The 55017-nt window shown below is 59.8% G+C and carries 57 protein-coding genes and 1 riboswitch (2 of these 58 only partly in view); of the genes, 42 read left to right on the top strand and 15 right to left on the bottom strand.

The window, feature by feature from the left end:
• From miaB to ACZ1HH_RS00965, 4 genes are all read left to right on the top strand, one after another.
• Positions 1–99, top strand: the 3' end of a protein-coding gene (miaB, locus tag ACZ1HH_RS00950; protein WP_472637065.1) for a tRNA (N6-isopentenyl adenosine(37)-C2)-methylthiotransferase MiaB. The gene continues 1224 nt to the left of window position 1, outside the view; the window shows 99 of its 1323 coding nt (coding positions 1225–1323); its start codon lies off the left edge, out of view; its stop codon occupies positions 97–99.
• Between the two features lie 344 nt (positions 100–443).
• Positions 444–1022, top strand: a complete 579-nt coding sequence (locus tag ACZ1HH_RS00955; protein WP_472637066.1) for an OmpA family protein — start codon at positions 444–446, stop codon at positions 1020–1022.
• 11 nt (positions 1023–1033) lie between these two features.
• Positions 1034–1339 (top strand): hypothetical protein, encoded by a 306-nt coding sequence (locus ACZ1HH_RS00960; RefSeq protein WP_011537555.1) that lies wholly within the window; start codon positions 1034–1036, stop codon positions 1337–1339.
• 217 nt (positions 1340–1556) lie between these two features.
• Positions 1557–2573 carry a PhoH family protein gene (locus tag ACZ1HH_RS00965; protein WP_416367766.1) on the top strand — a complete coding sequence of 339 codons (1017 nt, stop codon included), beginning with the start codon at positions 1557–1559 and terminating at the stop codon, positions 2571–2573.
• Positions 2574–2676: 103 nt separating this feature from the next.
• Here the strand turns inward: ACZ1HH_RS00965 and ACZ1HH_RS00970 are convergent, their stop codons facing one another.
• Positions 2677–3156 carry a GNAT family N-acetyltransferase gene (locus tag ACZ1HH_RS00970; protein ID WP_416367767.1) on the bottom strand — a complete coding sequence of 160 codons (480 nt, stop codon included), beginning with the start codon at positions 3154–3156 and terminating at the stop codon, positions 2677–2679.
• 74 nt (positions 3157–3230) lie between these two features.
• On the opposite strand from ACZ1HH_RS00970, the gene ybeY reads away from it, so the two are divergent.
• The 6 genes from ybeY (at position 3231) to trmB (ending at position 9224) form a co-directional block, all read left to right on the top strand.
• Positions 3231–3743, top strand: a complete 513-nt coding sequence (ybeY, locus tag ACZ1HH_RS00975) for an rRNA maturation RNase YbeY (protein ID WP_416367768.1) — start codon at positions 3231–3233, stop codon at positions 3741–3743.
• A 22-nt stretch (positions 3744–3765) separates the two neighbouring features.
• Positions 3766–4668: a hemolysin family protein gene (locus ACZ1HH_RS00980; RefSeq protein ID WP_472637067.1), complete on the top strand. Its 903-nt coding sequence runs from the start codon at positions 3766–3768 to the stop codon at positions 4666–4668.
• Positions 4665–6191, top strand: coding sequence for an apolipoprotein N-acyltransferase (gene lnt / locus ACZ1HH_RS00985; RefSeq protein WP_487320335.1), 1527 nt, complete (start codon positions 4665–4667; stop codon positions 6189–6191). Before ACZ1HH_RS00980 ends, lnt begins: the two co-directional genes overlap by 4 nt.
• Positions 6192–6245: 54 nt before the next feature.
• Positions 6246–6294, top strand: a riboswitch (SAM-SAH riboswitch).
• Positions 6295–6302: 8 nt separating this feature from the next.
• Positions 6303–7484 (top strand): methionine adenosyltransferase, encoded by a 1182-nt coding sequence (gene metK / locus ACZ1HH_RS00990; protein WP_472637070.1) that lies wholly within the window; start codon positions 6303–6305, stop codon positions 7482–7484.
• Positions 7485–7650: 166 nt separating this feature from the next.
• Positions 7651–8325 (top strand): COG3904 family protein, encoded by a 675-nt coding sequence (locus ACZ1HH_RS00995; protein WP_011537562.1) that lies wholly within the window; start codon positions 7651–7653, stop codon positions 8323–8325.
• 131 nt (positions 8326–8456) lie between these two features.
• Positions 8457–9224, top strand: coding sequence for a tRNA (guanosine(46)-N7)-methyltransferase TrmB (gene trmB, locus ACZ1HH_RS01000; RefSeq protein ID WP_011537563.1), 768 nt, complete (start codon positions 8457–8459; stop codon positions 9222–9224).
• 68 nt (positions 9225–9292) lie between these two features.
• Here trmB and ACZ1HH_RS01005 read toward each other — a convergent pair whose 3' ends face one another.
• The 4 genes from ACZ1HH_RS01005 to aroA all read right to left on the bottom strand — a co-directional run bounded on the left by ACZ1HH_RS01005 (position 9293) and on the right by aroA (position 12613).
• On the bottom strand, positions 9293–9922 hold the full coding sequence (locus ACZ1HH_RS01005; protein WP_011537564.1) for an NAD(P)H-dependent oxidoreductase: 630 nt from the start codon (positions 9920–9922) through the stop codon (positions 9293–9295).
• Between the two features lie 192 nt (positions 9923–10114).
• Positions 10115–10726 (bottom strand): (d)CMP kinase, encoded by a 612-nt coding sequence (gene cmk / locus ACZ1HH_RS01010; protein WP_011537565.1) that lies wholly within the window; start codon positions 10724–10726, stop codon positions 10115–10117.
• Between the two features lie 59 nt (positions 10727–10785).
• A complete protein-coding gene (locus ACZ1HH_RS01015; RefSeq protein WP_472637071.1) occupies positions 10786–11268 on the bottom strand; it encodes a GNAT family N-acetyltransferase in 483 nt (160 codons plus the stop codon).
• Entirely contained in the window at positions 11261–12613 is a 1353-nt protein-coding gene (gene aroA, locus ACZ1HH_RS01020; RefSeq protein ID WP_472637072.1) for a 3-phosphoshikimate 1-carboxyvinyltransferase, read from the bottom strand. The genes ACZ1HH_RS01015 and aroA overlap by 8 nt, the downstream gene beginning before the upstream one ends.
• A 599-nt stretch (positions 12614–13212) precedes the next feature.
• Between aroA and rpsA the strand changes: the two genes are divergently transcribed.
• Complete coding sequence (gene rpsA, locus ACZ1HH_RS01025; RefSeq protein ID WP_472637073.1) at positions 13213–14889, top strand: 30S ribosomal protein S1; 1677 nt, start codon at positions 13213–13215, stop codon at positions 14887–14889.
• Positions 14890–14989: 100 nt separating this feature from the next.
• On the opposite strand, the gene ACZ1HH_RS01030 is transcribed toward rpsA, so the two are convergent.
• On the bottom strand, positions 14990–15631 hold the full coding sequence (locus tag ACZ1HH_RS01030) for a metal-binding protein ZinT (protein WP_472637074.1): 642 nt from the start codon (positions 15629–15631) through the stop codon (positions 14990–14992).
• A 357-nt stretch (positions 15632–15988) separates the two neighbouring features.
• On the opposite strand from ACZ1HH_RS01030, the gene ihfB reads away from it, so the two are divergent.
• The 5 genes from ihfB (at position 15989) to trpB (ending at position 19884) form a co-directional block, all read left to right on the top strand.
• On the top strand, positions 15989–16276 hold the full coding sequence (ihfB, locus tag ACZ1HH_RS01035) for an integration host factor subunit beta (protein ID WP_005610003.1): 288 nt from the start codon (positions 15989–15991) through the stop codon (positions 16274–16276).
• The gene (locus ACZ1HH_RS01040) at positions 16277–16627 is read left to right on the top strand and encodes a lipopolysaccharide assembly protein LapA domain-containing protein (RefSeq protein WP_011537570.1); all 351 of its coding nucleotides are present in this window, start codon (positions 16277–16279) and stop codon (positions 16625–16627) included.
• A gap of 1 nt (position 16628) precedes the next feature.
• Positions 16629–17276, top strand: coding sequence for a phosphoribosylanthranilate isomerase (locus ACZ1HH_RS01045; RefSeq protein WP_011537571.1), 648 nt, complete (start codon positions 16629–16631; stop codon positions 17274–17276).
• A 264-nt stretch (positions 17277–17540) separates the two neighbouring features.
• Positions 17541–18386, top strand: coding sequence for a LysR family transcriptional regulator (locus tag ACZ1HH_RS01050; RefSeq protein WP_472637075.1), 846 nt, complete (start codon positions 17541–17543; stop codon positions 18384–18386).
• 238 nt (positions 18387–18624) lie between these two features.
• Positions 18625–19884 carry a tryptophan synthase subunit beta gene (gene trpB / locus ACZ1HH_RS01055; RefSeq protein ID WP_011537573.1) on the top strand — a complete coding sequence of 420 codons (1260 nt, stop codon included), beginning with the start codon at positions 18625–18627 and terminating at the stop codon, positions 19882–19884.
• Positions 19885–20016: 132 nt separating this feature from the next.
• Here the strand turns inward: trpB and ACZ1HH_RS01060 are convergent, their stop codons facing one another.
• Positions 20017–20388, bottom strand: a complete 372-nt coding sequence (locus ACZ1HH_RS01060) for a winged helix-turn-helix transcriptional regulator (protein ID WP_011537574.1) — start codon at positions 20386–20388, stop codon at positions 20017–20019.
• A 141-nt stretch (positions 20389–20529) separates the two neighbouring features.
• On the opposite strand from ACZ1HH_RS01060, the gene ACZ1HH_RS01065 reads away from it, so the two are divergent.
• From ACZ1HH_RS01065 to ACZ1HH_RS01080, 4 genes are all read left to right on the top strand, one after another.
• A complete protein-coding gene (locus tag ACZ1HH_RS01065) occupies positions 20530–21138 on the top strand; it encodes an NAD(P)H-dependent oxidoreductase (protein ID WP_011537575.1) in 609 nt (202 codons plus the stop codon).
• Complete coding sequence (locus ACZ1HH_RS01070) at positions 21125–21826, top strand: glutathione S-transferase family protein (protein ID WP_011537576.1); 702 nt, start codon at positions 21125–21127, stop codon at positions 21824–21826. Before ACZ1HH_RS01065 ends, ACZ1HH_RS01070 begins: the two co-directional genes overlap by 14 nt.
• 4 nt (positions 21827–21830) lie before the next feature.
• A complete protein-coding gene (locus ACZ1HH_RS01075) occupies positions 21831–22472 on the top strand; it encodes a DsbA family oxidoreductase (protein ID WP_472637076.1) in 642 nt (213 codons plus the stop codon).
• Between the two features lie 161 nt (positions 22473–22633).
• Positions 22634–23458 (top strand): penicillin-binding transpeptidase domain-containing protein, encoded by an 825-nt coding sequence (locus ACZ1HH_RS01080; protein ID WP_472637077.1) that lies wholly within the window; start codon positions 22634–22636, stop codon positions 23456–23458.
• A gap of 54 nt (positions 23459–23512) precedes the next feature.
• Here ACZ1HH_RS01080 and ACZ1HH_RS01085 read toward each other — a convergent pair whose 3' ends face one another.
• Complete coding sequence (locus ACZ1HH_RS01085) at positions 23513–24010, bottom strand: lactoylglutathione lyase family protein (RefSeq protein ID WP_011537579.1); 498 nt, start codon at positions 24008–24010, stop codon at positions 23513–23515.
• An 88-nt stretch (positions 24011–24098) separates the two neighbouring features.
• On the opposite strand from ACZ1HH_RS01085, the gene ACZ1HH_RS01090 reads away from it, so the two are divergent.
• Positions 24099–25001 carry a LysR family transcriptional regulator gene (locus ACZ1HH_RS01090; protein WP_472637078.1) on the top strand — a complete coding sequence of 301 codons (903 nt, stop codon included), beginning with the start codon at positions 24099–24101 and terminating at the stop codon, positions 24999–25001.
• An 83-nt stretch (positions 25002–25084) separates the two neighbouring features.
• On the opposite strand, the gene pth is transcribed toward ACZ1HH_RS01090, so the two are convergent.
• Positions 25085–25831 (bottom strand): aminoacyl-tRNA hydrolase, encoded by a 747-nt coding sequence (pth, locus tag ACZ1HH_RS01095; protein ID WP_472637079.1) that lies wholly within the window; start codon positions 25829–25831, stop codon positions 25085–25087.
• A 180-nt stretch (positions 25832–26011) separates the two neighbouring features.
• Here pth and ACZ1HH_RS01100 point away from each other — a divergent pair, with 180 nt between their 5' ends.
• Complete coding sequence (locus tag ACZ1HH_RS01100; RefSeq protein WP_011537582.1) at positions 26012–26497, top strand: hypothetical protein; 486 nt, start codon at positions 26012–26014, stop codon at positions 26495–26497.
• 113 nt (positions 26498–26610) lie between these two features.
• On the opposite strand, the gene ACZ1HH_RS01105 is transcribed toward ACZ1HH_RS01100, so the two are convergent.
• Positions 26611–27240: a 50S ribosomal protein L25/general stress protein Ctc gene (locus tag ACZ1HH_RS01105; RefSeq protein WP_011537583.1), complete on the bottom strand. Its 630-nt coding sequence runs from the start codon at positions 27238–27240 to the stop codon at positions 26611–26613.
• A gap of 92 nt (positions 27241–27332) precedes the next feature.
• Positions 27333–28097 (bottom strand): hypothetical protein, encoded by a 765-nt coding sequence (locus tag ACZ1HH_RS01110; RefSeq protein ID WP_472637080.1) that lies wholly within the window; start codon positions 28095–28097, stop codon positions 27333–27335.
• Here ACZ1HH_RS01110 and ACZ1HH_RS01115 point away from each other — a divergent pair.
• Positions 28077–29225, top strand: a complete 1149-nt coding sequence (locus tag ACZ1HH_RS01115; protein ID WP_472637081.1) for an MFS transporter — start codon at positions 28077–28079, stop codon at positions 29223–29225. The two genes, ACZ1HH_RS01110 and ACZ1HH_RS01115, sit on opposite strands and share 21 nt — an antisense overlap.
• Positions 29226–29271: 46 nt before the next feature.
• Here the strand turns inward: ACZ1HH_RS01115 and ACZ1HH_RS01120 are convergent, their stop codons facing one another.
• On the bottom strand, positions 29272–30435 hold the full coding sequence (locus ACZ1HH_RS01120) for an alpha-hydroxy acid oxidase (protein ID WP_011537586.1): 1164 nt from the start codon (positions 30433–30435) through the stop codon (positions 29272–29274).
• On the opposite strand from ACZ1HH_RS01120, the gene ACZ1HH_RS01125 reads away from it, so the two are divergent.
• Positions 30416–30730 carry a hypothetical protein gene (locus tag ACZ1HH_RS01125; RefSeq protein WP_472637082.1) on the top strand — a complete coding sequence of 105 codons (315 nt, stop codon included), beginning with the start codon at positions 30416–30418 and terminating at the stop codon, positions 30728–30730. The genes ACZ1HH_RS01120 and ACZ1HH_RS01125 overlap by 20 nt on opposite strands.
• A 195-nt stretch (positions 30731–30925) precedes the next feature.
• On the top strand, positions 30926–32356 hold the full coding sequence (locus ACZ1HH_RS01130; protein ID WP_472637083.1) for an ATP-binding protein: 1431 nt from the start codon (positions 30926–30928) through the stop codon (positions 32354–32356).
• Positions 32357–32457: 101 nt separating this feature from the next.
• Here ACZ1HH_RS01130 and trpA read toward each other — a convergent pair whose 3' ends face one another.
• Together trpA and ACZ1HH_RS01140 are read right to left on the bottom strand one after the other, a co-directional pair.
• Entirely contained in the window at positions 32458–33261 is an 804-nt protein-coding gene (gene trpA / locus ACZ1HH_RS01135) for a tryptophan synthase subunit alpha (protein ID WP_416367788.1), read from the bottom strand.
• 98 nt (positions 33262–33359) lie between these two features.
• Positions 33360–33872 (bottom strand): acyloxyacyl hydrolase, encoded by a 513-nt coding sequence (locus ACZ1HH_RS01140; protein ID WP_011537590.1) that lies wholly within the window; start codon positions 33870–33872, stop codon positions 33360–33362.
• Positions 33873–34058: 186 nt separating this feature from the next.
• Between ACZ1HH_RS01140 and ychF the strand changes: the two genes are divergently transcribed.
• The 14 genes from ychF (at position 34059) to ACZ1HH_RS01210 (ending at position 52897) form a co-directional block, all read left to right on the top strand.
• Positions 34059–35156: a redox-regulated ATPase YchF gene (gene ychF, locus ACZ1HH_RS01145; protein WP_011537591.1), complete on the top strand. Its 1098-nt coding sequence runs from the start codon at positions 34059–34061 to the stop codon at positions 35154–35156.
• A 153-nt stretch (positions 35157–35309) separates the two neighbouring features.
• Complete coding sequence (locus tag ACZ1HH_RS01150) at positions 35310–36233, top strand: nucleoside hydrolase (RefSeq protein ID WP_011537592.1); 924 nt, start codon at positions 35310–35312, stop codon at positions 36231–36233.
• 185 nt (positions 36234–36418) lie between these two features.
• Positions 36419–36616, top strand: coding sequence for a preprotein translocase subunit SecE (gene secE / locus ACZ1HH_RS01155; protein ID WP_011537593.1), 198 nt, complete (start codon positions 36419–36421; stop codon positions 36614–36616).
• Between the two features lie 195 nt (positions 36617–36811).
• Entirely contained in the window at positions 36812–37345 is a 534-nt protein-coding gene (gene nusG, locus ACZ1HH_RS01160; RefSeq protein ID WP_005621026.1) for a transcription termination/antitermination protein NusG, read from the top strand.
• Between the two features lie 103 nt (positions 37346–37448).
• Positions 37449–38672, top strand: coding sequence for a glycosyltransferase family 4 protein (locus tag ACZ1HH_RS01165; RefSeq protein WP_487320336.1), 1224 nt, complete (start codon positions 37449–37451; stop codon positions 38670–38672).
• Positions 38673–38832: 160 nt separating this feature from the next.
• Positions 38833–39258, top strand: coding sequence for a 50S ribosomal protein L11 (gene rplK, locus ACZ1HH_RS01170; protein ID WP_005621043.1), 426 nt, complete (start codon positions 38833–38835; stop codon positions 39256–39258).
• A 1-nt stretch (position 39259) separates the two neighbouring features.
• Positions 39260–39958, top strand: a complete 699-nt coding sequence (gene rplA / locus ACZ1HH_RS01175; RefSeq protein WP_011537595.1) for a 50S ribosomal protein L1 — start codon at positions 39260–39262, stop codon at positions 39956–39958.
• 184 nt (positions 39959–40142) lie between these two features.
• Complete coding sequence (locus ACZ1HH_RS01180; protein ID WP_487320337.1) at positions 40143–41021, top strand: glycosyltransferase family 2 protein; 879 nt, start codon at positions 40143–40145, stop codon at positions 41019–41021.
• 322 nt (positions 41022–41343) lie between these two features.
• Entirely contained in the window at positions 41344–41862 is a 519-nt protein-coding gene (gene rplJ / locus ACZ1HH_RS01185; RefSeq protein WP_011537597.1) for a 50S ribosomal protein L10, read from the top strand.
• 80 nt (positions 41863–41942) lie between these two features.
• On the top strand, positions 41943–42320 hold the full coding sequence (rplL, locus tag ACZ1HH_RS01190; RefSeq protein ID WP_011537598.1) for a 50S ribosomal protein L7/L12: 378 nt from the start codon (positions 41943–41945) through the stop codon (positions 42318–42320).
• 294 nt (positions 42321–42614) lie between these two features.
• Positions 42615–46754 carry a DNA-directed RNA polymerase subunit beta gene (gene rpoB / locus ACZ1HH_RS01195; RefSeq protein ID WP_011537599.1) on the top strand — a complete coding sequence of 1380 codons (4140 nt, stop codon included), beginning with the start codon at positions 42615–42617 and terminating at the stop codon, positions 46752–46754.
• A 53-nt stretch (positions 46755–46807) separates the two neighbouring features.
• On the top strand, positions 46808–51040 hold the full coding sequence (rpoC, locus tag ACZ1HH_RS01200) for a DNA-directed RNA polymerase subunit beta' (RefSeq protein WP_011537600.1): 4233 nt from the start codon (positions 46808–46810) through the stop codon (positions 51038–51040).
• 161 nt (positions 51041–51201) lie between these two features.
• Positions 51202–52014, top strand: a complete 813-nt coding sequence (locus tag ACZ1HH_RS01205; RefSeq protein WP_472637088.1) for a putative rhamnosyl transferase — start codon at positions 51202–51204, stop codon at positions 52012–52014.
• Position 52015: 1 nt separating this feature from the next.
• Positions 52016–52897, top strand: coding sequence for a DMT family transporter (locus tag ACZ1HH_RS01210; RefSeq protein WP_472637089.1), 882 nt, complete (start codon positions 52016–52018; stop codon positions 52895–52897).
• On the opposite strand, the gene ACZ1HH_RS01215 is transcribed toward ACZ1HH_RS01210, so the two are convergent.
• On the bottom strand, positions 52876–53682 hold the full coding sequence (locus ACZ1HH_RS01215; protein WP_472637336.1) for a putative rhamnosyl transferase: 807 nt from the start codon (positions 53680–53682) through the stop codon (positions 52876–52878). The genes ACZ1HH_RS01210 and ACZ1HH_RS01215 overlap by 22 nt on opposite strands.
• Positions 53683–54016: 334 nt before the next feature.
• Between ACZ1HH_RS01215 and rpsL the strand changes: the two genes are divergently transcribed.
• The 3 genes in view from rpsL to fusA are tightly spaced (at most 21 nt apart) and all read left to right on the top strand, a layout consistent with a single transcriptional unit that may run on beyond the window.
• A complete protein-coding gene (rpsL, locus tag ACZ1HH_RS01220) occupies positions 54017–54388 on the top strand; it encodes a 30S ribosomal protein S12 (protein ID WP_005621086.1) in 372 nt (123 codons plus the stop codon).
• 18 nt (positions 54389–54406) lie between these two features.
• Positions 54407–54877, top strand: a complete 471-nt coding sequence (rpsG, locus tag ACZ1HH_RS01225) for a 30S ribosomal protein S7 (protein ID WP_005621089.1) — start codon at positions 54407–54409, stop codon at positions 54875–54877.
• Positions 54878–54898: 21 nt separating this feature from the next.
• On the top strand, positions 54899–55017 hold the beginning of the coding sequence (fusA, locus tag ACZ1HH_RS01230; RefSeq protein WP_472637090.1) for an elongation factor G. The gene runs 2002 nt beyond the window's last position; only the first 119 of its 2121 coding nucleotides appear in the window; its start codon is at positions 54899–54901; its stop codon lies beyond the right edge, outside the window.

Consider the following 55017-nt stretch of genomic DNA (forward strand, 5'->3'; position numbering starts at 1 on the left):
GTTCATGTGGCCGATTGTGACGCCAAGATCGGTGATCTGCGCCGCGTGCGGATCGTCTCTTCCGGGGCGAACTCGCTGGCAGGTGAACTGATCGACTGACATCCCTCAGCAAGTATCCCCAAAAATGGGGGCGCTGCCGAAGTTGGCAGCGCCCTTTCTTTTTGACTGTGTCGAGGACTTGCTCTGAAGTGGCGCTTTTATGCGGCGCGACTCAGTTTTGCGCGCGACCGGGGTCACTTTATTGCCAAATCGTTGATTGAGTTCTTGGCGTGGGCAATGCGGCACATGCCCTGAAATTGTTTCTCAGGGCGGCCTTTCTTTGGGCGAACTTCGCGCTTTAACGCCCTCAGATTCAGGGAAAATTAGGATAAACTGTAGATGTAATTAGGACCGGGGAAGCCAGAAGGACTTCTCTCAAGTGGGCCAACCGAAGGAAGCCTGTTGTGTTTGACCAAGTATTCGCCAAGACCTCTGCGGTCCTCGCTTGCGTTGGATTTTCCATCGTGCTCAGCGGGGCCTCTCCTGCAGTGGCGCAGGATGGAAACCAGATCCGCGCAGAACGGTATGTCCCGACAATTTGGGTTGACCCCGATGGGTGCGAACATTGGGTCATGGATGATGGCGCCGAGGGCTATATGACCACTCATATGACCCCGGATGGCAAGCCTGTCTGCCGTCGCGGTCAGTTGTGTGGCATGATGCCGACGGATCAGTTTTTCCCCACCAATGGCAGCACCGTGAATGCCGCAGGGCGCAAGCGACTGCAGGAGTGGTTTCAAAGCGTGATGCCCGGAACCCGGTCCTTTGTTGTGGCGGGTCATACCGACAGCCGCGCATCTGACGAATACAACATGGCCTTGTCACAGCGCCGCGCTGATGCGGTGGCGCAGATCGGTCGCTCTGTTGGGGCGCGGATCAAGGATGTGCGTGCCTATGGCGAGCGCAGCCCGCGTGTTCCCAACCGCGGCGCGGCCAATCTGGCACAGAACCGCCGTGTTGAAATCTACTGCATCCGCCGCTGAGGACCCAGACTATGAAAACCACCAAGGCAATTGCCATCTTGATGCTTGGCCTTTCGCTTGCCGCCTGTAGTGACAATGGCGACAAAACGCGTGACCGGAACTTCTTTGACGGTGGCGATGGGGATCTGGCCGGCCTGGTAGCCGGGATCTGGGTTGACCCGCAGGGGTGTGAACACTGGATCGTGGATGACGGGGTCGAGGGGTATCTTGATCCGCGGCGCACGCCCGATGGCCGCCCGGTGTGCAACAGCGATCTACCGCGCAATACGGCTTCCGGTCCGTTCAAAAGCGGCTCGAGGTTTGCAGACCCCATCTGATCCCCCCCCTGCGGGCATCGGCACGCAAGAGGACGGACATGACCATAGAAGGGCGGCTCCTCAGTGGCGCTGCCCATTTCTTTGTGGGGCATATTTGAGCGCAAGATCAGAGAATGTTTCAGTTCCGTGAAATCCGGCCCCTGTTTTGGGAGGGGGCCTTGCGCGTGCGCGCGCGGAGAGGCAGACTGAGAGGGCAATACCAAAACAGGAGAGCCGTTTGGCCACCAGTGTTCTGCCCCCGTCCTCCGAGCACGCCCAGCCACCCGAAGTGCTGCTGGAATTTCCTGACAATCGACTGCTGATAGAGCTTTGTGGCGAATTTGACCGCAATCTTGCGGAGATCGAGCAGCGCATGGGCGTTCAGATCGTGCGACGTGGCAATCAATTGATCGTACATGGCGATGCCGATCTGCGTCAGCAGGCCGGAGAGTTGTTGCAGGTGCTTTACGAGCGCCTCGAGAGCGGCCGTCCCGTGGAGCGTGAGGACATCGATCGCGAAATCCGTCTGGATCGTTCGGATGAAGATGGCGGCGCCGGTCCCGATAGCCAATTGGAGATGTTTTCCGGCGGCAAGGTCGAGATCAAGACACGCAAAAAGCTGGTGGAGCCGCGCACCGATGCGCAGAAGGTCTATGTGAAGAACCTCTTTGAGCATGAGATGGCCTTTGGCATCGGACCTGCGGGCACCGGCAAGACCTACTTGGCCGTGGCGGTGGGCGTGTCGATGTTCATTCAGGGGCATGTGGACAAGATCATCCTGTGTCGTCCAGCGGTTGAGGCGGGCGAGCGTCTCGGGTTCCTGCCGGGCACGCAGGAGGAAAAAGTCGATCCCTACATGCAGCCGCTCTATGATGCGCTGAACGACTTTCTGCCGGGCAAGCAATTGGCAAAGCTGAAGGAAGAAAAGACCATCGAGATCGCGCCGCTGGCCTTCATGCGCGGGCGCACCCTGTCCAATGCCTTTGTGGTGCTGGATGAGGCACAAAACGCCACCACCATGCAGATGAAGATGTTCCTGACCCGTCTGGGCGAGGGATCACGTATGGTGATTACGGGGGACCGTTCGCAGGTTGACCTGCCACGCGGGGTGCAGTCGGGGCTTCAGGATGCGGAGCGCCTGCTCTCGCCGATTCCCAAGATCTCGTTCAATTATTTCACCGCCAAGGACGTGGTACGCCATCCGCTGGTCGCGGCCATCATCGAAGCCTACGACAAGGACGAAAACTCCGCCTGAATACTCCATGAGTATACTCCGACCTTGAGCCTCCGCCCCGGTTAAAGGTGGGGGATGCAAGGTCGGATGCCTCCGGCAGGACATCTTGAGAGATCGGGAAGACCTAGCCCGCGCATACATAGCGCATAAAAGCGCTTTCTGGATGCGCAGTGTAGTCGCCAAATGGTGCGCAATACGTGTAGCCGAGGCGCTCATAGAGCGCACGGGCGGCATCAAAGGCTGGCAACTGGTCTGAACCTGTCTCGAGGAACAGGGTTCTTGCACCGGATTGTGCGGCAAAGGCGTGCAGCCTGAGCATGAGGGCACGGGCAATGCCGCGTCCGCGGGCGCTGGCGGCCACATGCACGGATTTGACTTCCATCTGGCCTTGTCCAAGGTCCTTGAGAGCGCCACAGCCAACTGCAATGTCGTTGTCATATGCGGCGAAGAAGTGGATCTCCGGGGCTTTGAGCGCGTCGAGATCCAGCGCGTGACAGGCTTCGGGCGAGCTGGTGGTCGAGGTATGTTTCAGATGCGCTTCCAGTAGTGGTTTTACGGGGGCGCTGGCGGGATCTGCAGGGCGAATATCAAGCGCTGTGGGCATCGATGGGGTCCTTCATAGGGCGGGTGCTTTCAAAGGTTCTTTTTTTCCGGGGCGGGTCAAGCTATGGCGGCAGGATGATACTGGATGTTGTGATTGAAGATGCGCGTTGGGATGCGGCGGCGCTCGAGAAACAGGCACAAGAGGCCGTTTCGGCGACGCTGGCCTATCTTGAGCTTGAAGATGAGGATTGGGAAGTCACGGTCCTCGGCTGTGATGATGCGCGGATTGCGGATCTTAATGCAGAGTTTCGCGAAAAGCCAAAACCGACGAATGTGCTGAGCTGGCCTGCGCAGGAGTTGGCTGCCGCCCAAGACGGTGGTCAGCCCACTCCCCCGGAGGTCGATTTTATGGGGGATGCGGCGCTGGGCGATATCGCGATTTCCTATGATACCTGCGTAAAAGAGGCCGATTTGGCGCATAAATCACGCGAGGATCACGTGCGTCATCTGCTTGTTCACGGAACATTGCATCTTTTGGGGTACGATCACATTCGTGACGGCGACGCCACGATTATGGAAACTTTGGAGGTGGGGATACTTGGCAAACTGGGTATTCCTGACCCATATATCATAGAGGACGGGCCGTGAGAGGCCTCTTTGGAATGGATCAATGGGCGATATAGAAGGCAGTTCTAACGCAGCGCATCGCGCGCTGCAGGATATTGAAGCGACGGAACCGCATGTGGACGGGGCAGAGACGCCCGGATTCCTGAGCAAGATTTTTGGGAGTTTCTCCCCGTCCGCTGAGGACAATGAGCCGGAAAGCGGCGAGGATGAGGTCCTGGCGGATCCGCCTCCGGGCATGATGAACCTGCGCCGGTTGCGCGTCGAAGACGTGGCCATTCCCACTGCGGAAATCGACGCTGTTCCTGTGACCATCTCCCGCGAAGATCTGGTTCGCGTGTTCCGTGATTCAGGCTTTACCCGTATTCCGGTCTATGAAGGCACGCTTGATACGCCATTGGGGTTTGTGCACCTCAAGGATCTGGCGCTGACCTACGGGTTTGACTGTGAAAACGACGATTTTGACATCACCCCGATGCTGCGGCCCCTCCTGTTTGTGCCGCCGTCGATGCCGATTGGCGTTTTGCTGACCAAGATGCAGGCAGAGCGCCGGCATATGGCCTTGGTGATCGACGAATATGGCGGTGTTGACGGTCTTGTGACGATTGAGGATCTGATCGAGCAGGTCGTGGGCGAAATCGAGGATGAGCACGACAGTGGTGAGGATCAGACCTGGGTGCAGGAAAAGCCAGGCTGCTATGTCGCGCAGGCGCGCACCCCGCTGGTGGACTTCGAAAATGAGATCGGCATCCCCCTGACGCAGCATGAAGATGTGGATGGGGAAGAGATCGACACGCTTGGCGGGCTGGTCTTTATGCTCTCGGGGCGGGTTCCGGCCCGTGGAGAAGTGATCGAGCATCCAGAGGGCGCGGAATTCGAGGTCGTTGACGCAGATCCGCGCCGGATCAAGCGGTTGCGCGTGCGTCTGCCGGGTATCGCGGCAGAATGAACTTGCCGCAACGGCTCGGCAGGGTCGGCTCCTATGGGCTGGCGGCGGGAGCGGGCGCGCTTATGGCGCAGGGCTTGGCTCCCGTCTCTGCTGTTTGGGCGACGCCGATATCGCTGTTGGTTGTGGCCGCGCTTTTTGATCATGCGTCCTCTCCACGCGCTGCCGCCGTGGTTGGTTGGCTGTTTGGATGTGGCTATTTTGGCTTTGGTCTCAGTTGGATCATGGAGCCGTTTCAGGTCGATGCGGCGACGTTTGGCTGGATGGCGCCCTTTGCGCTGATGTTGATGGCGGCGGGGCTCGCGCTGTTCTGGGGCGTGGCGTTCTGGGGGGCGGCGCGGCTTGGGCGCGGGAACGGGCGCATATTCGCGCTCATCGGTGGCTGGACGCTTATGGAGCTGGCACGGGCCTATGTGCTCACGGGGTTTCCTTGGGCCGGGTTTGCGCAGCTTGCCTTGATCGGCGATCTGGCACTGCGGGCGGTGCCCTGGGTGGGGCCGCATGGTGTGGCATTGGCCATCTTGTTGGCCATTTTACCGCTCGTCTTGATCCGGCGGCGTCCTCTTTTGGCTATTGGGCCCGCAGCATTGGTTGGGGTTGTGACGATCTGGCTACCGCAGGGGCAGCCGTTTGGGGGTCATCTGCCCCTCACCGAGCAGACCGTGCGGCTGGTACAGCCAAATGCGCCGCAGGCGGAGAAATGGCTCCCTGAAAAGCGGTGGTCATTTGTGCAACGGATGTTGGAGTATACCGCCGCCGAGCCGGAGCAGGCCTTTGGGAATCGTCCTGATCTGGTGATCTGGCCCGAAACTGCCATCCCGACACTCCAGAACTACATTGACGACTTCCGGCCCGCACTGGTGGAAGCGACCAGAGGGTCAGAGCTTCTCTATGGGATTCAGCGCGAGGAAAACGGGCGCTACATGAACTCCGCCGTGGTGATGAATGCTGCGGGAGAGGCGCTCGACATCTATGACAAGATGCATCTTGTGCCCTTTGGGGAGTATATGCCGCTCCCGCAATTCTGGGAGAGGTTTGGCGTCTTCGGCCTCGCGTCACGCGCCAAGGGGGGCTACGCGCCCGGCACGGAACGCAGGCTCTTGCAGACCTCCGCAGGCCGGGCGCTTGCGCTGATCTGCTACGAGGGTGTGTTTGCCCAGGATGTCAACGCAGCCCCCGAGCGCCCCGATTATCTGGTGCTGATTACCAATGACGCGTGGTTCGGGAGCTATTCGGGCCCCTATCAGCACCTCGTACAGGCACAACTGAGGGCCGCCGAACAGGGGCTGCCCATGGTGCGCGTTGCCAATACCGGGATCACCGCCGTGATCGACCCCTATGGTCAGATCCGCGATAGTTTGGCCCTGAACACCTCCGGATATCTCGATGCCCGCCTGCCCGCGCCGCTGCCTCCGACGCTCTACAGTGGCACCGGGGATTGGCCGGCGGCATTGGTGGCGGCCTTTCTCTTGGGTGTCTCCGTGCTGCCACGTTTGCGTTTGAAGCGCCGGCGAACACTTGCTTAATCTCTCAAAGCTATAGATTGACCCAGCACACGAGTGCGCTTAATGCGCTCTTTCATGCCGCCACAACGGCTTCCTGGCGTGGCGGATCTCATCCAATGGAGCACATCTCTTATGAGCCGTACCAACTACACCTTCACCTCGGAATCCGTTTCCGAGGGGCATCCGGATAAAGTCTGCGACCGGATTTCCGATGCCGTTCTCGATGCGCTGATCGCCGAAGAACCCGAGGCGCGCGTTGCCGCCGAGACCTTTGCCACCACAAATCGCGTGGTGATCGGGGGTGAGGTTGGCCTGTCCGATCAGGCCAAACTGAAGGACTACATGGGCAAGATCGACGAGATCGCCCGCGCCTGTATCAAGGATATCGGCTACGAGCAGGACAAGTTTCATCATGAAACTGTCGAGATTACCAATCTTCTGCACGAACAATCCGCGCACATTGCGCAGGGTGTAGATGCCGCAGGTGACAAGGACGAGGGTGCGGGCGACCAGGGCATCATGTTCGGTTTTGCAACCGATGAGACCGATGCGCTGATGCCGGCCCCGATACAGTTCTCCCACGCGATCCTGCGCCGCCTTGCCGAAGTGCGCAAGAATGGCACCCTGCCGGTTCTGGGCCCCGATGCAAAATCCCAGATCTCGGTCCGGTATGATGCGGGCAAACCCGTTGAAGTCACCTCCTTGGTTCTGTCCACGCAGCACCTTGATGAGAAACTGACGTCCGCTGATATTCGCGCGCTCGTTGAGCCGTACATCCGCGAGACCCTGCCCGAAGGCTGGCTGACCGACAACACGGTCTGGCACGTCAACCCGACCGGAAAATTCGTGATCGGCGGCCCCGATGGCGATGCAGGTCTGACCGGACGCAAGATCATCGTGGACACCTATGGTGGGGCAGCCCCGCATGGTGGCGGCGCGTTTTCGGGCAAAGATCCCACCAAAGTGGACCGTTCGGCGGCCTATGCGGCGCGCTACCTCGCGAAAAACGTGGTTGCGGCAGGGCTTGCGCATAAATGCACCCTGCAGCTGTCCTATGCGATCGGCGTGGCAGCGCCTCTTTCGATCTATGTCAACACCCACGACACCGGTGCTGTGCCGGATGAAAACATCGAAACCGCAATCCGCAAGTGCATGGACCTCACGCCACGCGGGATCCGTACCCATCTTGGCCTCAACAAGCCGATCTACCAGCGCACCGCGGCCTATGGCCACTTCGGTCGTGCACCCGAGGCCGATGGCGGTTTCTCGTGGGAGCGTACCGATCTGACCGAGGCTCTCAGGGGCGCGGTCTGAGGCGCACGCCAAGGCCTATACGACCAAAGGCATCAGGGCGGGGGCAACCTCGCCCTTTTCTGTTTTGGGCCATGTCTTGGCGTTCGTGGGGTGGTTCAGCTTTGCTCTCTGTGCTTTGATCCCGGTATTGAAAAGACAGGCAGAGAGAGCAGGGGTAGCGAGTGGTATGGCAATGGCAGCATGGAAAAAGACAATCTGGGTACATGCTGCTGTCGTATGTGTGGCCCTCGTCGCGCTGGCGGGACCAGCGCTGGCGCGCAAGGGCAGCGATAAGCGCCTTTATGTCGACGGTGCGACCCTTGTTTTTGATACAGAATCGGTCTCCAAGGGCCAGCCTGGTGAAATCGTCGTCTCGGACATCGACCTGTTCCGCAGCATGCTTCAGGAACGGTCCGGTATTGAAACGCTCCGCCTCAATTCGAGTGGTGGCAGCGTCTATGCCAGCTCCGAAATCGCCTGGATCGTATCGGACTATGGGCTTCATACACAGGTGGATGGCGAATGTGTCAGCGCCTGCGTCGACATTTTCCTGGCGGGCGCACGACGCCAGATGACATTGGGGTCAAAGATCGGCTTTCATCGGCGGTCCTGGTCCCCCGAGGCCGTCGAGGGCTATTACAATGATCTGCGCGAAAATCAGGGGTGGGACACGCCCTTTGTGTTTGGGTCCTGGATCTACGCAGATACCCAGCGCGAGATGTATGAATACCTGAGCTACCTGGTCGAGCGAGGCGTGGAGGCCGGGTTCGCCATCGAGACTCTGCAGGTGGACTCGGGTGACGAGTGGTATCCCTCACGTCTTCAACTGATGGCCGCAGGGGTGCTGCGCGAGGCTCCCTGAGCGCCCATGGGAGCGGATCCGGCCTCATGGCTTGACCTTTGGGGCCACCTGCTGCAGATGAAGGCGCGATTTCGTCTGCCCCTATTGGGGTGTGTAATCGATACGAGTTTATCAAAGAAAGCCCGCACACGATGTCCGACTCTGACGCTAGCCGCCCTTCCGCCATCGCCAGCGATGGCCCTGATGCTGCTGGCAAGCACGCGTCAGGTGCCCCGTGGCGGAATTTCTACGGTCGCTTCAAAGGCAAGACGCTGAAACCAAATCAGGTGCGCGATCTTGATGAAATGCTGCCCGAGCTCAGCCCCGGTGCGGTTGGGTGGGACGAGAACCCCGAGCGAGAACCGCTGGATCTTGAAGCGCAGTTTCAGGGGCGTGATGTCTGGCTCGAAGTGGGCTTTGGCGGTGGGGAGCATCTGGTGCATCAGGCCGAGAGCAATCCTGATGTTGGGATCATCGGGGCGGAGCCCTATGTGAACGGTGTCGCGATGCTTCTTGGCAAGCTGCGCAAGTCGTCAGCGGAAAACGTGCGCGTGCACGCAGGCGATGCCCGCGATCTGATGGATGTTTTGCCCGCACAAAGTCTTTCTCGTGCATTCTTGCTCTATCCCGACCCGTGGCCCAAGGCGCGCCATCATCGGCGTCGTTTTGTAACGCAAGAGCATCTGGAGCCCCTCGCGCGCGTCCTGAAACCGGGGGCGATTTTTCGCGTGGCTACCGATATTCCGGACTATGTGCGCCAGACCCTTGAAGAGGTGCCAAAGGCGGGCTTCAAGTGGCTTGCCGAAGGCCCCGAGGATTGGCGAAAGCCTTGGGGGGACTGGATCTCCACCCGATACGAGCAAAAGGCGCTGCGCGAGGGGCGCACGCCGCATTACCTGACGTTCCAGCGTCAGGACTGATCTGCAAGAGGCAGCTTGTCCGATAGAGCATCCCCCCGCCACAGAGGGCGGGGGGCTTTTCGCATTGATTAGTCGATCTCAGTGACCAGTGCGGCTTTGGATTTGCGCACTTTCGGCATTGGCAACAACCAGTCGCCCTCTTCTGCCCGGGTGCCGAGCGGCAACAGAACCTTGGCGCGCAGGCCCTTTGCGCGCAGGTCGAGGATCTCATCCACCTGATCGGGGTCAAACCCTTCCATCGGGGTGCTGTCGACGCCGAGTTCTGCGGCGGCGGCCAGTGCAAAGCCAAGCGCGATATAGGCCTGATGGGCCGCATGGGCGTGGTTCACCTCTGCGGGGCGCGGCAGGAGCATCTCCTTGAGATTGGCAAAGTAGTTCTGAAGCAACTCGGAGTCGCCGCGCTCTTCGACCATCTGCGCCACGACCGCGTCAATGCGCTCTTCGGTGTAATTGTCCCAGGCAGCAAAGACCAGAAGATGGGAGCCATCTGTGATCTGGGCCTGATCCCAGGACACCGGGCGGATTTTCTCGCGCAGGTCCTTGTTGCGAATGACCAAGAGTTCAAACGGCTGCACGCCGCTGGAGGTCGGCGCCATGCGAATGGCCTCAACGATCTGAGCGACCTTATCCTCGGATACGGGCTTTGAGGGGTCCATTTTCTTGGCGGCATAGCGCCAGTTCAGCTTGTCCAAAAACATGGGAGACATCCTTTTCTTCATGTTGCCGCAGACATAGCAACTAAACTGAACAGTTCAAGTTGATTTATCTCGACGTCGAGATTTATCTAGGCGCCAAGGGAATGGGCAACAACCCCCATATTCAAGTTTTATTGGGTGGATGGTGGCGCGCAGCTGCGCGACAGCCAAAATGGACCTCAAATGACGTTGGGTCTAGCGGGGCTTGCGCGCCTCGATCGCGGCAATCGCCTTTGCGACGGCGTCGTCGATGCTGAGGGCGCTGGTGTCGATGATGACCGCATCCTCTGCTGGCCGCAGCGGCGCTTCGGCGCGGTTCATATCGCGCTCGTCCCGCGCTTTGACATCAGCGAGAACCTCATCGAGCGTAATGACGCTTCCCTTCGCGGTCAGCTCCAGAAACCGCCGCCGCGCCCGCACGTCGGCGCTGGCCGTCACAAAGAGCTTGGCCTCAGCTTCGGGGCAGATCACGGTGCCGATGTCGCGCCCGTCCATCACCGCGCCGCCCGATCGGCGGGCAAAGGCGCGTTGAAAATCCACCAAAGCGGCGCGAACTGCGGCAATCACGGCCACCTTTGAGGCTGCCTGAGCCACCTCTGGTGTGCGCAGGTCTTCGCGATCCAGATCGCTCACATCAAGCGCTTCGGCGGCGGCAACGGGATTGTCCCCATCCAGCATTTTCGCCCCGACGGCACGATAGAGCAGGCCTGTATCAAGGTGACCAAAGCCAAAATGCGCGGCAACCGCTTTGGAAATGGTGCCCTTGCCTGCAGCGGCTGGGCCGTCGATTGCAATCGTAAAGGCCATATGTGTCCTCATGGGTCGGAAAGGTCAGGGGTCTTGTCTACTGAAGCTTGCCGCGCCTGTCACGCGGGTTGGGGGCGCCAGCGATAGGAATCGTCGATCCCGTCACTGCCTGTGCGCTGAAATCCCGCGCGCTCGTAAAACGGCCCGGCAGGGCTCCCGGTGAGGGCGATCAACCGGATTTCCTGACGCGAGGGGCGCGCGATCTCTTCTTGGATCGACTGCAGGATCTGTGCGCCGAGCCCCGTTCCTTGACGCGTGGGCGCAAGATAGAGGTGATCGAGGTAGAGGTGGTCTGGCATCTGCCGCAGTACCAAAAAGCCCACAAGCTCTGACCCGTCATAAAAGGCGGCAGTCGCCGTGGGGTCATAGCGATCCAAGAAACGACGTCGTACGCGCCCGGGATCAAAACGACCTGACGCTTCAAGGCTTGGACGCATCGCCTCTGCCCGCAGCTCCGCCAGCGCTTGTGGATCAAGGTGGCCACCTGTCACCACTCGCAAACCTTGCGGTGGCGGCAGGCGGGAAAGATCGACGTCAGCCATCCGTACGGCTGATCGAAGCCCCAAGATCGCCCATTAGCCGCTCGAAGATGGGGAAGGACGTCGCAATCGGGCTGCCATCGTCTACGGAGACCGGGTTTTGTGCGCCCATACCCATCACCATGAACGACATGGCGATGCGGTGATCAAGGAAGCTCTCGGCAGTGCCACCGCCTTTGACACCCTCGGGGCCGCAGCCTTCGACGCTCCACCAGTCCTCGCCTTCCTCGACGGTGACACCATTGGCGCGCAGGCCCTTTGCCATTGCATCGATGCGGTCGCTTTCCTTCACGCGCAATTCCTTGACGCCAGCCATCATGGTGGTTCCGGTGGCAAAAGAGGCCACCACAGACAGAACAGGATACTCGTCAATCATCGACGCGGCGCGTTCTGGTGGGACCTCGATCCCTTTCATGTCGGGCGAGTATTTGGCGCGCAGATCGGCCACAGGTTCGCCGCCTTCGGTCCGAGGATTCTCAAACGTTAGATCCGCGCCCATGTCTTGCAGGGTGTAGAACAGGCCCGCGCGGGTCGGGTTGAGACCAATCCCCGGCACCAGCACGTCAGAACCGGGCGTGATGAGCGCGGCGCAAACCGGGAAGGCGGCAGAGGAGGGATCGCGCGGTACTGCAATCACTTGCGGTTTCAGCTCAGGCTGACCGGTGAGGGTAATCACGCGGCCTTCCTCGGTGTCCTCAACCGTGATTTCAGCCCCAAAGCCCGCAAGCATCCGCTCGGAATGGTCGCGGGTGGCTTCGCGCTCAATCACCACGGTTTTGCCGGGCGCATTGAGGCCTGCAAGCAGAACGGCAGATTTCACCTGCGCTGAGGGCACCGGCACCTCATAGCGCACCGGCACGGGCTCGGCCGCGCCAACGATAGTCATCGGCAGACGGCCGCCCTCGCGGCCCACGGATTGCGCACCAAAGAGCGCAAGCGGATCGGTCACACGCGCCATCGGGCGTTTGTTGAGCGAGGCATCGCCGGTAAAGGTCGCGGTGATCGGCGAGGTCGCCATCGCGCCCATGATGAGCCGCACACCAGTGCCGGAATTGCCGCAGTCGATCACGTTTTCCGGCTCGGCAAAACCGCCAACACCCACGCCAAAGACGGACCATTCACCACCGCCGTGATTGACGACCTCGGCCCCAAAAGCCTGCATCGCCTTGGCGGTGTCGAGCACATCTTCGCCCTCAAGGAGGCCGGAGATTTTCGTCTCACCCACGGCCATTGCGCCAAGGATCAATGAGCGATGCGAAATCGACTTGTCGCCAGGGACATGCGCCTCGCCTTTGAGGGGGCTTGCGCGGCGGGAGGTCATCGGGATGGGCGTGCCGTGGCCGGACATGTGGGCTCCTCTCATCAGTCGGTCGCAAAAGCTGTTAGCGCATTCACCTCAGCACGTCCACGCAGAAGAGAATGGGCGCGCGGCGGAGAGTGTTCACCGTTGCGCGCGGCGATCGTCTGCGCGGAGATTTGAAAAAGACGGATTGGGCGGGGCGTTGGATGCGACCGAAGAGTTCACAGTCGCTTGTGTGGGGGGGCTGGAAAGAGCAAGGTCTAAGAGGCCTACATCACTGGCAATTCGATGAAGTTGTGCCACGCAAGCAATGTTAAGGCTCAGTCCGTCCGTTCAGCTGGGTCGCGCCTGACATTCTATCAGAAGGTCGCTTCTCGCTTCGTCAAAGTCAGGTGCTGGCTTATCCGCGGGGCGCCATGTGATGCCCCTTGCCAGCAAGGCCCAAACCGCCTATAAGCCGCCTTGTCAACTGAGATGCGAAAACGCACCAGGACGGACGGAGCAGGGTCGGGGCATACCTCGGCCCTTTGTGTTTGTTTGTGGTTCCGCCCCCGCCCGCGATTCGCGCTTTGACCGACCAACCCTGTTCAGACCGGTGGAGACAACCACTCGGCCAGCAAAACTCTGTAAAGGAAACCTGAGACCACATGGCTCAAACAACATCGATGGAGGAATTCGAAGCCCTCCTGCAAGAAAGCTTCGAAATGGACACCCCCGAAGAGGGTTCCGTTGTCAAAGGCAAGATCATTGCCATTGAGGCCGGCCAGGCCATCATCGACGTCGGCTACAAGATGGAAGGTCGCGTCGAACTCAAAGAATTCGCAAACCCCGGCGAAGCTCCTGAAGTTTCCGTTGGTGACGAGGTAGAAGTCTACCTGCGCGCCGCTGAAAACGCCCGTGGCGAAGCTGTTATCTCCCGCGAGATGGCACGCCGCGAAGAAGCATGGGACCGCCTGGAAAAAGCATACGCAGACGACCAGCGCGTCGAAGGTGCAATCTTCGGTCGCGTCAAAGGTGGCTTCACCGTCGATCTCGGCGGCGCCGTGGCCTTCCTGCCCGGCTCGCAAGTTGACGTGCGCCCCGTGCGCGACGCAGGCCCGCTGATGGGTCTGAAGCAGCCGTTCCAGATCCTGAAAATGGACCGTCGTCGTGGCAACATCGTTGTGTCCCGTCGTGCCATCCTCGAAGAGTCCCGCGCCGAGCAGCGTGCCGAAGTCATCGGCAACCTCTCCGAAGGTCAGGCCGTGGACGGTGTGGTCAAGAACATCACCGAATACGGTGCGTTTGTTGACCTCGGCGGTGTTGACGGCCTCTTGCACGTCACCGACATGGCATGGCGCCGTGTGAACCACCCCTCCGAGATCCTGTCCATTGGCGAAACCGTCAAGGTTCAGGTCATCAAGATCAACAAAGAGACTCACCGCATCTCCCTCGGCATGAAGCAGCTGCAGGAAGATCCGTGGGATCTGGTTGGCGCCAAGTACCCGCTGGAATCCGTCCACAAGGGTCGCGTCACCAACATCACCGATTACGGTGCATTTGTTGAGCTGGAGCCCGGTGTCGAAGGTCTGGTCCACGTCTCCGAGATGTCCTGGACCAAGAAAAACGTGCACCCCGGCAAGATCGTTTCCACCTCGCAGGAAGTGGACGTCATGGTTCTGGAAATCGACGGCGCCAAGCGTCGCGTGTCCCTGGGCCTCAAGCAGACCATGCGCAACCCGTGGGAAGTGTTTGCAGAAACGCACCCCGAGGGCACTCAGGTCGAAGGCGAAGTCAAGAACATCACCGAATTCGGTCTGTTCATCGGCCTCGAAGGCGACATCGACGGCATGGTTCACCTCTCCGACCTCAGCTGGGACGAGCGTGGCGAAGATGCGATCCAGAACTACCGCAAAGGCGACATGGTTTCGGCCGTTGTCTCCGAAGTGGACGTTGAAAAAGAGCGTATCTCCCTGTCGATCAAAGCCCTGGGCGGTGACAAGTTCGCAGACGCCGTTGGCGGAGTGAAGCGTGGCTCCATCGTGACCGTGGAAGTGACCGCGATCGAAGATGGTGGCATCGAAGTGGAATATGAAGGCATGAAATCCTTTATCCGCCGCTCCGACCTCAGCCGTGACCGTGCCGAGCAGCGCCCCGAGCGTTTCTCCGTCGGCGACAAGGTTGACGTCCGCGTCACCAACATCGACTCCAAGACCCGTCGTCTGGGCCTGTCGATCAAGGCACGCGAGATCGCAGAAGAGAAAGAAGCCGTCGAACAGTATGGTTCTTCCGACTCCGGCGCGTCTCTTGGCGACATCCTGGGCGCAGCGCTCAAGAGCGAGTAATCCACTCCTCTGAAAGAATGGAAAGCCCCGCAGGTTCATTCCTGCGGGGCTTTTTTGTGAGGTAAGCCCGGAGAGGGCCGCTTTGGGCGGGGGCGCAGACTTAATGCGCGATCATGTCGTGCACGATGTCATCCCCACTGTAGCTTGCCGGGAAATAGGTCGGCCAATTGGTCAGCTCTTTCAGCACCTCGGCGCGATCATCTCCCCAGTAGAGATGATAGTGGCTCACTTTCTTGGGAGCGATGTGGTGATCGCTGAACTGGATGAAGGCTGGGGCGAGCGCGTCGCCGCTTTCTTTGGCAAAGACGTAGCGCACACCTCGGTTGCCCTTCTTATAGGTCAGGACCTCGTAACCGTCCGAGACATATTCACCACCAAAACTCTCGCCATTTGCGGTGAATGTAACGGTCTGACCTTGGATTGTGATGGCGTCCACATCGGTTGCGTATCCGATTTCATAATAGGCGCGGTAATCTTCGGCGGTCTTCTCGCTGTGTTCCGCTTTGTGGGCCAGCACGGGGTCCAACGTGCCATCAACGAGAAACGGATAGATCGACTGCCAGTCCCCTTCCCAGTCAGAGAGCGTCCGAGGCTGAATTTGGCTGTCGTCAAAGTACCCTTTGTAGACTTCTTCATCGTGCGTATGCGCGTGATCGTGTTTGTTTCCAGCAGCGCCGGGGCTCGAAAAACCAACCGTCATTGCTGCCACGAGGGCAAGCGCACCAGTAGAAAACGGTCTCATTGTCGTTCACCTTGATTCGATATGTTATAACGCGTTACTAGTAGGACTCCTTGCGCGCCGCAAGGCACACCCTTCCCATTGCGCAGCGCGTGCGCTGCGCTGCCCTTCGAAGCAGAAGGGCGCCGAATCGTTTTGGAATGCGCTTGGGCGCAAGCTCTGCGGGGCACTGGTTTTGCCCCGATCTGCCCATTTCATGCTGCGAGAATTGTGAGCGGAACTACGGGAAATGGGGCCGCGACTGGAATTTTCCCGCTCCCCCCTTTCTAACCTGTTTGCGCAGAACAGTTTTCTTCCTATAGTGAAGCTATCCTTGATGTCACTGCGGCACAGATAGGCGACTTTGGGAGGTCCATACGCATGATCCGTTCGGAACTGATTCAGAAGATTGCAGACGAAAACCCGCATCTGTACCAGCGGGATGTGGAGCGGATCGTCAACACGGTCTTTGAGGAAGTCACCAATGCCATGTCGCGCGGCGACCGGGTGGAGCTGCGTGGCTTTGGGGCATTTTCGGTGAAGAAACGTGATGCGCGCGTCGGGCGCAACCCGCGCACCGGCGAGACGGTGCATGTTGAAGAAAAGCATGTGCCTTTCTTCAAGACGGGTAAGCTTCTGCGCGACAGGTTGAACGGAAAAGAAGAGTAAATGCGTTACATTCGCTATGCCGTCTGGGGCGTTCTGGCGGTGGTGCTTGTCTCCGTCAGTCTCGCTAATCGCGGCCTCGTGAGTTTGAAACTGATGCCTGAGGCGTTGGCGGAACTAGTCGGGTTCAACCCCTCCATCACGCTGCCGTTGTTTGTCGTTGTGCTTGGGGGACTCGCCCTCGGCGTAGCGCTTGGGTATGTGCTCGAGTACCTGCGCGAGTACAAGCACCGCCGTGAGGCCCGCGTAAAGCACGGTGAAGTCAAAAAACTGTCGCGCGAAGTGAAACGTCTCAAACGACAAAAACACGAAGGCAAGGACGAGGTTCTCGCCCTTCTGGACGACGCCTCCTGATATGGCAGATATTCGGGTCAAGATTTGCGGCATGAAGACGCGCGCCGACATGGAGGCTGCGGCAGCTGCAGGCGCGGCCTATGTGGGTCTGAATTTCTACGCCAAATCAGCACGTTCCGTCACGATTGCTCAAGCTGCCGCACTTGCTTCAGACGCGCCTGTGGGACTTGCGAAGGTGGGGCTGGTCGTCAACCCCACCGATGCAGATCTCGATGCGATTACCGGATCCGTCCCGCTTGATATGATTCAGCTTCACGGTCAGGAGAGCGTGGAGCGCGTGGCCGAAATTAAGACACGCTACGGGTTGCCCGTCATGAAGGTGATCGGCGTCGCCGAGGCCGCAGATCTGGATCCCATTGATCTCTACGCGCAAGTTGCCGATCAACTGATGGTCGATGCCAAGGCCCCCAAAGGGGCAAAGCTTCCCGGTGGAAATGGGATCTCCTTTGATTGGCAGTTGTTGGCCAGTAAAAAATACTGGCAGGCACCTTGGATGTTGGCTGGTGGTCTGACGCCTGAGAATGTCGCTGAGGCGATCCGGAAAACCGGCGCGCGCCAGGTGGATGTCGCCTCTGGCGTTGAGAGCGCTCCGGCACAGAAAGATCCGGATCTGATGCGCGCCTTTGTCGAGGCCGCGCAAGCCGTCTGACCGTTTCAATTTCAGCCCTTTCTTGACCCATCTGAGTGCCCTCAGGCGCAACAGGCGTCTTTTACGCCTGCGATAGCTGGTAAGGCGACGTTGCGCCCTGTGCCGTTCGATTTGCCAGTTGCTGTGTTCAGTAACGCGCGGCGATCGCGGTTGCGTATAGATCAGAAGCATCCCGCGTGACTTCCATTTGTGATAAGATGATGCCAAGATTGCCGATGTTTTGATGATGTTAGAGTGGTTGTCTTTGAAATCTGATTTTCAAAAATGAAAAGCATTCCATCCCTTGATGATCTCGACCTATTTGCACGCATCGCTCAGGCGGGCGGCTTGGCTGTGGTTGCACGGCAAAGCGGAGTGAGCGTGCCAACCCTCAGCCGTCGCATGCGCGCGCTCGAACTTCAGATCGGAGTACATTTGTTTGAGCGTGGCTCTCACGGCTACCGCGTGACTGCACAGGGGCGGGCATTTCTGAGCGAGACGCGCACGTTTCAAGCGGAGGCGCAACGTCTGCGGCGCATGGTTGCGACGCCTCTGATGGCAGAGGTTCGCATTACTGCGGGCAGTTGGATCTCTGCTTTTCTGGCGCAGCAGTTGCTGCGGATCCGGCAGGAAGATGCGCAGTGGCGCCCGGCCTTTCTGGAGGCTGATACGCGGCTGGATATTGCGCGGCGTGGGGCAGATATTGGCATACGGAACCAGCGTCCTGAACAAGCCTGGCTGGCTGGGCGGTATACCGGTTTGATCACCTATGCGGTTTACGCAATCTCTGATCAGGTGCGAGGCTATGTCGCTTTGCCTGAGAGCCAAGCAAAAACGCCATCCGCAAGATGGGTATGGGCGCACCATGGCGGCGAGGTCGCGGCTACGGCGCGTAGTCCACGCATGTTGGCTGATCTGGCCTGTGCCGGAGTAGGGCAGGTGGTGCTGCCTCGGTTTGCAGCGGCCATGTTTCCGGCGTTGCAGCAAGTTGGTCCTGACATTGCGGAGCTCTCGCATGAGGAATGGCTGGTCTGTCATCACGACGGTCGGCATGATCCACCTGTGCGGGCTGCGCTAGAGGGGATCGCCGCTGTGCTGACCGATACAACCCTGCGCCCTATAGAAGCTTGACGGCAAAGGCTCCCGCCCGCTCTTGTGCTCCCCTTGGGAAGCCCAGCATGCCCTTGGGCTTGGCGCCGCGCGCGCCCGAAGGGCGCGCGCGGCGCGAGTCGCTTCGGGCTCTGCCCGAAGCGAAACCACTCTGAAACCTCGCTTTCCACCGGTCGAAGGCGGAAATTGGCGAGAAACCTGTTTCTCTTGTTCTAAATGCACTTTAGAACCAGCGCATACGGAAGACGGAGACATCACCATGGCCGAAGATCTCATCAATAGCTTCATGAACGGGCCGGACGAAAACGGTCGGTTTGGCATCTTTGGCGGCCGCTTTGTCAGCGAGACACTGATGCCGCTGATCCTGAGCCTCGAAGAGGAATACGAAAAGGCCAAGGTGGATCCGGATTTCTGGGCGGAAATGGATGATTTGTGGAAGAACTATGTGGGCCGCCCGAGCCCGCTCTATTTCGCCGAGCGCCTGACCAATCATCTGGGCGGCGCCAAGGTCTACATGAAGCGTGACGAGCTCAATCACACCGGCGCGCATAAAGTGAACAATGTGCTGGGTCAGATCCTGCTCGCCCGCCGCATGGGCAAGACCCGGATCATCGCTGAAACCGGTGCTGGCCAGCATGGGGTTGCGACCGCCACTGTCTGTGCCAAGTTTGGTCTGAAATGCGTGGTCTACATGGGCGCGCATGACGTGCGTCGACAGGCGCCCAACGTGTTCCGGATGCGTCTTCTTGGCGCTGAGGTGATCCCAGTCACCTCTGGCCGTGGCACGCTCAAGGATGCGATGAACGACGCGCTGCGGGACTGGGTCACCAATGTGCGCGACACATTCTACTGCATCGGCACCGTTGCGGGCCCGCACCCCTATCCGGCCATGGTGCGCGATTTCCAGTCCGTGATCGGCAAGGAAGTGCGCTGGCAGCTTGCGGAGCAGGAAGGCGAGGGCCGGTTGCCGGACACGGTGATTGCGGCTATCGGCGGTGGCTCCAACGCGATGGGCCTGTTCCACCCGTTCCTCGATGACCCTTCGGTCAATATCATTGGCGTTGAGGCCGGTGGCAAAGGTGTGGACGAGAAGATGGAACATTGCGCCTCATTGACAGGCGGTCGTCCGGGCGTGCTGCACGGCAACCGGACCTATCTGCTGCAGGACGATGACGGCCAAATCCTCGAAGGCTTCTCGATTTCGGCGGGTCTGGATTACCCAGGGATCGGGCCGGAGCATGCATGGCTGCATGAGACGGGGCGCGCGCAATACGTGTCCATCACCGACAAGGAGGCCCTCGAGGCGTTCCAGCTGTCCTGCGCGATGGAGGGGATTATCCCGGCGCTCGAGCCGAGCCACGCGCTCGCTCATGTCACTAAGATCGCACCAGAACTGCCCAAGGACCACATCATCGTGATGAACATGTGTGGGCGTGGCGACAAGGACATCTTTACCGTCGCCCGCCACCTCGGGTTTGATATGTCAGACACCGAAGAGGGCCGCGACCTCGAAGAGTGAGCGCAGGCTTTTTCGGAAAGATCCAAGTGGAAGGCGCGTCCTGAGGGGTGCGCCTTTTCTTTTTCTGGCGTGCGCCGGGACAGCCGTCGCGTCGTGGATCGACACAGGCGCAGGCAGGGGCGATGCAGAGGGTCAGGATGTGGTTAGCCCTTCTGGCAGGCTCTCGCTCCATTTGCGCAACTCATCCAGAAAGCCAAGCGCCGTGCGACCGAGCTCCGTGATCTCGTAGTGGACTGAAACGGGGGCCGTCTCCATCACAGTGCGGGTGATCAGGCCCTGGGTTTCGAGCTGGCGCAACCTTTCGGAGATCATCTTTTTGGAGGCACCGCCGATCATACGCGACAAATCGTTGAACCTCACCGGGCCATCCTTCAGATGCCACAGGATCGATCCCGTCCATTTGCCACCAATGATGCGCATCCCGCGCTCGATCGCGCAGGGTTCCAGGCAGACGTTATAGGCCTGACGGCGGCCTGTCCCGTCCTCTTCGACGCGTGCATCCATTGCGATTCTCCTCAGCGATCTCTCAGCGAGTACTAGGTTACAAAAAGTATACTGGTTGAATATCGTTTCCACCATGCGCAATTTCGGTCCGAGCGGGACGCAAGTCAAGCGCCCCGGTTTACGCCAAGAAGGACGAGATTGATGAGCAAGATACTGATCCTGAACGGGGCGCAGCCCTATCCCTTTGCGCCGGGCGGGCTCAATGCGACCCTGGCAGAGCGGGCGCGCGCACGCCTCCTTGCGCAAGGCCACGAGGTACGCCTGACCACCGTGGCCGAGGGCTATGACGTGGAGCAGGAGGTCGCCAATCACCAGTGGGCCGATGCGATCATCCTGCAGTTCCCGGTAAATTGGATGGGGGTTCCGTGGTCGTTCAAGAAATACATGGATGAGGTCTATACTGCGGGCATGGACGGGCGGCTCTGCGCTGGCGATGGTCGTACGGCTGATGCACCCAAGGCGAACTACGGCATGGGCGGCACACTCGGGGGCACGCGCTATATGATTTCGGCGACATTCAACGCCCCGGCAGAGGCTTTCGACACCCCCGATGAGCCGTTCTTTGAAGGCGCGTCTATGGATGACCTGCTTCGTCCGGTGCATCTCAACGCAAAGTTCTTTGACATGGCGCCTCTGCCAAGCTTTGCTGCCTTTGACGTCATGAAAAACCCCGAGATTGACGCCGACCTGATCCGGTTCGACGCACATCTCGACAGCCTATTTGCGGAGGCCGAAGATGTCGCAACCTGATATAATCCTCTACACCGCCAACACGATGAACGGGTGGAAGCCGCTAATCTTCTTGCACGAAGCGGAGATCGATTACGAATTGGTCAATGTCGACTTTTCCAAAAAAGAGCAGCATGCCCCCGATTATGTGAAGATGAATCCAAACGGAAAGATCCCGACGATCTGGGACCGCTCCGAAGGGCGCGCGATCTTTGAAAGCGGTGCAATCCTCTGGCATCTGGCCGAGAAATACGGGCGCTTTCTGTCTTCTGACCCGGTGGAGCGGTCTGAAACCTTGCAGTGGCTTTTCTTTCAGGTCGGCCATATCGGTCCGATCATGGGGCAGGCGATGTTCTTTCAGCGCATCGCCAAACCCAATGGCGACGAGGTGCCCTATGCTATCAAACGCTACGTGGATGAGAGCCGACGCCTGCTGGAGGTGCTCGACACAAGGCTTGCGGGGCGCGACTGGCTGGTTGGCACAGAGATGTCGATCGCCGACATCGCAACCTACCCTTGGGCGCGCAGTCATTTTTGGGCCACGGTAGAGGTCGAAGGGCTGCCGCACTTGCAGGCCTGGTTCGACCGGCTTGATGCGATGCCAAAGGTACAAGAGGCCCTGCAACTGCCCGAGCCGCGTCCTTCGGCGTTTGGCAAGGGCGACATCGCGGCGGCGGCCTCCGCCAATGCTGCCCGTTTCAAGGAGTGAAGCGATGACCCTTCGTGTGGATATTGTGTCGGACGTGGTCTGTCCCTGGTGTGTGATCGGGTATCTCCAGCTGGCCAAGGCTGCGGCAGAAACCGGTACAGACCTTGAGGTGCATTGGCATCCGTTCGAGCTGAACCCGCAGATGGCCCCGGAAGGCGAAAACTTGCGGGAGCATCTGGCTGCCAAATATGGCACCACGCCGGAAGACTCGCGCGCGGCGCGGCTGAGGCTCACGGAGCTTGGCGCGGCGCTGGGGTTTGCGTTCGACTATGCGGACGACATGCGGATGGTGAACACCTTCCGGGCCCACCAGCTGATTGACTGGGCTGAGGATCAGGGCAAGGCGCATGAGATGAAGCGCGCGCTGTTTGCCGCGTTCTTCACCCGGCGCGAAGACCTCAATGATGTATCGGTGCTTGCAGATGTCGCAGAGAGCCTTGGCCTTGATCGTGTGGCTGCAGTTGCCATGCTTGAGGGCGGCGAAAGAGCAGATGCCGTGCGCGAGAAACAGCAGTTCTGGACCTCCAAAGGCATAACGGGTGTTCCGGCAATGATCTTTGAACGTCAGTATCTCGTGACCGGCGCGCAGGGCGAGGAGACCTACGCTCGTATCCTGATGGAACTGTCAGAGACGACCCCTGCGTGAGCGCGCGGGTCTGACAGTGTATATGCAGGGGGGGTCTCGTGTTCCGGGGGCTGCCCCTGTAGGCGAAATAGATCGGGACAGACATGGGGTTTGCCAAGCGAAGGCAAGCCGATTTAGCGCTATCAAGGCGCAACAAAGCGTTACGACTCGAAAGGATGACCATGCGCGCCCGACTTATGTTGCTGCTTTCAGCTCTGGTGATGTGCTTTGCCGCTCCGGTGTGGGCCGAGACGCGTCTGCTTGACCGGGCCAGTGTCGTGGCGCCCTATGACGGGCGCGTGTCTGATTTTCTTGCGGTCGATATTGGCGCGGGGACGCGGTGCGTGCTGTCCGGCAGTGATCTGACCCGCCGTCACGCCCCATGGTCGAGCTTCAAAATCCCAAATTTTGTCATCGCGCTTCAAACTGGGGTCGCAACCGGCCCGGATCATTGGCGCGCCTGGGACCCCAGCCTGAGACCGGCTGCAGGCTTTTGGCCCAAGAGCTGGCGTCAGGGGCAGACGCTCGAAACCGCGCTTCAGCGTTCGGTTGTCTGGTATTTCCAGGACATCGCCCGCGACGTGGGGGGCAGCCGCTACCGTGAGATCCTGAAACGCTGGTCCTATGGCAACGCCGAGGCACCTGATGGCGATGACGGCTTTTGGCTATATGGCCCGCTTGCTATCTCCGTCGAAGAACAGGTGGCTTTTGTCTCCGCCTTGCTTTCCGGCGGGATCGCTCGGTCTCAGGACACTCTTGCGGCGCTGTTTGCCGCCACGCGCGACAGCGAAGACAAAGGCCGTATCATCTATGGCAAAACCGGCTCCGGCCCGTTGGAGCAGGGGCGTGCGGGCGCAGGGTTTGAGGGCTGGTATGTCGGATGGGTGACGCGGCAGGACCGCGCGCCTGTTGCCTTCGCGCATTATGTGCGCGCCAGGACATATGCTGACCTGAGGGTGTTTCGCCGAGACCAGAGCCTGATCCTGCTGGAGGCCTGTGGATTTTAAACAGGGTAAAAGGGGTGCCGCCGCGCTGGTGAAACAGTGCGGCGGCAGGTCGGCTCACGCATAGGCGCCGGCGGAATAGGTCAGCTCATAACTGTGGCTATAGAGCTCGAAGATGTTCCCAAATGGGTCCTCGACGTAGACCATGCGATATGGTTTTTCGCCGGGGAAATACTCCCGCACGGGCATGCGCTGCTTGCCTCCGGCAGCAATGATCTTTTCCAGGAGCCCCTCAAGATCCGGGTCCTGGATCGCAAAGTGGAATGTGCCATGGCGACGGAAGGCGAAGTTGTCATCCGGTGCGTGATTTCCCGCAAATTCAAAGAGTTCAATGCCGATCCCGTCGCCGGTCGAAAGATGCGCAATCCGCAAATGCTCCCAGCCGGGTCCAAAGACATCTGTGCACATGACGCCAATCGCGCTGTCGTCTTCGACAACCTTGCTCGGCGGCATGAGGACATAAAACCCCAAAACTTCAGAGTAGAATTTAACGGCGGCATCCAGGTCCGGAACGGACAGGCCAATATGAGAGAAAGTGCGGGGGGTGGGTGTCATGATGATCTCCTTTCAGGTTTTCTTGATGGAAATCTAGACATGCAGCACCCGTATGTGAAATTATCATATCGAATTAAAATGCAAATGAATGGTTATCATCTTGGTGCTCAATTCCACCTGGCTCGAAACCTTTATCGTGCTCGCCGAAGAAGGGCATTTCACCCGCGCGGCGGCCCGCTTGAATATGACGCAGCCCGGAGTGTCCCAGCACCTGCGCAAGCTCGAGCAGCAATTGGGACGGGCGCTGATCTCGAAGGAGGGCAAGCGCTTCACCCTGACCGCCGCCGGGGAGGCAGTGCGCGACCTCGGGTTGGCGCGGCGTGTCGAGGAGCAGGCGCTGCGCGATACCATCACACGCGATGATCCGGACCGAGGGGAGCTGCGGATCGCATGCTCTGGCAGTTTTGCGATGCTGTTTTACCCACGCGCCATCGCGTTGATGAAAGAGGCACCGGGGCTTGTGATCCATGTGGAGGCGACGCCGCAGGCGCGTGTGCTCGAGGGTGTTCTGGCCGGGCATTTTGATCTTGGGATTGTCTCTGATGTCCCACACCATCCACGTGTCGAAGCACAGCAACTGGGGCAGGAGGAACTGTGCTTGCTGCTGCCGGCCGAGGTCGAGGACCCGGTATCCTTCGAGACGCTTGAAGCCCTGGGACTGGTCGCACACCCGGATGTTGCCAACTATGCGGATGATCTGTTTTCACGCAACTTCCCCAAAGATTTTGCTGGGGCGGACCGGTTGAAGCTGCGCACTTATATCAACCAGATCAGCCAGATCCCGTCTCCGGTGGCTGCTGGGGTTGGCTATACGCTGCTTCCGCGCAGTGGTCTTGCGGCGTTTGCGCAATCGGCACAGATCAGGACGGCGCGCCTGCCGCAGCCACGGTATCGGGAGCTCTGGCGCATAACCCGTCGCGGACGTATCGCAAGCGCGCGGCTAAAGCGGGTCTTGGCGGTCGTCGAAAACATCGCCGCCACCTTGGGATGAGATCTCTTCGCCTTGGCGTCCGGGCCGGAATGGGCGTGGTCTGCCTTGTGAGCGGGATGCCAAAGCGAGGTGCTTCTGGATCTCTATTTGAACTTGTCGAGCAGCTTTTGCATCGGGCTACGGCTGTCCTCGGGCGCTGCGGGAATGTCGCTCGCGGCGGGGGCTTCGGGCGTCGCGGCCTTGGCTGGCGTTTTTGCGACCCCCGGCTCGGACTTCTGTGCTTTCTTGCGCCCTTTGGAGGCCTCACCGGTAGAACTGCGCGGTGGCGCGACCCGCAATGCGACCGCGTTCATGAACCGCCCGCTGTCGCCCGTGGCCAGCGCGGCCGCCCCATCCGATAGCCCGCGCATCAGATCATCTAGCCAGCCCTGATCCGCTTTGGGGAAGTCCCGCAGAACGTAGCCGGCAACCGCATCCTTGTGTCCGGGGTGGCCCACCCCGAGGCGCACCCGGCCGTAGTCGGCACCAATATGGGAATGGATCGAGCGCAACCCGTTGTGACCTGCATGGCCGCCGCCATTTTTCACGCGGCATTTGCTCGGCGCGAGGTCAAGTTCGTCATGAAAGACCACAACATCCGCCGGTGTGAGTTTGAAAAAACGCAGCGCCTCGCCCACGGATTGGCCGGAGTTGTTCATAAAGGTCTGGGGCTTAAGCAGGATCACTTTTTCACCTGACAGGGTGCCTTCGCTCATTTGGGCCTGGAATTTCGATTTCCAGGGGGAAAACCCGTGATCTGAAGCGATCTGATCCAGCGCCATGAAACCGATATTGTGTCGGTTTCCGGCGTATTTTGCGCCCGGATTGCCAAGCCCTACAAAGAGTTTCATGCGCTGCGTCCCGCTGTCGTTTCGGGCGCAGTGATGCCCTTTTTTGAGAGGAAAATCCAGAGCAGCGGTGATAGGGATATGCAGGTGCATTTTCCCGCTCCTTGGCTCAGAGCCATTGCAGCGATTGCGACATTCAAAGAGGCGGTGCCGCCTCCAATAGACTTTGAGAAGGACAGCGTGATGAAAGACGCCATTTCAGGAAGAAGCCAAAGCCCGGCGGGCGCACGCCTTCTGCATCGCCTGGGTGCAAAAGCTGCTGTGATCGCATGTGGTCTGAGCGTGGCGGGCTGTGCCGCGGTAGAAAGCGGCCCTGCTGTGCCAGCCAAAAGCGGCAGCACCGTCTTTGAAGCGCGCCAGTCGCTTGCGTTTTGTGCGCCGCAAGGGCCCAAAGGTGCCAAAGCGGCAGTGACCTCAAGCTACATCGCCTCGATGCTGTTTCTGGGGATTTTGCCCGGCGCCGTTATTGCAGCCGCTGGCGAGGAGCATACCCGGTCACAAGGTGCCGTGAATGCGGTGGATGACTGCCTGAAAGATCAGGGGTATGAGCGGCGTGAACTGACCGCCGAGGAAACCACGGCAATCAAGCAACGGGATCGCTACGCGCGCGAGCAGCTTCTCTCGCATCTGATCGGTGGCGGGACATTGGCCGACTATACGGGCCCCTAAGTCGGGCGATCTGCGCCTGACGCGCCTCGTTACGATACCATAATCCGACAACAAAAAACGGGCCCCGCAAGGGACCCGTTTTCAGCATTCATTACCCAAGAGGGCAGCGCAGATTATTCAGCTGCCGCTTCTTCGGCGTCTTCACCTTCTGCTTCATCGTCAGCGGACTTGAGCCCGGACGGTGCAGAGATGTTTGCGATGACGAAGTCACGATCGATCGTCGGCTTGCTGCCTTCGGGCAGGGTCACGTCAGAGATGTGGATCACGTCGCCGATGGCTTTGCCAGTCAGGTCAACGGTCAGCTTCTCGGGGATGTCACCCGCGGTCACAACCAGTTCGACTTCGGCGCGCACAACGGTGAGAACACCGCCACGCTTCAGACCAACGCACTCTTCTTCGTTGATGAACTCAACGGGGATGAAGAGGTTGATTTTCGAGGTGCGGCGCAGGCGCATCAGGTCGAAGTGGGTGGGCAGGTCTTTGACAACGTCACGCTGGACGTCGCGGCAGATCACACGCACGTCGTCGTGGCCTTCAACCTTGAGGTTGAAAAGGGTCGACTTAAAGCGGCCAGCTTTCAGGCGCTTCAGCAGGACGTTGTAGGGGATCTGAATTGCCAGCGGGTCTGCGTCGCCGCCAAATACAACACCAGGAACCAGGTTCGCACGACGTGCTGCGCGAGCGGCGCCCTTGCCCGTCCCCGCGCGTACCTGGCACTCGAGATCAGGAATCTCATTCGCCATCTTAATTCTCCATATATGATCGGGGGTGCCTCCAAGGCTGTCACCCCGCGTGAAGCCGCCCTGTTAGACGGAAAACCCCTTTTTGGAAAGCCCTAATCCGCCATGTTCTGCAGTCGGGGCTGCAGTTTCCCGTCTGTATCCATCAAGCGGGCGTGCAAATCGAACTCTGCTCTGCGGGCAGCGCGAAGTTTGCGCTGCAATGAAGGCGAGAGCTCCGCCTTGGCAAAGGGCGAAACATTGTGGGGTTCAAAGATGATTCTGTGGCCAAACCTGTCGGCGAGGAAGGTCTCAAGCTGATCCCAGCGCTCATAGGCAAAGAGATGATCCACCAGAATCCGCCCACCACGACCGCTCAGCATGCGGTATTGGCTGCCGATCTGTGCGCAAGGGGGCGGATCTTCTGAGAGGACCGCCTCCACATATGCATCAAAGCTCAGGTGCCCTGCAAATTCGGGCTTGTCGCGAATGTCATCGCGGCAGCGGTATTTGTACCAGCTGCGGATCTGGTCTTCGGGATCCCTCAACACGGCAAAGCTCTCGAGCGCGACGCCAAAGGTACTGCGCACAAAGGGGCGGATCCGGCGGTGAAACCGCTGCGCAGACGTGTGTTTCTGAGACTTGCGAAACACGATGTCGGCATGGGGGCGCAACGCCTTTTCAATGGCGGTGGTTCCCGTCTTGGGCAGCGCGACAAATGCAAGAGCCTGCGGCGTGAAGATCAGCATACCCATGGAATAGCCGGTGCGCGAACGGCAGGCCAGCTTGTGCGCAGAGATTTTGGTGATTGTGGCGGCGCGCCCACTGTGCATTGTCGCCTTATGGAAATGCTGACGGATATGCGCACCAGTGCGGTGCATGGGCGGGCCTTTGTGGTCATGGGGTTCTGTGTCGGGGCCTTTGCGGCCTATGTGCCCCAGCTGAAAAGCCAAGCGGCGCTGAGCGATGCCGAATTTGGCCTTGCCCTGTTGATCGGTGCCGCCGGAGCCGTGGGCGCGATGTGGCTCGCGCCGCGCGTGGATCGCCTTCTGGGACATGCGGCGATGACCATCTGCGCGCTCTTGCTGGCGACGGCCTTTCTGCTGCCGGGCCTTGCGCAGAGCTGGGCCGGTTTTGCCGTGGCGATGTTTCTGGCCTCCGGGGCGGGAGGGCTTCTGGATGTGGTGATGAATGCACGTCTGTCCGGGCTCGAGGCACGTTCTGGCCGCTCCTTGATGAACCTCAACCATGGTCTGTTTTCGCTTGCCTACGCCCTGGCCGCCCTAGTCGCCGGGCTCGTTCGCGAAGCAGGTGTGCCGCCCGTCTGGTGTTTTGCGGGCATCCTTTTGGTGTCGGGCCTGTTGGCATTGGGAATGCGGGATGAGGTGCCGCCTGCGCCCAACGAAGATCCGCAAGGGAACGCGTCGCTGCCTCTGCCTGGGGCAATGATTGTGATTGCCGGGCTGATCGTGCTCATTGCCTTTACGGCTGAGCAGGCAACGGAACACTGGTCTGCACTGCATCTGGAGCGCGCCTTTGGTGCGAATGCGGCGGAAGGGGCTTTGGGGCCTGCGATTCTCGGTTTCACGATGGGTATCGGGCGTCTCTCCGGACAGGAGCTGGTGCGCCGCGTGGCCGAGGGCAGGCTCATGCAGATCGCCGCGGCGCTGGCGGCATCGGGGTTGATCCTTGCGGCGTTTGCCCCCGTGCAGGCCCTGGCCTACGCGGGCTTTGCGATCCTTGGATTGGGCGTCTCCACCGTCGGGCCGACCGCGCTTGCTTGGGTGGGCAAAACAATCCCATCGCGCCTGCGCGCGGCGGCCATTTCGCGGCTGGTGATGATTGGCTATTGCGGGTTCTTCGTGGGGCCGCCAGTGATCGGCTTTATTGCAGAGGTATTTGGTCTGCGGCTGGCATTAGCTCTGATGGGGGCAATGCTGCTCTGTATCACGGTGCTTCTGGTACCCGCCCTGCGCGCCAGTGCGCGAAAATCCGAGCTGATTGCCTGAATGCTACCGGGGCAACATGGCTGCCCCGGGGTGTGTCGACCAGGGTTCAGGCCCAGCGACCGGTGAAATCCTCTGGCACCAAGAGGTTGTGGCGACCAAGGTCGGTAACGTGTTTCTCGCCACAGAGCGCCATGGAGGTATCGAGCTCCTTGTGGATCACCTCAAGGGCACGGGTCACACCCTTTTGTCCCATGGCGCCCAACCCATACACAAAGGCTCGCCCAATCATGGTGCCGGTCGCCCCAAGCGCCAGCGCCTTCAGGACGTCCTGACCGGAGCGGATGCCACTGTCGAGGTGAACCTCCACCTGATCGCCCACCGCGTCCATGATCCGGGGCAGCATGCGAATCGACGAGAGCGCCCCGTCCAACTGCCGCCCACCATGGTTGGAGACGGTGATCGCATCCGCGCCGACCTTTGCCGCCATCTTGGCGTCTTCCTCATCCAGGATACCTTTGAGGATGACTTTGCCACCCCACATTTCCTTGAGTTTTTCGATCTTGCCCCAATCCAGCGAAGGGTCGAATTGCTCGGCCGTCCAGGACCCCAGCGAGGACGCATCCGAGACCCCTTCGACGTGGCCGACGATATTGCCGAAATTGCGCCGCTTCGCGCCGAGCATTTCGATGCCCCAGGCCCATTTCGTCATTAGATTTGCGATGGTTTTTGGGGTGAGCTTGGGCGGCGCAGAAAGGCCGTTTTTCAGGTCTTTGTGGCGCTGGCCAAGGATCTGCAGGTCGAGCGTGATCACCAGAGCCGAGCAATTTGCATCCTTTGCACGCGCGATCAGGCGGCGGATGTAGTCGTCGTCCTTCATGGTATAAAGCTGGAACCAGAAGGGCTTACTGGTCGCTTCTGAGACTTCTTCGATCGAGTTGATCGACATCGTCGAGAGCGTGAAGGGCACGCCAAAGGCTTCGGCTGCGCGGGCCGCTTTAATTTCGCCATCCGCACATTGCATGCCCGTCAGCCCAACCGGCGCCAGAGCCACGGGCATGGCAACATCCTGACCGATCATCTGCGAGGCTGTCGAGCGCCCCGCCATGTCGACCGCCACCCGCTGCCGCAGCCGGATCTGGTCGAAGTCCGTGCTGTTCTCGCGAAAGGTCTGTTCGGTCCAGGATCCGCTCTCCGCGTAATCATAGAACATCTTTGGCACACGCCGCGCATAAATACGCTTGAGATCTTCGATGTTGGTGATCACTGGCATGGGGGGCTCCTCGACCTGCGCAGAACTGGTAATGTTTTCTTACCAATATCTGACTGTGCTGGCAAGCCAGCCTGTCGTAACTATGCATTTACGGATTTCTGCAAGTTTATCGGTTAATATCTGCTGGAATCACTATGTATGCGTGCTTGAGCCGGCAGAGCAGGAAGCTTCTGGAGAATTGCCGGAGTTTCGACAGCTGACCAACGCGCAGCTTGGAGTTTTCGTCGCCCCGATTGCAGAGCAACCCGGGTTTTTTGTGATATTGGTTCTTGCGCCTGCCAATCGGTCGTTTTGACCGGGCAGCAGCCTACGGGGCGGGCGCCAGTTGGAGTGAGAGACAACGTGAGAGTTGTGTTTTCAGATCGGGATCTGGCTGGCATGCGTATTTCTGCATGGGCCGCTCTGACACCGCCGCAGATCTGGCACTGCTGTGCAGACGGGCTGGGGGGGCGCCTGGCGCCGCAAGACATCAACGTGAGACGCAGCTGCAATGTCTGATCCTGCGTATGATGCCATGACCCCAGAGGAGCTGCGCGCGGCTTTGATGCAAGAGCGCAGGTTGCGCGCAGAACTCGAAGAATCCGTGGAGCGCAAGTCCCACTCGCTGCGCCGGGCGAACGCGTCCCTCGTGTCCCTGGCCCGACAGATCGACCGGATGGTCAAAGAGCGCACCGAAGACCTCGCCCGCGACCGGGCCGAGGCGGAGGCCGAGAGTGCCGCAAAAACACAGTTTCTGGCCACGATGAGCCATGAAATCCGCACCCCGCTCAATGGGGTTCTCGGGATGGCATCGGCACTTGCGGATACCGAACTGGCAGAGCGTCAATCGCAGATCCTTGGGGTTCTGCGCGAAAGCGGGCAATTGCTGCTGAACATCGTTGATGACATTCTCGATCTCTCCAAGATCGAAGAGGGCAAACTCGAACTCGAACGTCTGCCGACAGATGTCGTAGCTTTGATCGAGACGGTTTATCGCCAGTTCAAACCGCGTATCGAGGCCAAGGGGCTCAATTTCAGCTCGATCTATGGCGAGGGGTTGGCGCAGGGCCCCGCCTGGGTCCACATCGATCCCACCCGATTCCAGCAAGTGCTGACCAACCTGTTGTCCAATGCGATAAAATTCACCGACACGGGTGCGATTGCGCTTTCGTCCAGCCTTGTCTTGCAGCACGACGGTGAGCTCATTTTATGCGTTGCCGTGCGCGATACCGGCGTCGGGCTCACGGATGCGCAAGTGGAGCGCTTGTTCCAACCCTACATGCAGGCCGATGCGAGCGTGGCGCGCAGCCACGGCGGTACCGGTCTTGGCTTGGCCATCGCGCGCCAGATCTGCGAGCGCATGGGCGGCACCCTGACCTGCCGCAGCCATGAGGGCGATGGCAGCGAATTCTGCGCGACCTTTCGCGCCGCTCCGGCAGAGCCCGTGGTCTCGTCCCATGACCCCCAGGACGAGAACGAACTGGAGGTGCTGAGGGCGCAACGCTGGAAGGTGCTGGTGGCCGAGGACAACCGAACCAACCGGATGGTTCTCCACCATATCCTGCGCGGCTATGACTTGGATTTGCACTGGGTGGACAATGGCGAAGAGGCGGTAAAAACCTGGCGTCAAGAACGGCCGGATCTGGTGCTGATGGATGTGAATATGCCGCAGCTCGACGGGGTGTCTGCGACCTCTGTAATCCGTCAAGAAGAGGCTGATGCACAAGCCGCGCCGGTGCCGATCATTGCGGTGTCGGCCAATGCGCTGGTGCATCAGATCAAAAGCTACCTCGCGAGCGGCATGACCGACCATGTCGCCAAACCGATCCGCAAGAAAAAGCTGTTGTCGGCCATGGCGCGCGCGTTGAAGTCCCGCCCAACGCTGCCCCCCGTGCCAGAAGAGCCAGCGGACAAAGGCGCAGCGCGGGTGCTCTCGCCCTAGCAGCTATGCCGCGCATCGCCTCAGCAAAGAAAAAACCAGCAGGGAGGATCGCTCCGATGCTGGTTCCATGTGCGCCCGCTGGGGCGGTGTCTCAATTGGGATCAGCCCGCGTGGGCGCCATCCGCCAGTGTTTTTACAAAGGCCAGCACCTCGGCAGGTGATTTCCCGGCTCCGATCTCGGCCACGATGGCGCTGCCAACGACGGCCCCATCCGAGATCGATGCGATGGTCTGCGCCCGTTCCGGCGTTTTGATCCCGAACCCCACGATGATCGGCAGATCCGTGGCCGCCTTGATGCGAGCCACTTCGGGCCCGACGTCCGCGGCCTCTGCCTCGGCGGCGCCGGTGATCCCTGTGATCGACACGTAGTAGACAAAACCGGATGTGTTTTGCAGCACGCGTGGCAGGCGAGCATCATCGGTGGTGGGGGTCGCAAGACGAATGAAGTTAAGCCCCGCCGCCTGTGCAGGCAGGCAGAGTTCGCTGTCTTCTTCTGGCGGCAGATCCACCACGATCAAACCGTCGATGCCGGCCTCTTTTGCATCGTTGAGGAATGTCTCGACACCGCGCGAGTAGATCGGGTTGTAGTAGCCCATCAGCACGATTGGCGTGGTGTCATCCTCTTTGCGAAAATCCCGCGCCAGCTGCAGTGTGCGCTCCAGCGTCATTCCGGCCTCCAGCGCGCGCTGACCTGCGAGCTGGATAGTTTCGCCGTCCGCCATCGGATCGGTAAAGGGCAAGCCGAGCTCGATCACATCGACGCCAGCGGCGGGCAGGCCTTTGACCACCTCCAAAGAGGTGTCGTAGTCGGGATCGCCCGCCATGACATAGGTGACGAAGGCCTTTTTGCCCGCGGCAGCGAGTTCAGCAAACTTAGCGTCGATGCGTGTGGTTGGGCGGGTCATATGAAGGCCTTTTTCGATCTCTGTTGCCTGCCTGATGTGCCGAAACTTCACGGTAAAATCAATCCCGGACGACAGGTCGGGCCAGCGCAGCGGGCAGTTTAGTTCAACGCGCGTTGCCCAAGCGGCATATGCAGCCGCAGGGTGATCGTATTGAGGCCCGGGTTTTCACGCGCCAGAGAGGCGTTGGACATATGCGTGAGCGCCAGTGACAGGCGCTTGCCCCCGCGCAGGTCGCGCCCGATGCCGATCAGCGAACGGATTTCAAAGTTGGACCCCAGATCATTGCGGGCCTCATTCTCGAAGTAGAGACCGGGCATCAGGCTGGCTTCGATGAACCAGCCGCGCCCGATATCGCGCTGGGCCTGCAGCCCGCCCCCAAAAAACACATCACCCGTCTCGTGGATGTGGCCTGCGACGCCCAGCCCAGCGTCAAAGCCCCAGACCTGCCAGTCGCGTGGCCCGAGGTACTCGGCGGAGAAATACGCGCCACTCTCGGCGATCTCATTGTTGAATTCCGCATGGCCCAGCCCGAACGTCAGCTCCTGAGCCCGGAGCGCGTGGCTCTGAAGGAGTGTAGAAATCAAAGTAGCAGCAATGATGATTTTGCGCATGCGGACCTCACAGTCTGTTTATACATTAAACCGGCTGGCCGGCAGAAGCGATTGAACAGATCAGCATAAGTGAATGCGTCTTTGCCATTTCAATAAGCGCCGCGTGCGTGTTGCAACGGCTGCGTGCTTGCGAAAACGGCGATTTGAGCCTAAGTGCTGGCTCCCAAATGGCATCAGGAGGCCGGTATGGGCTTTAAAATGGGAATCGTGGGTCTGCCCAATGTGGGCAAGTCGACCCTGTTCAACGCGCTGACCAAAACCGCCTCGGCGCAGGCGGCAAATTTTCCGTTCTGTACGATCGAACCGAACGTGGGTGAGGTGGGCGTTCCGGACGCGCGTCTCGACAAATTGGCGGCGATTGCGCAGTCCAAACAGATCATCCCAACCCGCATGACGTTTGTGGATATTGCTGGCCTCGTCAAAGGCGCCTCAAAGGGCGAAGGTCTGGGCAACCAGTTCCTTGCCAATATCCGTGAGGTGGACGCAATTGCCCATGTTTTACGGTGCTTTGAGGACGGTGACGTTACCCATGTCGATGGTCGCGTTGATCCGGTTGCGGACGCCGATACCATCGAAACCGAGCTGATGCTGGCGGATCTTGAGAGCATCGAGAAACGCCGCGCCAACCTCGTACGCAAGCTCAAGGGCAACGACAAGGAAGCCCAGCAGCAGGACCGCCTGCTCGCAGCGGCGCAGGCCATGCTCGAAGATGGCAAACCAGCCCGTCTGGTTGAGGTCGACGCAGAGGACCAGAAGGCCTGGACCATGCTGCAACTGCTGACCACAAAGCCGGTGCTTTACGTCTGCAATGTGGGTGAAAGCGAGAGCGTCGAAGGCAACGCACATTCCGCCAAAGTTGCCGAGATGGCCGCGGCTCAGGGTAACGCGCATGTGATCATTTCGGCGCAGATCGAAGAGGAAATCAGCCAGCTTGAGCCCGAAGAAGCGCAGATGTTCCTCGATGAGATGGGTCTCGCAGAAGCCGGTCTCGACCGCCTGATCCGCGCCGGTTACGAGCTCTTGCATCTGGAAACCTATTTCACGGTCGGCCCCAAGGAAGCGCGCGCCTGGACCATTCGCTCGGGCACCGCTGCGCCCCAGGCGGCAGGCGTTATCCACGGCGATTTTGAAAAGGGTTTCATCCGCGCGGAGACCATCGCCTATGACGACTACATCGCTTGCGGCGGTGAATCCGGCGCCAAAGAAGCGGGCAAGATGCGCGCCGAGGGCAAGAGCTACATCGTCAAGGATGGCGATGTGATGCACTTCTTGTTCAACACCTGATCATCCGCATCGTCACAAGTTCAGAATGCCCGTCTTCGAAGGAAGGCGGGCATTTTTGCGAAACAGTTGATGGATAATCGAGAGGCTGGCAGGCTTGAGTTGCCGCTAACATAGGTGCTAAACCCGCTCGATTAATCAGTCTTGGGGATAACAATGACAACAAAACTCATCATCGACACGGACCCCGGCATCGACGATGCGATGGCTATTTTCTACGCCGCCGCCGCGCCCGATATCGAGCTTCTGGGGCTGACCACGATCTTTGGCAATGTGACCACCAAGATGGCCACCCGCAATGCGCTGCGTCTGCTTGAGGCCGCTGAACTGGATCTGCCCGTTGCCCATGGCGCGGAAAAGCCGCTGGTCCTGCCCCCCTTTGAGCCTTCGGCCCATGTGCATGGCGACGAAGGCTTTGGCGACATTCCCGCCGTCAATCCCAAAGGGCAGGCGATTGCAGAAGATGCCGCCGATTTCCTGATCCGAATGGCGCGCGAACACAAGGGCGAGCTGGTGGTCTGCCCGGTGGGGCCGCTGACGAATATCGCCATCGCGATCGAGCGTGACCCGGAGTTTGTGAAAAACTGCAAGCGCATCGTCATCATGGGGGGCTCGCTTGAGGCGGGCGGAAATATCACGCCCCATGCCGAGGCCAATATCTACCACGACCCCCACGCCGCCGAGGCGGTCTTTGCCGCCGCCGCGGGCAAGGTGGTGATGGTTGGGCTTGATGTGACGCTCAAGATTCTCTGCACCCCCGAGGATTTCGACGGCATCAAGGAGCGCTCGCCGGAGCTTGGTGGCATGCTCAAGGACATGAGTGTCTTTTACATCAAGTTCTATCAGGAAGTGGCCAATCTCAATGGATGTTCTCTGCATGACCCCGCAGCGGTGATTGCCTGCACCCATCCCGACCTCTTTAAGACCCGGGCCGTGAAACTGGCCGTTTCGGTCGAGGAGGAGACCTCTGGCAAGACCCAGCTGGCCGAGGATGGTCGTGGCGATACACATGTCGCGATGGACGTGGACGCAGAGGCCGTCAAGGCACTGTTCCTGAAGCGCCTATCGCTGCTGCCCTGAACCACTCCGCCTGTGCCGGTGTGGCGCGGGCGGATCGGGCGAGAGGGCCAAGTCGCCCTCTTGCCGCCACGTCCAAAACGACGAATTCAGCCGGAGGGTGCCTCTCACAAGCAGCGGCTCTTGAATTTGCCCCCGCTCTCGGGTAGATCGCCCTCCTAGTCGACAAGAGAGAGTGCGAGAGCCCTATGGCCACCATCAATCCCGTTAAGTTCATCCAGCAGGTGCGCGCAGAAGTCAGCAAGGTTGTCTGGCCGACCCGTCGCGAGGTTCTGCTGACCACGGTCATGGTGTTCATCATGGCGGCTCTGGCTGCGGCATTCTTTGCTGTGGTGGACCTCTTGATCCGCACCGGTCTCAACGGTGTGCTCGGGCTCTTTGGCTGAGGCAGGCATTTGCAGCGCCGCCTTCGTCGCGGCGCCGTTGCCTCTTGATCTTGCCCGCGCAGGGGGATAGTTCAGCCGATACTGGATGAGGCGTGCGGCGATTCGCACGCCGATTTTTGTTGCACCGCAGCCACTGGGCTGCACAGAGATATTTTGCGGCAAAGCCCGCAGGGAACAAGAAGGACGAGCAGGTTCATGGCGAAACGGTGGTATTCGGTCAGCGTTCTTTCGAACTTCGAAAAGAAAATCGCAGAACAGATTCGCACCGCGGTCGTGGAGCAGGGTCTAGAGGACGAGATCGACGAGGTTCTGGTTCCCACCGAGGAAGTGATCGAAATTCGCCGGGGCAAGAAAGTCTCGACCGAGCGCCGCTTCATGCCGGGCTATGTTCTGGTTCACATGGAAATGTCCGACCAGGGCTATCACCTGATTTCTTCCATCAATCGCGTCACCGGTTTCCTCGGTCCGCAAGGCCGCCCGATGCCGATGCGTGATGCCGAAGTGCAGGGCATCCTGGGCCGCGTCGAAGAAGGTGTCGAGGCGCCGCGTACACTCATTTCCTTTGAGGTGGGCGAAAAGGTCAAAGTCAACGACGGCCCCTTCGAGGATTTCGACGGTATGGTCGAGGGCGTGGACGACGAGAACCAGAAGCTCAAGGTCACGGTGTCCATCTTTGGTCGCGAGACCCCGGTGGAGCTCGACTTCACGCAGGTCACCAAACAGGTTTGATCTGCGCCGGTTTCCGGCGCTACACGGAATTTCCCATTGGGAACTTGAGGATCGGCCCCTAAAATGGGGCCGATTTTTGTTTGGTCCGCCGGAGTTCCCGCCCATGAAATTGCTCGTCGTATCGACGAATGCTGCCCTCACCATGGGGGGCGAGGCGATGAAGGCGCTGCAGTATATGCAGCAGCTCTTGGCGGATGGACGCGATGCCACTCTCATCACCCATGAACGCTGTCGCGAGGCTCTTGCGGGGCAATTGCCAGAAGATCGGGTGATCTATGTGCAGGACAGCCGTGCAATGAAGGCCTGCTGGCGCACGCCGGGGCTTGGACGGTTGGTGAACAGTTTTTTCCACCTCGAGGTCGCCCGGATCTGTCGCGGCTATGATCCGAGCGAGGTGGTGATCCACTATCTGTGTCCGATCTCCCCCGTCGAGCAGCGCTTCCCGCCGAAGGGATATCGCTATGTCATTGGCCCGCTTTCGGGCAATATCTTCTACCCAGAGGGGTTTCGACATCTTGCGGGGCGGGGGCTGCGCCTGCAGCATCAGGCGTATCGGCCTTTGCAGATGGCGCTTGGCCTCTTGTCTAGGCAATTCACGCGCGCCTCGACCGTGTTGGTTTCCGGCTATGACCGTACCCGAGAGGCCCTCGGCTGGGCGGGTTGCCCGGAGGCCCGCATGCAGGACGTCTGGGATGCGGGCCTGTCTCCCGATTTCTTTGCGCGTCCCCGGATTCAGCCCGGTAGGAACCCGGCGCATTTCGTGTGGATCGGACGCATGGTGCCCTACAAGGGGGCGGATCTGGCTATTCGTGCGCTGGCGCTGGCCCCACAGGAGGCGCGGCTCACGCTCTATGGAGATGGGCCGGATCGTGCCGAACTGGAGGCGCTCGCCCGCGATCTTGGCCTGATGTCGCGGGTCACCTTTGCGGGCTGGCTTGCGCATGGGGATCTCTCCGAGGCGTTGGGCCAGTACCGGGCGCTCTTGTTCCCGAGCCTCAAAGAAGCCAACGGCATCATCGTGCAGGAATGTATGGCGATCGGCTTGCCGGTCGTGGCCTTGCGCTGGGGCGGGCCTGTGGGGCTCGCCGATGACACTGAGGCGCTGTTTGTCGAGGCGCAGAATGCCGCGCAGGTCGAGCAGGACCTGGCTGCGGCCATGAAGCAGTTGACAGAAGACCCAGCCCTAGCGGAGGCGCTCTCCGAGGCGGCGCGGCGCAAGGCTGAAAACGAGTTCCCCTGGCCGCAGGTGGCCCAAAGCTGGTACAGTGCAGCACGTCGCGCGCAGGATGCGGCCGCAGCAGAGCCAAAGCACCGCGGCGGGGGTTGATCTCTGCTGAGATGGGGCGTAAGAGCCGCCAATCTGCCCGGTTTCTCAACCGGGCGTGATTCTTGTGGGAGGCCCAAGCGTCGCGACGTGTTGGGTCGAACCACGCAACGCAAAAGAGCGTTTGGGCGCGCCCAAAGGCTGTTGAAAAGGAGACAACCACATGGCTAAGAAGCTTGTTGGTTCGATGAAGCTGCAGGTTCCTGCAGGTCAGGCAAACCCATCCCCGCCAGTTGGCCCCGCACTGGGTCAGCGCGGCATCAACATCATGGAATTCTGCAAGGCGTTCAACGCCAAGACCGCAGACATGGAGCCCGGCGCTCCGTGCCCGACCGTGATCACCTACTATCAGGACAAGTCCTTCACCATGGACATCAAGACGCCGCCCGCGTCTTACTACCTGAAGAAGGCTGCAAAGATTAAATCCGGCGCGAACAACCCGAGCCGTGAGACCGCAGGCACCGTCACTGCCGCTCAGGTGAAAGAGATCGCCGAAGCGAAGATGAAAGATCTGAACGCGAACGACATCGAAGCCGCGATGCAGATCATCCTGGGCTCCGCCCGCTCCATGGGCATCGAGGTGAAGTAAGATGGCAAAGCTCGGTAAACGTACCCGCGCAGCGCGCGAAGCCTTCGCAGGCAAATCGAACCTCACCATCGAGGAAGCCGTCGCACTGGTGAAGGCAAACGCCACCACCAAATTTGACGAAACCGTCGAAATCGCGATGAACCTCGGTGTTGACACCCGTCACGCAGACCAGATGGTCCGCGGCGTTGTTGGCCTGCCCAACGGCACCGGCAAAACCATGCGTGTTGCCGTGTTCGCACGTGGCCCCAAGGCTGACGAAGCCAAGGAAGCTGGCGCAGACATCGTTGGTGCAGAAGACCTGATGGAAACCATCCAGGGCGGCACCATCGATTTCGATCGCTGCATTGCAACCCCGGACATGATGCCCGTCGTTGGCCGTCTGGGTAAGGTCCTTGGCCCGCGCAACCTGATGCCGAACCCCAAAGTTGGCACCGTGACCATGGACGTGAAAGCGGCCGTGGAAGCAGCCAAAGGCGGCGAAGTTCAGTTCAAAGCGGAAAAAGGCGGCGTTGTGCACGCTGGCGTTGGCAAAGCGTCCTTCGACGAAGCCAAGCTGGTTGAAAACGTGCGTGCCTTTGTGTCCGCAGTGGCCAAAGCCAAGCCTTCCGGCGCCAAAGGTGCCTACATGAAGAAAATCGTCCTGTCCTCCACCATGGGCCCGGGCGTCACTCTTGACGTGGACGGTGCGGTCTCCGAGTAATCGGACCCCTTCCATATCTGAGAAAAGAAAGGCGGCACTCCGGTGTCGCCTTTTTTTGTGCACGATCCGCGCGTATGGGTGATCCTGACGGACGCGGGCCACACGCCCGGCGGGGCGCAATTGCAAAGGATCACAGGCGCATATGGCACAGGCAAACAGGCAGCTTTGGCGCGTGGGAGCGATCATGAATGAGCCTCTCGCAGAGGTGCTGAAGTTCTGTGCGTGGTACCTTGAGCGCGGCGCGCATGAGCTGGTGATCTGTTTCGACAATCCCGACGATCCGGCGATTGCGCGGCTTGCCGGTCATCCTCGCATTCGCGCCATCCCCTGCACCGCTGCGTTCTGGGGCGCGCTTGACCTGACCCCGGATGTGGCCTTTGTCACGCGTCAGAACGCGGCGCTGACGTGGATCTATCATCAGTATCCGGACGGCTGGCTCTTGAACGTTGATGCGGATGAGTACCTGTATCTGGTGGGGCGTGACGTGGCCGATCTCTTGGCGGAGGTGCCCGCAGAGAAAAAATCCCTGCGCGTGCGAACCGCCGAGCGTGTTTTGACCGAAGAGAATCCCACCTGCGCCCATTTTCGCCTGCCGATGGCGCGTCCGGTTCGACGCGCGGTGTATGGCGAGGATGCGCCTCTTTTTGGCCCCCGAAGAGAGGGGCTTGTGGGCCATTCTCACGGCAAATCCTTTGTGCGCAGCGGCATAAGGGGGCTTGCGCTCCGGCAACACTGGCCGCGCGGGCTGCGTGACGATGGCGCGGATGAGCTGGTTCTGGGGCATCAGGATCGGGCCTATCTCTTGCATATGATCGGCGCGCGCTATGATATATGGCGCGACAAGGTGACCTGGCGCTCCGCATCGCGCGGCTTTACCACGGGGCTGACCGAGCGCATTGCGGCAGCACAAGTCGCGCCCGCGCCGGAGGAGGCGCTTCGCGATTTGCATCGGCGTTTGCATGCTGCCACGCCCGCGCGTCTCTCCGCGCTGCGGGCCAGGGATGTTCTCCTGACGGTCCCGCTGGAACTAGATGCTTTGGCAGAGGCGCATTTTGGGGCGTGAGCTGCGCCGCGCCCAGAACGGTCATCGCGCTCGGCGCTGCCCAATTAAGGGGTTGGAAATCCGCCGCGACAGGACTATGAAGCCCCCACGGAGCAAAGCGTGCGATTCGTCGTGCGCTTTTCTCCTTTTCGTCCAAGATGGTGGGTGGCCTGTCGATCGGGCCTTAATTTCCCTCCTGAGACGGGTAAGACCAATGAAAGATCGAGAGTTTTCACTCTCGGGCGACTTTGGCTGGAACCCCGTAAAACGGACTTGACCGCCGCATCTTTCGGGATGTGGCAGAAAATGAGCCGGGGCATCTGCCCCTAATTTGGAGAGAACTGTGGATAGAGCCCAGAAAGAGAAAGTGGTCGAGGAACTCGGCCAGATCTTCGAAAGCTCTGGCGTGGTGGTCGTAGCCCACTACACCGGTCTGACAGTATCCGAGATGCAGGACCTTCGCGCACGTGCTCGTGACGCGGGCGGCTCCGTGCGTGTTGCCAAAAACAGGCTCGCCAAAATCGCCCTCGAGGGTAAGCCGTGTGAAAGCATGTCTGACCTGCTGACAGGGATGACCGTTCTGACCTATTCCGAGGACCCCGTGGCAGCAGCCAAGGTGGCCGAGGACTTCGCCAAGGAGAACAAGAAGTTCGAAATCCTTGGCGGTGCAATGGGCGAGAACGCTCTGGACCGCGCAGGCGTTGAAGCCGTGTCGAAGATGCCGTCCCGCGAGGAGCTCATTGCTTCCATCGTTGGCTGCATCGGCGCACCGGCCTCCAACATCGCCGGCGCAATTGGCGCACCTGCAAGCAACATCGCAAGCATCCTTTCGACCATCGAAGAGAAGGCGGAAGCTGCGTAAGCGGTTGGCACTTAATGACTGGCGTAGGGTGATATTACCCACGTTGGAACACACATCTGTAAACGGAAAGAGCTAATACAATGGCTGATCTGAAAGCACTCGCGGAAAGCATCGTTGGTCTGACCCTGCTGGAAGCACAAGAACTGAAAACCATCCTCAAAGACGAGTACGGCATCGAGCCGGCAGCTGGCGGCGCCGTAATGGTTGCAGCCGGTGGCGACGCAGCAGGCGGCGCAGCTGAGGAAGAGAAAACCGAATTCGACGTCGTTCTGAAGAACGCCGGCGCGTCCAAGATCAACGTGATCAAAGAAGTCCGCGGCATCACCGGCCTGGGCCTCAAAGAAGCCAAAGAGCTCGTTGAAGCTGGCGGCAAGATCAAAGAAGGCGTGGACAAAGCAGAAGCCGAAGACATCAAAGGCAAGCTGGAAGCAGCTGGCGCCGAAGTCGAGCTGGCCTAAGCACCGCGTTAGAGGACATTCGGGCTGGATTTCCTGCGGGAACTTCTGCTCTATAGGCCTCAAATCATTTGGCTGGATCCGGGGATGCCCGGGTCCAGCTGAACCTGTCTCAGAAAGGGGCCTTTTCACCTGTGTTTGGGTGGCCCTTTTCTCAGGCGAGGTTCGTTGGATCGGGAGGTCGCCATTCGGGACGGTGGCCATGAATTGATCCAGACCACGCTGTCTCTGATGGATGAGGTGCCGGGGCCCGGCGGCTGCCTTGTTTGTTGAGAACTCTGAAAGGTGAACTCTGACATGGCTCAAACGTTCCTTGGCCAGAAACGTCTTCGCAAATATTACGGCAAAATCCGCGAAGTGCTGGATATGCCGAACCTCATTGAGGTACAGAAATCTTCTTATGATCTTTTCCTGCGCTCCGGTGATGCGCCTCAGCCGCTTGACGGCGAAGGCATCAAAGGTGTGTTCCAGTCGGTTTTCCCGATCAAGGATTTCAACGAAACCTCCGTTCTGGAGTTCGTGAACTACGCGCTTGAGCGTCCCAAGTACGACGTTGACGAATGCATGCAGCGTGACATGACCTACAGCGCACCGCTGAAGGTCACTCTGCGCCTGATCGTGTTTGATGTCGACGAGGACACCGGCGCGAAATCCGTTAAAGACATCAAGGAACAGGATGTCTTTATGGGCGACATGCCCCTGATGACCCCGAACGGGACGTTCATCGTGAACGGCACCGAACGTGTGATCGTGTCCCAGATGCACCGCTCACCGGGTGTGTTCTTTGACCACGATAAGGGCAAAACCCATTCCTCCGGTAAACTGCTGTTTGCCTGCCGCATCATCCCGTATCGCGGCTCCTGGCTCGACTTCGAATTCGACGCCAAAGACATCGTCTTTGCTCGCATCGACCGTCGCCGCAAACTGCCGGTGACTACGCTGCTTTATGCGCTGGGTCTCGACCAGGAAGGCATCATGGATGCCTACTACAACACCGTGAACTTCAAGCTTGAGAAGTCGCGCGGCTGGGTCACGCCCTTCTTCCCCGAGCGTGTGCGTGGCACCCGCCCGACCTATGACCTCGTGGATGCCGCCACTGGCGAAATCATCTGCGAAGCAGGCAAGAAAGTCACCCCGCGCGCGGTCAAGAAGATGATCGACGAAGGCAACATTACCGAGCTGCTCGTTCCGTTCGAGCATATTGTCGGTAAATATGTCGCCAAGGATATCATCAACGAAGAAAACGGCGCGATCTATGTCGAAGCGGGCGACGAGCTGACGCTTGAGTATGACAAAGACGGCGACATCATTGGCGGGTCCGTCAAAGAGCTGCTCGATGCCGGTATCACCGACATCCCGGTTCTCGACATCGACAACGTCAATGTCGGCCCCTACATGCGCAACACCATGGCGCAGGACAAGAACATGTCCCGCGAAACCGCGCTCATGGACATCTACCGCGTGATGCGTCCGGGCGAGCCGCCCACCGTCGAAGCGGCCTCCGCGCTGTTTGACACCCTGTTCTTTGATTCCGAGCGCTACGACCTGTCGGCCGTTGGTCGCGTGAAGATGAACATGCGTCTGGCTCTGGATGCCGAAGACACTCAGCGGACTCTGCGCAAAGAAGACATCGTCGCCTGTATCAAGGCGCTGGTGGAGCTGCGTGACGGCAAGGGCGACGTGGACGACATCGACCACCTCGGCAACCGCCGCGTGCGGTCCGTGGGCGAGCTCATGGAAAACCAGTACCGCGTTGGTCTCCTGCGCATGGAGCGCGCGATCAAAGAGCGCATGTCCTCTGTCGAGATCGACACCGTGATGCCGCAGGACCTGATCAACGCCAAGCCCGCTGCTGCGGCTGTGCGTGAATTCTTTGGCTCCTCGCAGCTGTCGCAGTTCATGGACCAAACCAACCCGCTGTCGGAAGTCACCCACAAACGCCGTCTCTCGGCGCTTGGCCCCGGTGGTCTGACCCGCGAGCGTGCTGGTTTTGAGGTGCGCGACGTTCACCCGACCCACTATGGCCGGATGTGTCCGATTGAAACGCCGGAAGGTCCGAACATTGGTCTGATCAACTCGCTGGCGACCTTTGCCCGCGTGAACAAGTACGGCTTCATCGAGACCCCCTATCGTGTGGTGAAGGACGGACAAGTGACCGATGAGGTTCACTACATGTCCGCCACCGAGGAAATGCGTCACACCGTGGCGCAGGCGAACGCCAACCTCGATGAAGACAACCGCTTTGTGAATGACCTCGTGTCCACCCGTCAGTCGGGCGACTACACGCTGGCTCCGAATGAGAGCGTCGACCTGATCGACGTGTCGCCCAAGCAGTTGGTATCGGTTGCGGCCTCGCTCATTCCGTTCCTTGAAAACGACGACGCGAACCGCGCTCTGATGGGTTCGAACATGCAACGTCAGGCGGTTCCGCTGCTGCGCGCAGAAGCGCCGCTGGTCGGTACCGGCATCGAGGAAATCGTGGCGCGCGACTCTGGCGCGGCGATCATGGCGAAGCGCGCAGGCGTGATCGACCAGATCGACGCTCAGCGTATCGTGATCCGGGCAACCTCCGATCTGGAGCTGGGCGACGCAGGCGTGGACATCTACCGCATGCGCAAATTCCAGCGCTCGAACCAGAACACCTGCATCAACCAGCGTCCGCTGGTGAAAGTGGGTCAGACGGTCGAGAAGGGCGAAGTGATCGCAGATGGTCCCTCCACCGATATGGGTGAACTGGCGCTCGGTAAAAACGTGGTTGTCGCGTTTATGCCGTGGAACGGTTACAACTATGAGGACTCCATCCTGATCTCCGAGCGTATCGCGCGTGACGACGTCTTCACCTCGATCCACATCGAGGAATTCGAAGTCGCCGCTCGTGACACCAAGCTTGGGCCGGAAGAGATCACCCGCGATATTCCGAACGTTGGTGAAGAAGCGCTGCGCAACCTCGACGAGGCAGGCATCGTCTACATCGGTGCCGATGTGGAGCCGGGCGATATCCTCGTGGGTAAGATCACACCGAAGGGCGAAAGCCCGATGACGCCGGAAGAAAAGCTTCTGCGCGCCATCTTTGGTGAGAAAGCCTCCGACGTGCGCGACACCTCGCTGCGCGTGAAGCCGGGCGATTACGGTACCGTTGTTGAGGTCCGCGTCTTCAACCGTCACGGCGTCGAAAAAGACGAACGTGCGCTGCAGATCGAGCGTGAAGAAGTCGAACGTCTGGCCCGTGACCGGGACGACGAGCTCGGCATTCTGGACCGCAACATCTACGCCCGTCTGCGTGACCTTCTGCTCGGCAAAACTGCCGTCAAAGGCCCCAAAGGCGTGCGTGGCAACACCGTCATCGACGAGGATCTGCTGGACAACCAGCTGACCCGTGGTCAGTGGTGGATGCTTGCTCTGGAAGAAGAGCAGGACGCTCAGATCCTTGAGGCACTGAACGAGCAGTACGAAGCACAAAAGCGTGCTCTGGACGCCCGTTTCGAGGACAAGGTCGAGAAGGTCCGTCGCGGCGACGATCTGCCCCCGGGTGTGATGAAGATGGTCAAAGTCTTCATCGCCGTGAAGCGTAAGCTGCAGCCGGGCGACAAGATGGCCGGTCGTCACGGGAACAAAGGTGTTATCTCTCGCGTGGTGCCGATGGAGGACATGCCGTTCCTCGCCGATGGTACCCCGGTGGACTTCTGCCTTAACCCGCTCGGCGTGCCGTCGCGCATGAACGTTGGTCAGATCCTTGAAACCCACATGGGTTGGGCCGCACGCGGCCTGGGTCTGAAAATCGACGACGCACTTCAGGACTATCGCCGCACTGGCGATCTGACCCCTGTGCGTGATGCGATGCGCGAGGCCTATGGTGAGGACGTTTATGAAGAGGGGATCTCTTCCATGGACGAAACCCAGCTCATCGAGGCTGCTGGCAACGTGACCCGTGGTGTGCCGATCGCAACGCCGGTCTTTGACGGTGCAAAAGAAGATGACGTCAACGACGCGCTGGTGCGCGCGGGCTTTGACCAGTCCGGTCAGTCGATCCTGTTCGACGGCCGCACCGGTGAGCAGTTCGCACGTCCGGTGACCGTGGGCATCAAGTATCTCTTGAAGCTGCACCACCTCGTGGACGACAAGATCCACGCCCGTTCCACTGGTCCGTACTCGCTGGTTACCCAGCAGCCGCTCGGTGGTAAGGCACAGTTCGGTGGTCAGCGCTTTGGTGAGATGGAAGTCTGGGCCCTCGAAGCCTATGGCGCCGCCTACACCCTGCAAGAGATGCTCACCGTGAAATCGGATGACGTCGCTGGCCGGACCAAGGTCTATGAGTCGATCGTCAAGGGCGAGGACAACTTTGAGGCGGGCGTACCGGAATCGTTCAACGTTCTGGTCAAAGAAGTCCGCGGCCTCGGCCTGAACATGGAACTCCTGGATGCGGAGGTTGAGGAGTGAGGGGGCTTCCCCTCACCCCACGTCCCCCCTTCCGCAAGATTTGAGGTATCAAAATGAACCAGGAAATCACCAACAACCCGTTCAACCCGCTGACTCCGCCCAAGGTCTTTGACGAAATCAAAGTCTCGCTGGCCAGCCCCGAACGGATCCTGTCTTGGTCCTACGGCGAGATCAAAAAGCCGGAAACCATCAACTACCGTACGTTCAAGCCCGAGCGTGACGGCCTGTTCTGCGCGCGTATCTTTGGCCCGATCAAAGACTACGAATGTCTCTGCGGCAAATATAAGCGCATGAAGTATCGCGGCGTTGTCTGCGAGAAATGCGGCGTCGAAGTCACGCTGCAAAAGGTCCGTCGCGAGCGCATGGGCCACATCGAACTGGCAGCACCCGTTGCGCACATCTGGTTCCTGAAGTCGCTTCCGTCCCGGATCGGCCTCATGCTGGATATGACCCTGCGTGATCTGGAACGTGTTCTTTACTTTGAAAACTACGTTGTCATCGAGCCGGGTCTCACAGACCTGCAATACGGCCAGATGATGACCGAAGAAGAGTACATGGACGCGCAAGACGCCTATGGCATGGACGCCTTCACCGCCAATATCGGTGCCGAAGCGATCCGCGAAATGCTGGCGGCGATCGATCTTGAGGCAGAAGCCGAGCACCTGCGCGCCGAACTGGCCGAGGCCACCGGCGAACTGAAGCCCAAGAAGATCATCAAACGTCTGAAAGTTGTGGAATCCTTCCTCGAGTCGGGCAACCGTCCTGAGTGGATGATCATGACCGTGATCCCGGTCATCCCGCCGGAACTGCGTCCGCTGGTTCCGCTGGATGGCGGTCGTTTTGCGACCTCCGACCTCAACGACCTCTATCGTCGTGTGATCAACCGGAACAATCGTCTGAAGCGCCTCATCGAGCTGCGCGCGCCTGACATCATCGTCCGCAACGAAAAGCGGATGCTGCAGGAATCCGTTGATGCTCTGTTCGACAACGGCCGTCGTGGCCGCGTCATCACCGGTGCCAACAAACGCCCGCTGAAGTCGCTCTCCGACATGCTGAAGGGTAAGCAGGGTCGCTTCCGTCAGAACCTTCTCGGTAAACGCGTCGACTTCTCCGGTCGTTCGGTCATTGTGACCGGCCCCGAGCTGAAGCTGCACCAGTGTGGCCTGCCCAAGAAGATGGCGCTCGAACTCTTCAAGCCCTTCATCTACTCGCGTCTGGAGGCCAAAGGTCTGTCCTCCACCGTGAAGCAGGCGAAGAAGCTCGTTGAAAAAGAACGTCCCGAAGTTTGGGATATCCTCGACGAGGTGATCCGCGAGCACCCGGTGATGCTGAACCGCGCACCGACGCTGCACCGTCTTGGTATTCAGGCGTTCGAACCCACGCTGATCGAAGGTAAAGCGATCCAGCTGCACCCGCTGGTCTGTTCGGCGTTCAACGCGGACTTCGACGGTGACCAGATGGCTGTGCACGTCCCGCTGAGCCTTGAGGCCCAGTTGGAAGCGCGCGTCCTGATGATGTCCACGAATAACGTTCTGTCGCCCGCAAACGGTGCGCCGATCATCGTTCCCTCGCAGGATATGATCCTTGGTCTCTACTACCTCACGCTGGAGCGTGAAGGCATGAAGGGCGAAGGCAAGATCTTTGGCAACCTCGACGAAGTCCAGCACGCGCTGGACGCGGGCGAGGTGCATTTGCACTCCAAAGTGACCGTGCGGGTTCCGCAGATCGACGAAGAGGGCAACGAAGTCTTCCAACGCTTCGAGACCACGCCGGGCCGCGCCCGTCTGGGATCCTTGCTGCCGAAGAACGCCAAGGCGCCGTTTGAGCTGGTGAACCGTCTGCTGCGCAAGCGCGAAGTTCAGCAGGTCATCGACACCGTCTACCGTTACTGCGGTCAGAAAGAGTCGGTGATCTTCTGTGACCAGATCATGACCATGGGCTTCCGCGAAGCGTTCAAGGCGGGCATCTCGTTCGGCAAGGACGACATGGTGATCCCTGACAACAAGTGGACCATCGTCGACGACACCCGCGATCAGGTGAAAGACTTTGAACAGCAGTACATGGACGGCCTGATCACTCAGGGCGAAAAGTACAACAAGGTTGTCGATGCTTGGTCGAAGTGTAACGACAAGCTGACCGAAGCCATGATGTCCACCATCTCGGCGGTCAAAAAGGCTGAAGATGGTTCCGACATGGAACCGAACTCGGTCTACATGATGGCCCACTCCGGTGCGCGTGGCTCCGTGACGCAGATGCGTCAGCTGGGCGGGATGCGTGGTCTGATGGCAAAGCCGAACGGCGACATCATCGAGACCCCGGTTATCTCGAACTTTAAAGAAGGCCTCACCGTTCTGGAGTACTTCAACTCCACCCACGGTGCGCGTAAGGGTCTGTCGGACACCGCTCTGAAAACGGCGAACTCCGGTTACCTTACACGTCGTCTTGTGGACGTGGCGCAGGACTGCATCGTGCGCGAGCATGACTGTGGCACCGAGCGTGCGATCACGGCTGAAACCGCGGTCAACGATGGTGAAGTTGTGGCGTCTCTTGGTGAGCGTATCCTGGGTCGTGTGGCGGCAGATGACGTCAAGCGTCCAGGTACCGAAGAAGTCCTGTTGGCTGCAGGTCAGCTCATTGACGAGCGTATGGCCGACACCATCGAGGAAGCTGGCGTTCAGTCCATGCGCATCCGCAGCCCGCTGACCTGTGAAAGCGAAGAGGGCGTCTGCGCCATGTGCTATGGCCGCGACCTTGCACGCGGCACCATGGTCAACTCCGGTGAGGCCGTCGGCATCATCGCGGCGCAGTCCATCGGTGAACCAGGTACACAGCTGACGATGCGGACCTTCCACATCGGCGGCGTGGCCCAGGGTGGTCAGCAGTCCTTCCTCGAGGCGTCCCAGGAGGGCAAGATCGTGTTCGAGAACACGAACACGCTCACCAACGCCAACGGCGAAGTTCTGACCATCGGCCGGAACATGAAGCTGATCATTCAGGACGAGCACGGTGAAGAACGCTCCAGCCACAAGCTGGGTTACGGGACCAAGCTCTTTGTGAAAGAGGGCCAAGAGGTCAAACGCGGCGACAAACTGTTCGAGTGGGACCCCTATACCCTGCCGATCATCGCCGAGAAGCCGGGTACTGCGAAGTACGTGGACCTCGTGTCCGGTCTGGCCGTGCGCGAAGAAACCGACGATGCCACCGGCATGACCCAGAAGATCGTGATCGACTGGCGTGCGGCACCGAAGGGCTCTGACCTGAAGCCGGAGATCATCCTTGTGGGTGACGATGGCGAACCGGTCCGCAACTCCCTTGGCAACCCGCTCACCTATCCGATGTCCGTGGATGCGATCCTGTCCTGTGAAGACGGTCAGAAGATCGAAGCCGGTGACGTTGTTGCGCGTATCCCGCGTGAAGGTGCGAAGACGAAGGACATTACCGGTGGTCTGCCGCGTGTGGCCGAACTCTTCGAGGCGCGTCGTCCGAAAGATCACGCGATCATCGCGGAAATCGACGGCTATGTGCGCTTTGGTCGCGACTACAAGAACAAGCGTCGTATCTCGATCGAGCCGGCAGATGAGTCCATGGAGGCCGTGGAATACATGGTGCCCAAGGGCAAGCACATCCCGGTGGTCGAAGGCGACTTCGTTCAGAAGGGCGACTACATCATGGACGGCAACCCGGCGCCGCATGACATCCTCTCCATCATGGGTGTCGAGGCTCTGGCGAACTACATGATCGACGAGGTGCAGGACGTCTATCGCCTGCAGGGTGTGAAGATCAACGACAAGCACATCGAGGTGATCGTTCGCCAGATGCTGCAGAAGTGGGAGATCTCCGACTCTGGCGAGACCACGCTCCTCAAGGGCGAACACGTCGACAAGCAGGAGTTCGACGCTGCAAACGAGAAGGCGCTGGCCCGTGGCAAGCGTCCTGCTCAGGGCGAGCCGATCCTTCTTGGTATCACCAAGGCGTCGCTGCAGACCCGCTCCTTCATCTCCGCGGCCTCCTTCCAGGAGACCACACGGGTGCTCACCGAAGCCTCCGTACAGGGCAAGAAGGACAAGCTGGTCGGCCTGAAGGAAAACGTCATCGTGGGTCGTCTGATCCCGGCGGGTACCGGTGGTGCCACCCAGCAGGTGCGTCACATCGCGGCCTCGCGCGACAATGTGGTTCTTGAGGCCCGTCGTGAAGAAGCCGAAGCGGCGGCAGCCCTTGCTGCGCCGATGGCGGATGATGCGGCGGATGCGGACTTCCTGGTGGAGACCCCGGAAAGCCGCGACTGAGCCTGACCGGCCGTTTTGAAATGAAGAGCGCCCCGCGTCCACCGTGACGCGGGGCGCTTTTGTTTCGCGCGCGGGGCAGGGCAGGTGTCGCGCCTAGGCTCTTGGCAAGCGTGCGGCGGCGTGGTTTCTGTGAGGGAACCAATCCGGGGAGGCAGGGCGCGATGGCGGCGACATTCAAGATGGTGGGCGTGATCCGCTTTTCGCTGCTGACGCCTACGTTCAATGCGGACCGCTATCCCGATCTGGAGGCGGCTGCCGCCGCGATCTTTGCGCCGGACCGTATGGCCCTGCGGCTTCATCTTTTTGAGACACTCTGCCTGCCCTCGCTTGTGCGGCAGAGCGATGCGGCGTTTCACCTGGTGGTGGCAACCTCAGATCGTCTCCCTGCGGCGATCTTGCAGCACCTTCAGGCGCTTCTGGCGCCGCATGATCACATGCAACTGATCCAGTTTGCCCCGGAGAACCACTATCAAATCCTGAAAGAAGCCTACCGCGCGGTGCCACAGCAGGGGGAGAGCCACCGCATCCTGTTTCGTCTTGATGATGACGACGCGCTGGATCGTCACTATGTGGCGCGCTGCAAGCGTCTGGCGGCGGGACTGGTGCCATTGCAGACCGAAGCCGTCTCTCCCATCGCGCTTGCGTTCAATCGCGGCTATTATCTGATCCGCGAAGAGGGTCAGCCGCCGGTGGTGATGGACAGTTGTGAACGTGCGCCGCTCTCGGCGGGGACGGCGCTGGTGCAGCCGGTCGCGGCGCGCGGAAATCCCTATCGTTACAATCACCGCAAGTTTGCGCAGCACTACACGCTCTATTCCGATATTTCCGTTCCATCCTTTGTGCGCACCGTGCATGGCGACAACCATTCGACCCCGGCGATGATGGGGCTCACGGCGCGACAGAGCGATGCGGAGATTGACGCCGATCTACAGCGCCATTTCGACCTCAGCCTGTCCGACCTTAAAGCGATTTGAAATGACCACATCCCTCAGCCCGAACCAAAGAGGCGCGCTCTTGATGCTTGGGAGCATGGCGTTCTTCACCTTCAACGATACATTGGTCAAACTGGTGGGGGAGACGGTTCCGCTCTGGCAGATCGTAACCGTGCGCGGCGTTCTGGCGAGCCTCTTGCTGTTGGGGTTGGCCCGGGCGATGGGTGCGTTGCGGTTTGATTTCAGCCGTCGGGACTGGGGGCTGGTGCTGGCGCGCTGCGCCACGGAAATGGGCGCGACCTATTTCTTTCTGTCGGCACTTCTGCAGTTGCCGCTCGCCAATGTCACCGCGGTGCTGCAAATGCTGCCGCTCACGGTGACACTGTGCGCGGCGCTGTTTCTGGGCGAGGTGGTCGGCTGGAAGCGCAGTCTTGCGATTGCGGTTGGCTTTATCGGGATGTTGCTGATCGTGCGGCCGGGCGGTGCCGATTTTGGACCGGCCACGGCCTATGCGGTGCTGGCGGTTGGGGTCTTGACGCTCCGCGATCTTGTGACCCGGCAGATGTCAGCCGCCGTGCCGTCCCTGACGGTGACGTTCCTGTCGGCTTTTGCGGTGATGCTCTTTGGTCTCGGGCTCGGGATCGGCGAGAGCTGGCAGCCAATGGGGCTGCGCGAATGGGGGCTTCTCGCTGGCACCTCGGTGCTGATCCTGCTCGCCTATCTTTTTGCCGTGATGACGATCCGCGTGGGCGAAGTTTCGGCGGTGGCGCCGCTGCGCTATACCGGGCTTGTCTGGGCTCTGCTGTTGGGCTGGGCGGTCTTTGGCGAATTCCCGTCCGGTCTCACGCTCCTGGGCGCGGTCATCGTGGTGCTGGCCGGGCTGTTCACGCTCCTGCGGGAACGTCAGGTGGCAGAAAACACCTGACGCACCTTGTCCTCGCGGATGGCAAAGCGGGCCTCGAATTCGCCGATTTGGGCGGGGGTGAGCGGGGCGAGATCGAGGGATTTGACCGGCTTTTGACGCGAGTCGTTGGAGCCATGCCAGCCGCGCACAAACATGGGCGCATCCGACAGGGTCACTGTAGGCATAAATCGCAGGATCTTGTGGTGGGCAAAGTTCATGATCGTGACCCTCGCCCCGCCCCGGACATACATGCCAAGGGCTGCGACGTTATAGGGGCTGTGGACCTCTGCGGCCTTGATGCCCTCGTCGCCAAACTCGGCGACATAGCCCATGTTGAAATCCACCGCGACGCTCTTGTGACGAGCCACAAGCCCGGGGCAATCGGCGATGGTGCTGCGCAAGCGTTCCACAAAATCGACCGAGACCGCATCATCGTCATCAAAGCGAAATTGCAGGCAGGGCGCAGTGGGATCGCGCCGCGCCCGGTTCAGAACATCCTTCATGATCTCGCGCTGACGCCGAGGGGGATGCTGCTCGATCCGCGCCTGCGGCATCCCCGAAATCAGATCGCGCAGGCGGGCCTCGTGCCGAGCGGGCAGGCAGCTGCCAATGACGATCACAAGGTCAAAATCCTGATCTGTCTGAGCGCGGAGCGAGGGTAGGGCGACCGTCTCAAAGAGGCGAAACCGCTCTTCAAGGCGGGCGTCGTCATAGAGGAAGGCAATGCGTTCGGCGTGGCTCTGGTGTTCGACCTGAAAGCCGCCAATGGCGGGATAGGAGAACCGGCACAGGCCAATCACTTGCATCTCGAAATCCCCTCGTAAATAATCCTGCGCGACTATGGCGGGCCGATCCCAACGGGGCAAGGCCTGCTGGCGGGGCATGTGTTGACATCCCGCGCGACTCTCAATATACGCGCGCTATCCGGCATGGGGGAAATCCCTCTGACGCCGAACTCATATCTGTAGTGGCTCAAGGTCAGGGCACTTTTTTCACCCTGACCCTCTGTAAACCCACCGCGACGTTCACCTCGGAATGGGAACGTTTGCGGTTTTTGCGTTTGCGCAGACGCTGCTGATGATCTCGCCGCACGGCGTCTGTCGTGCATGACCATGTGTTGCAAAACGGGGAATAACCGGAATGCCAACGATCCAACAGCTGATCCGCAAGCCGCGTCAGCCGAAAGTAAAACGCTCCAAGTCCATGCACCTGGAGCAGTGCCCGCAAAAGCGCGGCGTTTGTACTCGCGTCTACACCACCACACCGAAGAAACCGAACTCCGCTATGCGGAAAGTTGCCAAGGTCCGCCTGACCAACGGTTTCGAAGTGATCTCCTACATCCCCGGTGAATCCCACAACCTTCAGGAGCACTCCGTGGTTCTGATCCGTGGCGGCCGTGTAAAAGACCTTCCGGGTGTCCGTTACCACATCCTGCGCGGTGTTCTGGATACCCAAGGTGTTAAAGACCGTAAGCAGCGTCGCTCCAAGTACGGCGCGAAGCGTCCTAAGTAAGAAGAAGGATAAGCACAGATGTCCCGTCGTCACGCTGCTGAAAAACGCGAAGTTCTGCCCGATGCAAAATTCGGCGACCGCGTTCTCACCAAATTCATGAACAACCTGATGATCGATGGTAAAAAATCGGTCGCAGAGCGTATCGTTTACAACGCCTTTGATCGCGTTGAATCGAAAATCAAGCGCGCGCCCGTGGAAGTGTTCCACGAAGCTCTCGACAACGTGAAACCCTCCGTTGAGGTCCGTTCGCGTCGTGTGGGTGGTGCAACCTACCAGGTTCCCGTCGAAGTGCGCCCCGAGCGTCGTGAAGCGCTGGCAATCCGCTGGCTGATCACTGCGGCCCGTGGTCGCAACGAGAACACAATGGAAGAACGCCTCGCCGGCGAGCTCCTCGATGCTGTACAAAGCCGGGGTACTGCCGTTAAGAAGCGCGAAGACACTCACAAGATGGCAGAGGCCAACAAAGCCTTCTCGCACTATCGCTGGTAACTCTTCAGAGGCTTATCCAATATGGCACGCGAATATCCGCTCGAACTATACCGTAACTTCGGTATCATGGCGCACATCGATGCAGGTAAGACGACCTGCTCCGAGCGCATCCTGTTCTACACCGGCAAATCCCACAACAT

The sequence above is a fragment of the Epibacterium sp. HA2-3 genome, from assembly GCF_055693725.2.

Bases quoted from the DNA above. Each gene is read 5' to 3' on its own strand.
- ACZ1HH_RS00960 (WP_011537555.1), top strand. From the start codon at position 1,034: ATGAAAACCACCAAGGCAATTGCCATCTTGATGCTTGGCCTTTCGCTT.
- ACZ1HH_RS00970 (WP_416367767.1), bottom strand. From the start codon at position 3,156: ATGCCCACAGCGCTTGATATTCGCCCTGCAGATCCCGCCAGCGCCCCC.
- ybeY (WP_416367768.1), top strand. From the start codon at position 3,231: ATGATACTGGATGTTGTGATTGAAGATGCGCGTTGGGATGCGGCGGCG.
- ACZ1HH_RS00980 (WP_472637067.1), top strand. From the start codon at position 3,766: ATGGGCGATATAGAAGGCAGTTCTAACGCAGCGCATCGCGCGCTGCAG.
- lnt (WP_487320335.1), top strand. From the start codon at position 4,665: ATGAACTTGCCGCAACGGCTCGGCAGGGTCGGCTCCTATGGGCTGGCG.
- metK (WP_472637070.1), top strand. From the start codon at position 6,303: ATGAGCCGTACCAACTACACCTTCACCTCGGAATCCGTTTCCGAGGGG.
- ACZ1HH_RS00995 (WP_011537562.1), top strand. From the start codon at position 7,651: ATGGCAATGGCAGCATGGAAAAAGACAATCTGGGTACATGCTGCTGTC.
- trmB (WP_011537563.1), top strand. From the start codon at position 8,457: ATGTCCGACTCTGACGCTAGCCGCCCTTCCGCCATCGCCAGCGATGGC.
- ACZ1HH_RS01005 (WP_011537564.1), bottom strand. From the start codon at position 9,922: ATGTTTTTGGACAAGCTGAACTGGCGCTATGCCGCCAAGAAAATGGAC.
- cmk (WP_011537565.1), bottom strand. From the start codon at position 10,726: ATGGCCTTTACGATTGCAATCGACGGCCCAGCCGCTGCAGGCAAGGGC.
- ACZ1HH_RS01015 (WP_472637071.1), bottom strand. From the start codon at position 11,268: ATGGCTGACGTCGATCTTTCCCGCCTGCCGCCACCGCAAGGTTTGCGA.
- aroA (WP_472637072.1), bottom strand. From the start codon at position 12,613: ATGTCCGGCCACGGCACGCCCATCCCGATGACCTCCCGCCGCGCAAGC.
- rpsA (WP_472637073.1), top strand. From the start codon at position 13,213: ATGGCTCAAACAACATCGATGGAGGAATTCGAAGCCCTCCTGCAAGAA.
- ACZ1HH_RS01030 (WP_472637074.1), bottom strand. From the start codon at position 15,631: ATGAGACCGTTTTCTACTGGTGCGCTTGCCCTCGTGGCAGCAATGACG.
- ihfB (WP_005610003.1), top strand. From the start codon at position 15,989: ATGATCCGTTCGGAACTGATTCAGAAGATTGCAGACGAAAACCCGCAT.
- ACZ1HH_RS01040 (WP_011537570.1), top strand. From the start codon at position 16,277: ATGCGTTACATTCGCTATGCCGTCTGGGGCGTTCTGGCGGTGGTGCTT.
- ACZ1HH_RS01045 (WP_011537571.1), top strand. From the start codon at position 16,629: ATGGCAGATATTCGGGTCAAGATTTGCGGCATGAAGACGCGCGCCGAC.
- ACZ1HH_RS01050 (WP_472637075.1), top strand. From the start codon at position 17,541: ATGAAAAGCATTCCATCCCTTGATGATCTCGACCTATTTGCACGCATC.
- trpB (WP_011537573.1), top strand. From the start codon at position 18,625: ATGGCCGAAGATCTCATCAATAGCTTCATGAACGGGCCGGACGAAAAC.
- ACZ1HH_RS01060 (WP_011537574.1), bottom strand. From the start codon at position 20,388: ATGGATGCACGCGTCGAAGAGGACGGGACAGGCCGCCGTCAGGCCTAT.
- ACZ1HH_RS01065 (WP_011537575.1), top strand. From the start codon at position 20,530: ATGAGCAAGATACTGATCCTGAACGGGGCGCAGCCCTATCCCTTTGCG.
- ACZ1HH_RS01070 (WP_011537576.1), top strand. From the start codon at position 21,125: ATGTCGCAACCTGATATAATCCTCTACACCGCCAACACGATGAACGGG.
- ACZ1HH_RS01075 (WP_472637076.1), top strand. From the start codon at position 21,831: ATGACCCTTCGTGTGGATATTGTGTCGGACGTGGTCTGTCCCTGGTGT.
- ACZ1HH_RS01080 (WP_472637077.1), top strand. From the start codon at position 22,634: ATGCGCGCCCGACTTATGTTGCTGCTTTCAGCTCTGGTGATGTGCTTT.
- ACZ1HH_RS01085 (WP_011537579.1), bottom strand. From the start codon at position 24,010: ATGACACCCACCCCCCGCACTTTCTCTCATATTGGCCTGTCCGTTCCG.
- ACZ1HH_RS01090 (WP_472637078.1), top strand. From the start codon at position 24,099: ATGGTTATCATCTTGGTGCTCAATTCCACCTGGCTCGAAACCTTTATC.
- pth (WP_472637079.1), bottom strand. From the start codon at position 25,831: ATGAAACTCTTTGTAGGGCTTGGCAATCCGGGCGCAAAATACGCCGGA.
- ACZ1HH_RS01100 (WP_011537582.1), top strand. From the start codon at position 26,012: ATGAAAGACGCCATTTCAGGAAGAAGCCAAAGCCCGGCGGGCGCACGC.
- ACZ1HH_RS01105 (WP_011537583.1), bottom strand. From the start codon at position 27,240: ATGGCGAATGAGATTCCTGATCTCGAGTGCCAGGTACGCGCGGGGACG.
- ACZ1HH_RS01115 (WP_472637081.1), top strand. From the start codon at position 28,077: ATGCGCACCAGTGCGGTGCATGGGCGGGCCTTTGTGGTCATGGGGTTC.
- ACZ1HH_RS01110 (WP_472637080.1), bottom strand. From the start codon at position 28,097: ATGCACCGCACTGGTGCGCATATCCGTCAGCATTTCCATAAGGCGACA.
- ACZ1HH_RS01125 (WP_472637082.1), top strand. From the start codon at position 30,416: ATGTTGGTGATCACTGGCATGGGGGGCTCCTCGACCTGCGCAGAACTG.
- ACZ1HH_RS01120 (WP_011537586.1), bottom strand. From the start codon at position 30,435: ATGCCAGTGATCACCAACATCGAAGATCTCAAGCGTATTTATGCGCGG.
- ACZ1HH_RS01130 (WP_472637083.1), top strand. From the start codon at position 30,926: ATGTCTGATCCTGCGTATGATGCCATGACCCCAGAGGAGCTGCGCGCG.
- trpA (WP_416367788.1), bottom strand. From the start codon at position 33,261: ATGACCCGCCCAACCACACGCATCGACGCTAAGTTTGCTGAACTCGCT.
- ACZ1HH_RS01140 (WP_011537590.1), bottom strand. From the start codon at position 33,872: ATGCGCAAAATCATCATTGCTGCTACTTTGATTTCTACACTCCTTCAG.
- ychF (WP_011537591.1), top strand. From the start codon at position 34,059: ATGGGCTTTAAAATGGGAATCGTGGGTCTGCCCAATGTGGGCAAGTCG.
- ACZ1HH_RS01150 (WP_011537592.1), top strand. From the start codon at position 35,310: ATGACAACAAAACTCATCATCGACACGGACCCCGGCATCGACGATGCG.
- secE (WP_011537593.1), top strand. From the start codon at position 36,419: ATGGCCACCATCAATCCCGTTAAGTTCATCCAGCAGGTGCGCGCAGAA.
- nusG (WP_005621026.1), top strand. From the start codon at position 36,812: ATGGCGAAACGGTGGTATTCGGTCAGCGTTCTTTCGAACTTCGAAAAG.
- ACZ1HH_RS01165 (WP_487320336.1), top strand. From the start codon at position 37,449: ATGAAATTGCTCGTCGTATCGACGAATGCTGCCCTCACCATGGGGGGC.
- rplK (WP_005621043.1), top strand. From the start codon at position 38,833: ATGGCTAAGAAGCTTGTTGGTTCGATGAAGCTGCAGGTTCCTGCAGGT.
- rplA (WP_011537595.1), top strand. From the start codon at position 39,260: ATGGCAAAGCTCGGTAAACGTACCCGCGCAGCGCGCGAAGCCTTCGCA.
- ACZ1HH_RS01180 (WP_487320337.1), top strand. From the start codon at position 40,143: ATGAATGAGCCTCTCGCAGAGGTGCTGAAGTTCTGTGCGTGGTACCTT.
- rplL (WP_011537598.1), top strand. From the start codon at position 41,943: ATGGCTGATCTGAAAGCACTCGCGGAAAGCATCGTTGGTCTGACCCTG.
- rpoB (WP_011537599.1), top strand. From the start codon at position 42,615: ATGGCTCAAACGTTCCTTGGCCAGAAACGTCTTCGCAAATATTACGGC.
- rpoC (WP_011537600.1), top strand. From the start codon at position 46,808: ATGAACCAGGAAATCACCAACAACCCGTTCAACCCGCTGACTCCGCCC.
- ACZ1HH_RS01205 (WP_472637088.1), top strand. From the start codon at position 51,202: ATGGCGGCGACATTCAAGATGGTGGGCGTGATCCGCTTTTCGCTGCTG.
- ACZ1HH_RS01210 (WP_472637089.1), top strand. From the start codon at position 52,016: ATGACCACATCCCTCAGCCCGAACCAAAGAGGCGCGCTCTTGATGCTT.
- ACZ1HH_RS01215 (WP_472637336.1), bottom strand. From the start codon at position 53,682: ATGCAAGTGATTGGCCTGTGCCGGTTCTCCTATCCCGCCATTGGCGGC.
- rpsL (WP_005621086.1), top strand. From the start codon at position 54,017: ATGCCAACGATCCAACAGCTGATCCGCAAGCCGCGTCAGCCGAAAGTA.
- rpsG (WP_005621089.1), top strand. From the start codon at position 54,407: ATGTCCCGTCGTCACGCTGCTGAAAAACGCGAAGTTCTGCCCGATGCA.